The sequence below is a fragment of the Micromonospora solifontis genome, assembly GCF_003725545.1.
Classification (GTDB): domain Bacteria; phylum Actinomycetota; class Actinomycetes; order Mycobacteriales; family Micromonosporaceae; genus Micromonospora; species Micromonospora solifontis.
Genome location: NZ_RJLN01000020.1, coordinates 1 through 54906 on the forward strand (window position 1 = coordinate 1; position 54906 = coordinate 54906).

Annotated in this window: 65 protein-coding genes, 3 tRNA genes, 1 pseudogene and 1 riboswitch; of the genes and pseudogenes, 2 read left to right on the forward strand and 67 right to left on the reverse strand. The window is 70.9% G+C overall.

The annotated features are described in order from the left end of the window. Positions 1 to 1127: pseudogene (locus tag EFE23_RS28825) on the forward strand (hypothetical protein); the annotation flags it as partial. Positions 1128 to 1172: 45 nt separating this feature from the next. Here EFE23_RS28825 and thiC read toward each other — a convergent pair. The 10 genes from thiC to EFE23_RS09615 form a co-directional block, all read right to left on the reverse strand. Continuing rightward, on the reverse strand, positions 1173 to 2765 hold the full coding sequence (gene thiC / locus EFE23_RS09570) for a phosphomethylpyrimidine synthase ThiC (RefSeq protein WP_123240559.1): 1593 nt from the start codon (positions 2763 to 2765) through the stop codon (positions 1173 to 1175). Positions 2766 to 2782: 17 nt separating this feature from the next. Continuing rightward, on the reverse strand, positions 2783 to 3571 hold the full coding sequence (gene thiD / locus EFE23_RS09575; protein ID WP_123240560.1) for a bifunctional hydroxymethylpyrimidine kinase/phosphomethylpyrimidine kinase: 789 nt from the start codon (positions 3569 to 3571) through the stop codon (positions 2783 to 2785). Then, positions 3568 to 4296, reverse strand: coding sequence for a thiamine phosphate synthase (locus EFE23_RS09580; RefSeq protein ID WP_123240617.1), 729 nt, complete (start codon positions 4294 to 4296; stop codon positions 3568 to 3570). The genes thiD and EFE23_RS09580 overlap by 4 nt, the downstream gene beginning before the upstream one ends. Before the next feature lie 41 nt (positions 4297 to 4337). Continuing rightward, positions 4338 to 5117, reverse strand: coding sequence for a thiazole synthase (locus EFE23_RS09585; RefSeq protein ID WP_123240561.1), 780 nt, complete (start codon positions 5115 to 5117; stop codon positions 4338 to 4340). Beyond that, positions 5114 to 5314, reverse strand: coding sequence for a sulfur carrier protein ThiS (thiS, locus tag EFE23_RS09590; protein ID WP_123240562.1), 201 nt, complete (start codon positions 5312 to 5314; stop codon positions 5114 to 5116). Before thiS ends, EFE23_RS09585 begins: the two co-directional genes overlap by 4 nt. Continuing rightward, positions 5305 to 6462: a glycine oxidase ThiO gene (thiO, locus tag EFE23_RS09595; protein ID WP_123240563.1), complete on the reverse strand. Its 1158-nt coding sequence runs from the start codon at positions 6460 to 6462 to the stop codon at positions 5305 to 5307. The genes thiS and thiO overlap by 10 nt, the downstream gene beginning before the upstream one ends. Next, a complete protein-coding gene (gene thiE, locus EFE23_RS09600) occupies positions 6456 to 7082 on the reverse strand; it encodes a thiamine phosphate synthase (protein ID WP_123240564.1) in 627 nt (208 codons plus the stop codon). Before thiE ends, thiO begins: the two co-directional genes overlap by 7 nt. Next, a riboswitch (TPP riboswitch) is annotated at positions 7077 to 7185 on the reverse strand. It overlaps the preceding gene by 6 nt. A gap of 145 nt (positions 7186 to 7330) precedes the next feature. Further along, entirely contained in the window at positions 7331 to 8293 is a 963-nt protein-coding gene (locus EFE23_RS09605; RefSeq protein ID WP_199736996.1) for an aldo/keto reductase, read from the reverse strand. Between the two features lie 39 nt (positions 8294 to 8332). Then, positions 8333 to 10009 (reverse strand): ABC-F family ATP-binding cassette domain-containing protein, encoded by a 1677-nt coding sequence (locus tag EFE23_RS09610; protein ID WP_123240566.1) that lies wholly within the window; start codon positions 10007 to 10009, stop codon positions 8333 to 8335. A gap of 41 nt (positions 10010 to 10050) precedes the next feature. Next, complete coding sequence (locus tag EFE23_RS09615) at positions 10051 to 10656, reverse strand: class I SAM-dependent methyltransferase (protein WP_123240618.1); 606 nt, start codon at positions 10654 to 10656, stop codon at positions 10051 to 10053. A gap of 127 nt (positions 10657 to 10783) precedes the next feature. Between EFE23_RS09615 and EFE23_RS09620 the strand changes: the two genes are divergently transcribed. After that, entirely contained in the window at positions 10784 to 11911 is a 1128-nt protein-coding gene (locus EFE23_RS09620) for a hypothetical protein (protein ID WP_123240567.1), read from the forward strand. 28 nt (positions 11912 to 11939) lie between these two features. On the opposite strand, the gene truA is transcribed toward EFE23_RS09620, so the two are convergent. The 57 genes from truA to EFE23_RS09905 form a co-directional block, all read right to left on the reverse strand. Then, positions 11940 to 12773, reverse strand: coding sequence for a tRNA pseudouridine(38-40) synthase TruA (gene truA, locus EFE23_RS09625; protein ID WP_123240568.1), 834 nt, complete (start codon positions 12771 to 12773; stop codon positions 11940 to 11942). A 70-nt stretch (positions 12774 to 12843) separates the two neighbouring features. Continuing rightward, positions 12844 to 13407: a 50S ribosomal protein L17 gene (gene rplQ / locus EFE23_RS09630; protein WP_123240569.1), complete on the reverse strand. Its 564-nt coding sequence runs from the start codon at positions 13405 to 13407 to the stop codon at positions 12844 to 12846. Positions 13408 to 13441: 34 nt separating this feature from the next. Continuing rightward, entirely contained in the window at positions 13442 to 14464 is a 1023-nt protein-coding gene (locus tag EFE23_RS09635; protein WP_007073009.1) for a DNA-directed RNA polymerase subunit alpha, read from the reverse strand. Between the two features lie 92 nt (positions 14465 to 14556). After that, the gene (rpsD, locus tag EFE23_RS09640; protein ID WP_123240570.1) at positions 14557 to 15183 is read right to left on the reverse strand and encodes a 30S ribosomal protein S4; all 627 of its coding nucleotides are present in this window, start codon (positions 15181 to 15183) and stop codon (positions 14557 to 14559) included. 14 nt (positions 15184 to 15197) lie between these two features. Beyond that, positions 15198 to 15605 carry a 30S ribosomal protein S11 gene (gene rpsK / locus EFE23_RS09645; RefSeq protein WP_014440747.1) on the reverse strand — a complete coding sequence of 136 codons (408 nt, stop codon included), beginning with the start codon at positions 15603 to 15605 and terminating at the stop codon, positions 15198 to 15200. Between the two features lie 18 nt (positions 15606 to 15623). Continuing rightward, the gene (gene rpsM / locus EFE23_RS09650; protein WP_123240571.1) at positions 15624 to 16004 is read right to left on the reverse strand and encodes a 30S ribosomal protein S13; all 381 of its coding nucleotides are present in this window, start codon (positions 16002 to 16004) and stop codon (positions 15624 to 15626) included. A gap of 209 nt (positions 16005 to 16213) precedes the next feature. Continuing rightward, positions 16214 to 16327, reverse strand: a complete 114-nt coding sequence (gene rpmJ, locus EFE23_RS09655) for a 50S ribosomal protein L36 (protein WP_073834917.1) — start codon at positions 16325 to 16327, stop codon at positions 16214 to 16216. A gap of 93 nt (positions 16328 to 16420) precedes the next feature. Next, positions 16421 to 16642 carry a translation initiation factor IF-1 gene (gene infA / locus EFE23_RS09660; RefSeq protein ID WP_007073013.1) on the reverse strand — a complete coding sequence of 74 codons (222 nt, stop codon included), beginning with the start codon at positions 16640 to 16642 and terminating at the stop codon, positions 16421 to 16423. Between the two features lie 270 nt (positions 16643 to 16912). Next, on the reverse strand, positions 16913 to 17449 hold the full coding sequence (locus EFE23_RS09665) for a DUF1707 SHOCT-like domain-containing protein (protein ID WP_233600935.1): 537 nt from the start codon (positions 17447 to 17449) through the stop codon (positions 16913 to 16915). 254 nt (positions 17450 to 17703) lie between these two features. After that, positions 17704 to 18555, reverse strand: a complete 852-nt coding sequence (gene map, locus EFE23_RS09670; protein WP_123240573.1) for a type I methionyl aminopeptidase — start codon at positions 18553 to 18555, stop codon at positions 17704 to 17706. A 91-nt stretch (positions 18556 to 18646) separates the two neighbouring features. Next, the gene (locus tag EFE23_RS09675; RefSeq protein WP_123240574.1) at positions 18647 to 19300 is read right to left on the reverse strand and encodes an adenylate kinase; all 654 of its coding nucleotides are present in this window, start codon (positions 19298 to 19300) and stop codon (positions 18647 to 18649) included. Further along, positions 19301 to 20629, reverse strand: a complete 1329-nt coding sequence (gene secY / locus EFE23_RS09680) for a preprotein translocase subunit SecY (RefSeq protein ID WP_123240575.1) — start codon at positions 20627 to 20629, stop codon at positions 19301 to 19303. A gap of 235 nt (positions 20630 to 20864) precedes the next feature. Next, on the reverse strand, positions 20865 to 21308 hold the full coding sequence (gene rplO / locus EFE23_RS09685) for a 50S ribosomal protein L15 (RefSeq protein WP_123240576.1): 444 nt from the start codon (positions 21306 to 21308) through the stop codon (positions 20865 to 20867). Continuing rightward, positions 21308 to 21490, reverse strand: a complete 183-nt coding sequence (rpmD, locus tag EFE23_RS09690) for a 50S ribosomal protein L30 (protein WP_013473693.1) — start codon at positions 21488 to 21490, stop codon at positions 21308 to 21310. The genes rplO and rpmD overlap by 1 nt, the downstream gene beginning before the upstream one ends. Beyond that, the gene (rpsE, locus tag EFE23_RS09695; protein WP_120780907.1) at positions 21490 to 22104 is read right to left on the reverse strand and encodes a 30S ribosomal protein S5; all 615 of its coding nucleotides are present in this window, start codon (positions 22102 to 22104) and stop codon (positions 21490 to 21492) included. The genes rpmD and rpsE overlap by 1 nt, the downstream gene beginning before the upstream one ends. A 33-nt stretch (positions 22105 to 22137) precedes the next feature. Then, positions 22138 to 22527 (reverse strand): 50S ribosomal protein L18, encoded by a 390-nt coding sequence (gene rplR / locus EFE23_RS09700; protein ID WP_123240577.1) that lies wholly within the window; start codon positions 22525 to 22527, stop codon positions 22138 to 22140. Further along, positions 22524 to 23066 (reverse strand): 50S ribosomal protein L6, encoded by a 543-nt coding sequence (gene rplF, locus EFE23_RS09705; protein WP_123240578.1) that lies wholly within the window; start codon positions 23064 to 23066, stop codon positions 22524 to 22526. Before rplF ends, rplR begins: the two co-directional genes overlap by 4 nt. A gap of 16 nt (positions 23067 to 23082) precedes the next feature. After that, on the reverse strand, positions 23083 to 23490 hold the full coding sequence (gene rpsH, locus EFE23_RS09710) for a 30S ribosomal protein S8 (RefSeq protein WP_013288624.1): 408 nt from the start codon (positions 23488 to 23490) through the stop codon (positions 23083 to 23085). 96 nt (positions 23491 to 23586) lie between these two features. Next, a complete protein-coding gene (locus EFE23_RS09715) occupies positions 23587 to 23772 on the reverse strand; it encodes a type Z 30S ribosomal protein S14 (RefSeq protein WP_007073023.1) in 186 nt (61 codons plus the stop codon). A 1-nt stretch (position 23773) separates the two neighbouring features. After that, on the reverse strand, positions 23774 to 24343 hold the full coding sequence (rplE, locus tag EFE23_RS09720; protein WP_123240579.1) for a 50S ribosomal protein L5: 570 nt from the start codon (positions 24341 to 24343) through the stop codon (positions 23774 to 23776). Continuing rightward, positions 24343 to 24663 carry a 50S ribosomal protein L24 gene (gene rplX / locus EFE23_RS09725; protein ID WP_013288626.1) on the reverse strand — a complete coding sequence of 107 codons (321 nt, stop codon included), beginning with the start codon at positions 24661 to 24663 and terminating at the stop codon, positions 24343 to 24345. The genes rplE and rplX overlap by 1 nt, the downstream gene beginning before the upstream one ends. Next, complete coding sequence (gene rplN, locus EFE23_RS09730; protein ID WP_007073026.1) at positions 24660 to 25028, reverse strand: 50S ribosomal protein L14; 369 nt, start codon at positions 25026 to 25028, stop codon at positions 24660 to 24662. Before rplN ends, rplX begins: the two co-directional genes overlap by 4 nt. 100 nt (positions 25029 to 25128) lie before the next feature. Further along, entirely contained in the window at positions 25129 to 25407 is a 279-nt protein-coding gene (rpsQ, locus tag EFE23_RS09735; RefSeq protein WP_123240580.1) for a 30S ribosomal protein S17, read from the reverse strand. A gap of 31 nt (positions 25408 to 25438) precedes the next feature. Then, complete coding sequence (gene rpmC / locus EFE23_RS09740; protein ID WP_123240581.1) at positions 25439 to 25672, reverse strand: 50S ribosomal protein L29; 234 nt, start codon at positions 25670 to 25672, stop codon at positions 25439 to 25441. Next, positions 25672 to 26097, reverse strand: a complete 426-nt coding sequence (gene rplP, locus EFE23_RS09745) for a 50S ribosomal protein L16 (protein WP_073834927.1) — start codon at positions 26095 to 26097, stop codon at positions 25672 to 25674. The genes rpmC and rplP overlap by 1 nt, the downstream gene beginning before the upstream one ends. Before the next feature lie 3 nt (positions 26098 to 26100). Continuing rightward, entirely contained in the window at positions 26101 to 26973 is an 873-nt protein-coding gene (gene rpsC / locus EFE23_RS09750; RefSeq protein WP_091262800.1) for a 30S ribosomal protein S3, read from the reverse strand. Then, positions 26973 to 27446: a 50S ribosomal protein L22 gene (gene rplV / locus EFE23_RS09755; protein ID WP_123240582.1), complete on the reverse strand. Its 474-nt coding sequence runs from the start codon at positions 27444 to 27446 to the stop codon at positions 26973 to 26975. Before rplV ends, rpsC begins: the two co-directional genes overlap by 1 nt. A gap of 40 nt (positions 27447 to 27486) precedes the next feature. Continuing rightward, the gene (gene rpsS / locus EFE23_RS09760) at positions 27487 to 27768 is read right to left on the reverse strand and encodes a 30S ribosomal protein S19 (protein WP_091290357.1); all 282 of its coding nucleotides are present in this window, start codon (positions 27766 to 27768) and stop codon (positions 27487 to 27489) included. 12 nt (positions 27769 to 27780) lie between these two features. Next, the gene (gene rplB / locus EFE23_RS09765; RefSeq protein WP_088997376.1) at positions 27781 to 28620 is read right to left on the reverse strand and encodes a 50S ribosomal protein L2; all 840 of its coding nucleotides are present in this window, start codon (positions 28618 to 28620) and stop codon (positions 27781 to 27783) included. Positions 28621 to 28632: 12 nt separating this feature from the next. Next, positions 28633 to 28935 (reverse strand): 50S ribosomal protein L23, encoded by a 303-nt coding sequence (gene rplW, locus EFE23_RS09770; protein WP_073834931.1) that lies wholly within the window; start codon positions 28933 to 28935, stop codon positions 28633 to 28635. Next, positions 28932 to 29582 carry a 50S ribosomal protein L4 gene (gene rplD, locus EFE23_RS09775; protein ID WP_123240583.1) on the reverse strand — a complete coding sequence of 217 codons (651 nt, stop codon included), beginning with the start codon at positions 29580 to 29582 and terminating at the stop codon, positions 28932 to 28934. Before rplD ends, rplW begins: the two co-directional genes overlap by 4 nt. Then, positions 29579 to 30244, reverse strand: coding sequence for a 50S ribosomal protein L3 (rplC, locus tag EFE23_RS09780; protein WP_123240584.1), 666 nt, complete (start codon positions 30242 to 30244; stop codon positions 29579 to 29581). The genes rplD and rplC overlap by 4 nt, the downstream gene beginning before the upstream one ends. A gap of 11 nt (positions 30245 to 30255) precedes the next feature. Continuing rightward, positions 30256 to 30564, reverse strand: coding sequence for a 30S ribosomal protein S10 (rpsJ, locus tag EFE23_RS09785; RefSeq protein ID WP_007073037.1), 309 nt, complete (start codon positions 30562 to 30564; stop codon positions 30256 to 30258). A gap of 356 nt (positions 30565 to 30920) precedes the next feature. After that, a complete protein-coding gene (gene tuf / locus EFE23_RS09790; protein WP_123240585.1) occupies positions 30921 to 32114 on the reverse strand; it encodes an elongation factor Tu in 1194 nt (397 codons plus the stop codon). 223 nt (positions 32115 to 32337) lie between these two features. Beyond that, positions 32338 to 34434, reverse strand: coding sequence for an elongation factor G (fusA, locus tag EFE23_RS09795; RefSeq protein WP_123240586.1), 2097 nt, complete (start codon positions 34432 to 34434; stop codon positions 32338 to 32340). Between the two features lie 75 nt (positions 34435 to 34509). Next, positions 34510 to 34980, reverse strand: a complete 471-nt coding sequence (gene rpsG / locus EFE23_RS09800) for a 30S ribosomal protein S7 (RefSeq protein ID WP_013735957.1) — start codon at positions 34978 to 34980, stop codon at positions 34510 to 34512. Position 34981: 1 nt separating this feature from the next. Further along, a complete protein-coding gene (gene rpsL, locus EFE23_RS09805; protein ID WP_007465318.1) occupies positions 34982 to 35356 on the reverse strand; it encodes a 30S ribosomal protein S12 in 375 nt (124 codons plus the stop codon). A 531-nt stretch (positions 35357 to 35887) separates the two neighbouring features. Next, positions 35888 to 36310 (reverse strand): hypothetical protein, encoded by a 423-nt coding sequence (locus EFE23_RS09810; protein WP_123240619.1) that lies wholly within the window; start codon positions 36308 to 36310, stop codon positions 35888 to 35890. 556 nt (positions 36311 to 36866) lie between these two features. Beyond that, entirely contained in the window at positions 36867 to 37235 is a 369-nt protein-coding gene (locus EFE23_RS09815; protein WP_123240587.1) for a hypothetical protein, read from the reverse strand. Next, positions 37171 to 38493 carry an MFS transporter gene (locus EFE23_RS09820; RefSeq protein WP_123240588.1) on the reverse strand — a complete coding sequence of 441 codons (1323 nt, stop codon included), beginning with the start codon at positions 38491 to 38493 and terminating at the stop codon, positions 37171 to 37173. The genes EFE23_RS09815 and EFE23_RS09820 overlap by 65 nt, the downstream gene beginning before the upstream one ends. Then, on the reverse strand, positions 38468 to 39082 hold the full coding sequence (locus tag EFE23_RS09825; protein WP_123240589.1) for an ArsR/SmtB family transcription factor: 615 nt from the start codon (positions 39080 to 39082) through the stop codon (positions 38468 to 38470). The genes EFE23_RS09820 and EFE23_RS09825 overlap by 26 nt, the downstream gene beginning before the upstream one ends. Before the next feature lie 118 nt (positions 39083 to 39200). Beyond that, entirely contained in the window at positions 39201 to 43088 is a 3888-nt protein-coding gene (locus tag EFE23_RS09830; RefSeq protein WP_123240590.1) for a DNA-directed RNA polymerase subunit beta', read from the reverse strand. A gap of 80 nt (positions 43089 to 43168) precedes the next feature. After that, positions 43169 to 46600: a DNA-directed RNA polymerase subunit beta gene (gene rpoB, locus EFE23_RS09835; RefSeq protein WP_123240591.1), complete on the reverse strand. Its 3432-nt coding sequence runs from the start codon at positions 46598 to 46600 to the stop codon at positions 43169 to 43171. Positions 46601 to 47172: 572 nt separating this feature from the next. Next, positions 47173 to 47562: a 50S ribosomal protein L7/L12 gene (gene rplL / locus EFE23_RS09840; RefSeq protein ID WP_123240592.1), complete on the reverse strand. Its 390-nt coding sequence runs from the start codon at positions 47560 to 47562 to the stop codon at positions 47173 to 47175. A 54-nt stretch (positions 47563 to 47616) separates the two neighbouring features. Further along, positions 47617 to 48162: a 50S ribosomal protein L10 gene (rplJ, locus tag EFE23_RS09845; protein WP_046567232.1), complete on the reverse strand. Its 546-nt coding sequence runs from the start codon at positions 48160 to 48162 to the stop codon at positions 47617 to 47619. A 461-nt stretch (positions 48163 to 48623) separates the two neighbouring features. Beyond that, entirely contained in the window at positions 48624 to 49313 is a 690-nt protein-coding gene (locus tag EFE23_RS09850) for a hypothetical protein (protein WP_123240593.1), read from the reverse strand. Next, positions 49310 to 50350, reverse strand: coding sequence for an ABC transporter ATP-binding protein (locus EFE23_RS09855; RefSeq protein WP_233600936.1), 1041 nt, complete (start codon positions 50348 to 50350; stop codon positions 49310 to 49312). Before EFE23_RS09855 ends, EFE23_RS09850 begins: the two co-directional genes overlap by 4 nt. 79 nt (positions 50351 to 50429) lie before the next feature. Beyond that, complete coding sequence (gene rplA, locus EFE23_RS09860; RefSeq protein ID WP_123240594.1) at positions 50430 to 51146, reverse strand: 50S ribosomal protein L1; 717 nt, start codon at positions 51144 to 51146, stop codon at positions 50430 to 50432. Positions 51147 to 51229: 83 nt separating this feature from the next. After that, positions 51230 to 51661 (reverse strand): 50S ribosomal protein L11, encoded by a 432-nt coding sequence (gene rplK / locus EFE23_RS09865; protein WP_073828960.1) that lies wholly within the window; start codon positions 51659 to 51661, stop codon positions 51230 to 51232. A gap of 188 nt (positions 51662 to 51849) precedes the next feature. Then, positions 51850 to 52569 (reverse strand): transcription termination/antitermination protein NusG, encoded by a 720-nt coding sequence (gene nusG, locus EFE23_RS09870; RefSeq protein ID WP_123240595.1) that lies wholly within the window; start codon positions 52567 to 52569, stop codon positions 51850 to 51852. 35 nt (positions 52570 to 52604) lie between these two features. After that, complete coding sequence (gene secE, locus EFE23_RS09875) at positions 52605 to 53000, reverse strand: preprotein translocase subunit SecE (RefSeq protein ID WP_123240596.1); 396 nt, start codon at positions 52998 to 53000, stop codon at positions 52605 to 52607. A gap of 216 nt (positions 53001 to 53216) precedes the next feature. Then, positions 53217 to 53289 (reverse strand) — tRNA-Trp (locus EFE23_RS09880). A 128-nt stretch (positions 53290 to 53417) separates the two neighbouring features. Next, positions 53418 to 53810: a MaoC family dehydratase gene (locus tag EFE23_RS09885; protein ID WP_123240597.1), complete on the reverse strand. Its 393-nt coding sequence runs from the start codon at positions 53808 to 53810 to the stop codon at positions 53418 to 53420. 2 nt (positions 53811 to 53812) lie between these two features. Then, entirely contained in the window at positions 53813 to 54259 is a 447-nt protein-coding gene (locus tag EFE23_RS09890; RefSeq protein ID WP_123240598.1) for a MaoC family dehydratase N-terminal domain-containing protein, read from the reverse strand. A 127-nt stretch (positions 54260 to 54386) separates the two neighbouring features. Then, positions 54387 to 54554 (reverse strand): 50S ribosomal protein L33, encoded by a 168-nt coding sequence (gene rpmG / locus EFE23_RS09895; protein ID WP_067301359.1) that lies wholly within the window; start codon positions 54552 to 54554, stop codon positions 54387 to 54389. A gap of 131 nt (positions 54555 to 54685) precedes the next feature. Further along, positions 54686 to 54758 (reverse strand) — tRNA-Met (locus EFE23_RS09900). 25 nt (positions 54759 to 54783) lie between these two features. Further along, positions 54784 to 54856: transfer RNA gene (locus EFE23_RS09905), tRNA-Thr, on the reverse strand. Positions 54857 to 54906: the final 50 nt, after the last annotated feature.

The window sequence follows — 54906 nt, forward strand, 5'->3', positions numbered from 1 at the left end:
AGGCCCCTGCCCCGGCGGTCAAGGCCACCACGGAGACCGCCACCGCGCCGCGGCCCCGCCGCCGGCAACCGGTCCCGCCGGCGTCCGGTGCGACCGGGGGCGCCGACCCGGAGCCGGGGTCGGCCACCGGCCCCGAACGGGCGGTTCCGGCGCGGTCCGGAGCAGCCGCCACGGAGCCTCCGGCAGCCGATCCGCCCGTACCGGCCGAGCCGCGCCCGGCCGGCCGGTCCAAGCGCCCGCGCAAGGGTCGGACCTCCCCCGCCGCCACCGGATCCAGCGCGGCGACGACGCCCGTCGACCCCGGCCCGCCCGAGGCCGATCCCACCGGACCCGCCGAAACCGGCCCCACCGGACCGGCCGAAACCGGCACTGCCAGGCCCGCCGAAGCCGGTCCCGCGGAAGCCGGACCCACCGAGGCCGGACCGGCCGATGCCGCCGACGGGCTGCCGGCGGTCCCGGTCGCCGAAGCGCCCGACGCCACGACCGACGGTCCGACGCGAGGGCGGAACTTCTTCTTCGACCCGGCACCGGTCGACGCCCCGGCGTCGCCCCGGCCGCGCTTCCCGATCTTCGAGGACGTGACGGACGGGCCGGGCAGCGTCCGGCCCGCCTGGCCGATCGCGCCCGCGCCGGTCCGGCCGGTCAGCCGGCGCGTCAACGGCGGCGACCCGGACGACGCCACCGGAGGCGACGCCACCCCGGGCGGGCCGGCCCCGGTCGAGCCCGCGCCGCGTCCCCGCCACCGCGCCCTGCCGGACCTGGGCCGGGGCACCGCGTGGGACGCCCTCGCCACCGCCCGGCACGCCACCACCGGTGGCGAGGACCCGCCGTCCGAAGAGGACGGGCGGCACGCCGCCCACGCCGCAGCCACAACCCCGGCCGGCGACGACCCGTACCCCGGCGAACCGGCGACCGCGGCGGGCCCGGGGGCCGGTGAGCCCGGCAACGGGAAGGCGAAGCAACGGCGGGGCCTGTTCCGCCGCAACCGCGCCAAAGGGGCCGAACCGCCCGAGGTCGAGGAGCTGGCGCGGGACGAGGAGTACGTCGACTGGGTCGCCGGCCTCGCGTCGGACGACAACCCCGAGGACGCCCGTACCCTGCGCACCGGCCGCCACCACCGCGACTGACCTCCGGGGCGGGCCGACGGTGCGACCGGCCCGTCCCGGAGCGGGTCAGGCCAGCGGCAGGTAGACCCGCGCCCCGGCGGAGACGAATTCCTCGGATTTGTCCCGCATCCCCCGCGCCGCGTAGTCCTTCAACTCCTGGGTGATCTTCATCGAGCAGAACTTCGGCCCACACATCGAGCAGAAGTGCGCGGTCTTCGCCGGCTCGGCCGGCAGGGTCGCGTCGTGGTACGACCGCGCGGTCTCCGGGTCCAGCGAGAGGTTGAACTGGTCCTCCCAGCGGAACTCGAAACGCGCCTTGGAGAGCGCGTCGTCCCAGGCCTGCGCCCCCGGGTGGCCCTTGGCCAGGTCCGCCGCGTGCGCCGCGATCTTGTACGCGATCACGCCCGCCTTGACGTCGTCCCGATCGGGCAGCCCGAGGTGTTCCTTCGGGGTGACGTAGCAGAGCATCGCGGTGCCGAACATGCCGATCATCGCGGCGCCGATCGCCGAGGTGATGTGGTCGTACGCGGGCGCGATGTCCGTGGTCAGCGGGCCCAGCGTGTAGAACGGCGCCTCGTGGCACCACTCCTGCTGAAGATCCACGTTTTCCTTGATCTTGTGCATCGGCACGTGCCCGGGGCCCTCGATCATCACCTGGACGTCGTACTCCCAGGCGATCTTCGTCAGCTCCCCGAGGGCCTTCAGCTCGGCGAACTGGGCCTCGTCGTTGGCGTCCGCGATCGAGCCCGGCCGCAGCCCGTCACCGAGCGAGAAGGTGACGTCGTACCTCGCCAGGATCTCGCACAGCTCCCGGAAGTTGGTGTAGAGGAAGTTCTCCTCGTGGTGCGCCAGGCACCAGGCCGCCATGATCGAGCCGCCCCGGGAGACGATCCCGGTGACCCGGTCCACCGCCAGCGGCACGTACGGCAGCAGCACCCCGGCGTGCACGGTCATGTAGTCGACGCCCTGCTCGGCCTGCTCGACGACGGTCTCCCGGAACACCTCCCAGCTCAGCTTCACCGGGTCGCCGCCGACCTTCTCCAGCGCCTGGTAGATCGGCACGGTACCGATGGGCACCGGCGAGTTCCGCACGATCGCCTCGCGGGTCTCGTGGATCCGCTTGCCGGTGGACAGGTCCATCACGGTGTCCGCGCCCCACCGGGTGGCCCAGGTGAGCTTCTCGACCTCCTCGGCGATCGAGGAGCTGACCGCCGAGGTGCCGATGTTGGCGTTCACCTTCACCAGGAACGCCTTGCCGATGATCGCCGGCTCGCACTCCGGGTGGTTGACGTTGAGCGGCAGCACCGCCCGCCCGGCCGCGATCTCGTCCCGGACGAACTCGGGGGCCACGCCCTCCCGGATCGCCACGAACTCCATCTCGGGGGTGACGATGCCGGCGCGGGCGTACGCGAGCTGCGTCGGCCGCTTCCCGTCGGCGCCGGCCAGCGGCGTGCCGGCGCCCCGCACGGGCGCGACGTCGCCGCGCGCGGCGATCCACGGGCCGCGCAGCGGCGGCAGCCCGACCTCCGGATCGGAGCCGGGGCCGGAGGTGTCGTAGAGCCGGACCGGCGGGTTGTCCCCGGTCAGCTCCACCTCGGCGAACGGCACCCGGAGGTCCGGTCGCGACCCCTCCACATAGACCTTGCGTCGTGCCTGCATGACAGCCTCCCTGGTGGTCAACAGGACCAGCCGAAGTGGTCCAGTGGGCCGCGTCCCGCGCCCAGCTCCCATCCCCGCGCGCCGGTCAGCGCGCGGGTCACGTACTCCTTGCCGGTGGCGACCGCGACCGGCACCGGATCGCCGGCCGCCAGCCGGACGGCGATGGCCGCCGAGAACGAGCAGCCGGTGCCGTGGCTGTGCCGGGTGGCCACCCGCGGTGCCCGCAGCAGCGTGGTCGTCCCCCCGCCGACCAGCACGTCCACCGCCTCGCCGGCGGCGTCCACGTCACCGCCGGTGACCACGACGTGCGCCGGGCCGCCGGCCACGAGGGCCTCGGCCGCCGCGACCATCTCCTCGACCGTGGTCACCCGGCGTCCGGTCAGGGCCGCGGCCTCCGCGCAGTTCGGCGTCGCCACCTCCGCGTACGGGAGCAGTCGCTCGACCGTGGCAACCGCGCCGAGCCGGTGTCCACTGGTGGCGACCAGCACCGGGTCGACGACCAGCCGGGGCAGCCGGCCCGCCTCCGCCGCCTCGGCCACCGCGTCGGCGACCGCCGGCGTGCCGAGCATGCCGGTCTTCACCGCCCGCACCGCGAAGTCGCCGAGCACGCTGTCGAGCTGGTCGCGGACGGTCTGCGGGGGCAACGGCAGGACGGCGTCCACACCTCGCGTGTTCTGCGCCGTGACGGCGGTGATCACGCTGGTGCCGTACGCGCCGAGGGCGGCGAAGACCTTGAGGTCGGCCTGGATGCCGGCGCCTGCGCCGGAGTCTGATCCGGCGATCGTGAGCACTGTTCGTGGGGTCATGGCTTTTCCCTCCCGGTGGGGGGCTGCGGCCGACCGTGCCCACTCCGGGCGGTCAGGCTTGATCCCTCCGTGGGCACGGTCGGCCGCAGCCCTCTCGTGGGGACCTCCGTCGGGAGCTGGCAGCTTCGCGCCACCTGGGTGACCGCCTCATCGAAGGCGCTGCCCAGCGTGGTGGCTGTTTCAGCGGGATCGTGTACGCGCATGAGGGCGCCGAGCACGGCCACTCCGGCCGCTCCCGCCTCGACGCAGGCTCTCACCTGGTCGGGGGTCTCGACGCCGCCGAGGGCGAGGGCCGGGACCGGGCTGACCCGGATCAGCTCGGCGAGCCCGGCCGGCCCGAGGGGTGGGCCGTAGCCGGGTTTGGTCCACGTGGGGAAGACCGGCGACAGCGTCACGTAGTGCTCGGTGGTGCGGCGGGCCAGTTCGGTCCGGTCGTGGCAGGAGCGGCCGACCAGGCCGACGGGCGGCGGCGGGTACGGGCCGGCGGCCGGCAGGTGCACGGCGTCCCCGTCGAGCGGGTCGGGGCCGGCGACGACCAGGGTGCCGCCCGCCTCGGCGAGCACCGCGCGCAGTTCGACGGCGAGGGCGAGGCGCTCGGCCCGCGGCAGATCCTTCTCCCGCAGCACCACCCACCGCACTCCCCCGGCGACCGCCCCCGCGACCACCTCGACCAGCGCCCGCCGCGCCACCCGCCGGTCCGTCAGCAGCACCACGCCGGACGGCACGACACCACCCGCCGCCTCGGCGGCCAGCCGCAGCGGCGCGGTCACAGCTCGGGCCGTCCGTCGTCGGGCGTGGAGGCGAGCGCGTGGAAACGGCGGGCGATCCGGCCCGCCCGGTACGCGAGCCGACCGGCCGCCACGGCGTGCCGCATGGCGGTGGCCATCGCCACCGGGTCCGCCGCCCGGGTGACCGCGCTGGCCAGCAGCACCGCGTCGCAGCCCAACTCCATGGCGAGCGCCGCGTCGGAGGCGGTGCCGATACCGGCGTCGAGGATCACCGGCACGTCCACGCTCTGCCGGATCAGCCGGATGTGGTGCGGGTTGCTCACCCCCAGCCCGGAGCCGATCGGAGCGCCGGCCGGCATCACCGCCGCACAGCCCACGTCGGCCAGCCGCCGGGCCAGCACCGGGTCGTCCGAGGTGTACGGCAACACGGTGAACCCGTCCGCGACCAGCTCCTCCGCCGCCCGCAGCAGCTCCACCCCGTCGGGCAGCAGGGTGCGCTCGTCGCCGATCACCTCCAGCTTCACCCAGTCGGTGTCGAACGCGTCCCGGGCCAGCCGGGCCACCTTCACCGCCTCGGTCGCGGTGAAGCAGCCGGCCGTGTTCGGCAACAGCCGTACGCCGCAGCGGTCCAGCAGGTCGAGCAACCCACCGGCGGTGCCGGGGGCGGTGTCCACCCGACGCAGCGCCAGCGTCACCAGCTCGGTCCCGGAGGCGCGGATCGCCTGTTCCAGCACGTGCAGGTTGGCCGCGCCGCCGGTGCCGAGGACGAGCCGGGAGCCGAACGTGACCCCGCCGAGTTCCAGGGGCACCGCGCTCACCCGCCCTGGGCGGCGCTGAGCACCTCGACCCGGTCGCCGTCGCGCAGCAGGGTCCCCGGCCAGCCACCGCGCGGCACCACCTCGCCGTTCACCGCGACGGCCAGGCCACGCCGCTGATCGGTGACCGCGCGGACGAGGTCCGCGACGCTGGTCCCGCCGGGCACGTCCCGCCCGGCGCCGTTGACGATCAGTCGCACGTCTCCTCCTCGCTGGCGAGCGCGGTCCGTACCGCGCCGGTGAACCGGTCGGGGGTGAAGGGGGCGAGCAGCGGGTCCGGCTCGCCGGTGACGATCAGCTCGGCGACCAGGTCGGCGGTGACCGGGGTGAGCACGATGCCGTGCCGGTGGTGTCCGGTGGCGGCGAGCACGCCGGGCCGGCCGGGCAGCGCCCCGATGATCGGCGCGTTGTCCGGCGTACCGGGGCGCAGCCCGGCGGACGCCTCCACCAGGTCGTACTCGGCCAGCTCGGGAACCAGGTCCACGGCGGCGCGGAGCAGCCGGAGCATCGCGCCGGCGGTCACCTCGGTGTCGGCGCGCTCCTCGACGGTCGCGCCGACCACCACCTCGCCGCTGTCCCGGGGCACCAGGTAGACCGGCTCGCCGTCGGCGTACCCCCGGATCACGTGCCGGAAGCCCGGCGTGCCGCGGCCGGGCGCGCGGAGCCGGAGCAGCTGCCCCTTCACCGGCCGGACCGGCAGGCCGGTGAGCGCCGCCGCGCCGCAACCGGCGGCGACCACGGTGACCCGGGCGTCCACCTCGGACAGGTCACCGACCGCGTCCGGTCGCCACCCCACGCCGGCCCGCTCGGCGGCGGCCCGCAGCGCGGTGACCAGCCGGCGCGGGTCGACCTGGTGGTCGCCGGGGGCGACCGCGCCGCCGCGCACCCGCGGCGCGAGTGCCGGTTCGCGGTCCCGCAGCGCCGAGGGGCGCAGCGGCGTGATCGGCAGTCCCAGGCCCTGCTGGTACGTCCAGAGCCGGCGCGCCTCGGCCAGGTCGTCGGCGGTCAACCCGACCACCAGCGTGCCGTCGGTGCGGTGGCCGATCCCGGTGCCGGCGGCCGCCGCCAGCTCGGCGGCGAAGCCGGGCCAGCGGGCGGCGGACTCGACGAGCAGGCCGGTCAGCTCGTGCTCCCCGAAGTACGCCTCGGCGACCGGCGCCAGCATGCCCGCGGCGACGTGCGAGGCGCCGGAGCCCGGGGCGGCATCGTGCACCACCACCCGCAGCCCGCGCTGCGCGCAGCGCCACGCGATCGCCAGCCCGACCGGCCCCGCCCCCACCACCGCCACGTCCGGAAGGAAGGGCCCCTTCTTAACGCCTGCGGTAGAGCCCGGGCCCCCTCTTAACATGCCAGCGCCCGGAGCAGCTCGGCGGTGGCCCGGGCCGGGTCGGCGGCCTGCGAGATCGCCCCGACCACCGCCACCCCGTACGCCCCGGCCGCGCGCAGCGCCGGCACCGACGCGGCGGTCACCCCGCCGATCGCGATGACCGGCACGTCCACCGCCCCGGCGACCGCGCGCACGCCCTCGGGCCCGATCGGGTCGGGCAGACCGGACTTGGTGGTGGTGGCGTGGCAGGGCCCGACGCCCAGGTAGCCGGCCCCGGCGGCCACCGCCTCCGCCGCGGCCACCGGTTCCCGGGCGGTCGCGCCGAGCACGGCCGTGGCGCCGAGCACCCGCCGGGCCGCCCGCACCGGCAGGTCGTCCGCACCGACGTGGCCGCCCGCCGCGCCCACCGCCAGCGCCACGTGCAGCCGATCGTTGACCAGGCATGTCGCCCCGTACGGTCGGCACAGCGCCAGCACCTGCCGAGCCAGCTCGTACGCCTCGCGGTCGGTGGCCTCGTCCGCCACCCGCACCTGCACGACCAGCTCGGCGCGGGCCACCGGCAGGGCAGCGCGGAGCACGCCGAGCGGGTCCCGCCCCGGCCGGGTGTCGGTGATCAGATGCAGTCGTCCCAGGGACGGCACGGCAACACTCCTCCCTGCGCCGGCATTACCCGGATCAGGTTCGACGGTCGGGGGCTTCCAGCCCCCCTCTCAGCCCGGTGCACCGGGCTCCCGTGGGTCACTTGCGGCCTACCGTACGACGTTCTCCCGGATCCGCCAAGGGCGGGTGGCACTTTTCCCACCCACCGTCCGGGATGGAGGATCGGGACAGCGGGTGACCGTCCACTCACGCCATGCTGTCCGGATGCCTTCGTTGGCCCGGGTTCCGGTCAGAGGATGGCGTCGAGGGCGTCCAGGTCCTCGTCGGTGGGCTGCCAGACGCCCGCCTCGGCGTTGGCACGCACCTGCTCGGGGGTGGTGGCACCGGCGATCACCGAGGTCACCGCCGGACGGGCGGCCAGCCCGCCGATCGCCACCTGCAGCATGGTGAGCCCGCGCTCGGCCGCGTACGCCTCGATCGCCTCGATGGTGTCCCAGTCCGCCGCCGCCAGCCGGGCGGCGTAGCGGCCACCGCCGGCGAGGCGGCTCCCGGCCGGCGGCGCCTCGTTGCGGCGGTACTTGCCGGTGAGCAGGCCGTTGGCCAGCGGGAAGAACGGCAGCATGCCCAGCCCGAACCGCTCGCAGGCCGGGATGACCTCCGCCTCGACCCCCCGCTCCAGCAGCGAGTAGTGGTTCTGCGCCGAGATGAACCGGGTACGCCCCTGGGAGGACGCGGTCCAGTCCGCGTCGGCGATCTGCCAGCCGGCGAAGTTCGAGTTGCCGAGGTAGCGGACCTTGCCGGCGGTGACCAGGTCGTCCAGCGCGGCGAGGGTCTCGTCGATCGGCGTGCCCGGGTCGGGCTCGTGCATCTGGTACAGGTCGATGTGATCGGTGCCGAGCCGGCGCAGCGACGCCTCGACGGCGCGGGCGATGTAGCGGCGGGCGCCCCGGGCGCCGTGATCGGGCCCGTTGAGGCCGTGCATGTCCATGCCGAACTTGGTGGCGACCACCACGTCGTCCCGGCGTCCCTTGAGCGCCTGGCCGAGGAGTTCCTCGGAGCCGCCCTGCGGCTCGCCGTAGATGTCGGCGGTGTCGAAGAAGTTGATCCCGGCGTCGAGCGCGGCGTCGACCACCGCGCAGGTGCCGTCGAGGTCGAGCTTGCGGCCGAAGTTGTTGCAGCCGATGCCGACCACGGACACCACGAGCCCGGAGTCGCCCAACCGGCGGTAGGTCATCTCTGTCACGAGATCCACCCTATGCCGCCCGCCACCCGGCCCACGGGTGGAGCCGGGTCAGGCGACGTCCCAGACCGGCTCCGGCATCTCCACCACCTCGCCGTCCCCACGGAAGAGCACGAACCGGTCGAAGGAACGGGTGAACCAGCGGTCGTGGGTCACCGCGATCACCGTCCCCTCGAACGCGTTCAGGCCCGCCTCGAGCGCCTCGGCGGAGGCCAGGTCGAGGTTGTCGGTCGGCTCGTCGAGCAGCAGCAGGGTCGCCCCGGAGAGTTCCAGCAGCAGCACCAGGAACCGCGCCTGCTGCCCGCCGGAGAGGGTGCCGAACCGCTGGTCGCCCTGCCCGGCCAGCTCGTATCGGGACAGCGCCGCCATCGCCGCGTGCCGGTCCATCCCGGCGCGGTGCTCGTCGCCCCGCCAGAGGATCTCGACCAGCGTCCGCGCCATCAGCTCCGGCCGGTCGTGGGTCTGCGAGAAGTGCCCGGGGCGGACCCGCGCGCCGAGGCGGACCACGCCGTCGTGGGCTACCGGTGCGAGCTTCGCCCCGTCGACCGGGATGTTGGCCGGGTCCGGGTCGGTGCCGCCCCGGGCGAGCAGGCGGAGGAAGTGCGATTTCCCGGTCCCGTTCGCGCCCAGCACGGCGACCCGGTCGCCGTACCAGAGTTCAAGGTCGAACGGGTAGGTCAGGCCGTCGAGTTCGAGCTGCTCGGCGATCACCGCGCGCTTGCCGGTCCGCCCGCCGGTGAGCCGCATCCGGATGTCCTGGTCCTTCGGGGGTACGGGCGGTGGCCCGGCCTCCTCGAACTTGCGCAGCCGGGTCTGCGCCGCCTGGTACCGGGAGGCCATCCCGTCGTTGTAGGCGGCCTTCTGCTTGTACATCAGCATCAGCTCGCGCAGCTTCTGGTGCTCCTCGTCCCAGCGCTTGCGCAGCTCGTCCAGGCGGGCGTGCCGGGCCACCCGCGCCTCGTGCCAGCTGGCGAAGCCGGCCGGGTGCACCCACGCGCTGCCACCCTCCACGGCGACCACCCGGTCGGCGGTCTGCGCCAGCAGCTCCCGGTCGTGGGAGACGTAGAGCACCGACTTGCCGGACTCCCGCAACCGGGCCTCCAGCCAGCGCTTGCCGGGCACGTCGAGGAAGTTGTCCGGCTCGTCGAGCAGCAGCACCTCGTCCGGGCCGCGCAGCAGCAGCTCCAGTGCGAAGCGCTTCTGCTGGCCGCCGGAGAGGGTCCGCACCGGACGCTCCCGGACGGCGTCCCAGGGCAGGTCGAGCACGATGGTGGCGACGGTGTCGAAGAGCACCTCGGCGTCGTACCCGCCGACCTCGCCCCAGGCGGCCAGCGCGTCCGCGTACGCGAGCTGGGCCTTGCCGGCGGCGGTGCTGTACTTGCCGCGGACCTCGGCCGCCCGCATGGCCGCCTCGGTCTCGGCGAGCCGCCGGCCGGCGTCGCGCAGCGCCGGCGGGGCGAGCGACAGTGCCAGGTCGGCCAGCGTGGAGTCGTCCCCGATCATGCCGATGAACTGCCGCATCACGCCGAGCCCGCCGGCGCGGGCGATGGCACCGGTCCGCACCGGCAGGTCGCCGGCGACCATCCGGAGCAGCGTCGTCTTGCCGGCGCCGTTCGGGCCGACCAGGGCCACCTTGGCGCCCTCACCGACCCGGAACGACACCTCGGCGAAGAGTTCCCGGCCGTCCGGGAGGGTGTGCCCGACCCCTGCCACGTCCACATATCCCACGCGGGCATCCTGCCCGAGGGGTCCCGGCGGGCGACACTCGATTACCGGGTGACCCGCAGCACCCGGTACCCCTTCTGGCTGGCCCGCCGTTCCACCTGCCAGCCCTGCTCGACGAGCCAGCGGTGCAGCGAGTCGCCGCCGAGGTGCCGGGCGACGACCAGCCAGGCCACCCCGTCCGGGGCGAGCCGGGGCAGCCAGCGCAGCAGCAGGCCGTGCAGGTCCGCCTTGCCGATGTGGATCGGCGGGTTGGACCAGATCTGCGCGAAGGTGACCTCCGCCGGCACGTCGTCCGGCGCGACGACCCGGACCCGTTCGGCGGCCCCGACCCGGGCGGCGTTGGCGGCGGCCAGTTCGCGGGCCCGCCCGTTGACGTCGACCGCCCAGACCGTGGCGGCCGGCGCGGTGGTGGCCAGCACGCAGGTGATCGGGCCGAAGCCGCAGCCGATGTCGAGCAGCGGGCCGGTGACGTCGCCGGCCGGCAGTTCGGCCTTGCGCAGCAGCACTGCGGTGCCGGGGTCGAGCCGGTTGGCGGAGAAGACCCCGCTGGCCGAGGCGAGGGTGTAGTCGCGCCCGGCGACGGAGAACTCGACCTCGCGCGGCTGGGCGGCGGTCGTCGGTTCAGCGGTGAAGTAGTGGTCGCCGGTCACGTCGGGCATTGTCGCACCGCTCCGATCGGGCACCGGCGACGGTGCGGCGGGGTGCGCGCGACGCCACGCCGCCGGAATTTCCCGATATTACCCTCGAAAGGGGAAATCAGGCCCTAGGGTGGCTCGCATGGTGTATCGGTACGAGTCCGATGAGGACGCCTTCCTGGAGTACCCGAGGCCCGGGTCGGACCCGTCCGTGCCCGCTGCCACGCCGCCTCCGCCTGCCGGCCCCTCACCCTCCCGCTTCCCCACCCCGTCCCTGCCCCCGCCGGTCCGGTCCACCCGGCCGGCCGCCCCCGCGCCGGCGCCCACGCCGGCCCCGGCGCCACCGCCTCAGGCCACGGCCGCGCCCGCCGCTCCCCGGGCCACCATCCCGCTGCCGCAGCCGGCCACCGGCGGCCCCCGCCCGCCGCAGAACGCGGCGTACCGGGCCGCCGAGCCGTTCGACCTGCCGCGCACCCGCCGCGACGATCGCCGGCGCGGCGGCCGGGTCTGGCAGGCACTGATCGGCGGCACCGCCGTCCTGGTGCTGCTCGCCCTCTGCGGGCTGGCGGTAGCCACCCTGCTGCAGAACCGGACCGGCACCCCGCAGGCCGGCTCCCCCACCGGACAGCCGGTGGTGGAGCAGTCCGGCACCGCCGACGGGACCGACCTGGACTCCCGGGACACCGACCAGTTGGCGCTCACCGCCAAGGAGGTCTTCCCGGGCCGGCAACTGGTGGTCACCGACGGCCAGCCCGCGTACGACGTGCTCAAGACCAACTCCAGCGGCAGCTGCGCGGTCGCGGCCAGCGGCGAGATCGCCGAGCTGCTGGCCCGCCTCGGCTGCAACCAGGTGGTCCGGGCCACGCTCCGCTCCCCCGACGGGAAGTACCTGCTCACCACCGGCCTGTTCAACCTCACCGACGTGGCCAGCGCGCAGCGGGCGCGGGACCGGATCCGGCAACTGCTCGACGAACGGCAGGGCCGGTTCCGGGGCATGACGGCCGGCGACGACACCGGGGCCGTGGCCAAAGCCGCCGCCCGGGTCGGCTGGCAGGTACGCGGCCACTACATCGCGTACTGCCTGGTCACCCGGGCCGACGGGGAGCGGATCGCCAGCACCGACGCCAAGGCCCGCGAGATCCTGTACGACCTGATCGAGGTCTACCTGAACCGCGGCGTGCTCGAGCGCCGGGCGAACGGCGGGGTGGCCAGCCAGCCCACCGAGACCCCGACCGACGGCATCACCGGCCAGGACGGCACCCACAACTGAGGGTGCGCCCCGGCGGTCCGGCCGGGGCTCAGCCCTCGGCGACGGGCACCCGCAGCCGGCGGGTGAGTTCGGCGCGGCGGGCGCACCCGGCGGCGTCGTCCGGATAGCCGACCTCGACCAGGGTCAGCCCGTGCGCCGGCGCCACGGTCACCTCGCTGGACCGCTCGCGGCGGCTGAGCAGGCCGGCCGGCCAGTCGACCGGCCGCCGGCCGTCGCCGGCGACCAGCATCGCGCCGACCAGGCTGCGCACCATGTTCTGGCAGAACGCGTCGGCCTGCACGGTGGCGACCAGGATCCCGTCCGGGTCCCGCCGCCAGTCCAGCCGGGTCACCTCGCGCAGCGTGGTGGCGTTCTCCTTGCGCCGGCAGTACGCGGCGAAGTCGTGCTCCCCCACCAGTCCGGCCGCGGCGGCGTTGAGCGCCGCCAGGTCCAGGGGCTTCGGCCAGGCGAGGGTGTCCGTACGGCGCAGCGGCTCGGCCCCCCACGGGGCGTCGGTCACCCGGTACTCGTAGCGCCGGAAGGTGGCCGAGAAACGGGCGTCGAACTCGGCCGGCACCCCGGTCATCGCGCGCACCCGCACATCGGGCGGGAGCAGCCGGGCCAGCCGGCGCAGCAGCCGCCCCTCGTGCTGCCGCCAGACCTCCGCGGGCAGGTCGAGGTGGCAGACCTGCCCGGTGGCGTGCACCCCGGCGTCGGTCCGGCCGGCCACGGTCAGCCCGGTCGCGGTCCCCGCGCCGAGGACCAGGTCCAGCGTCTCCATCAGCACGCCGGCCACTGTGCGCCGGGTGGGCTGGGCGGCCCAGCCGGAGAAGTCGGTGCCGTCGTACGAGACGTCCAGCCGCAGCCGGGTCCGCTCGTCCACCTCGTACCTCCCGTTCACGGAACGGGCCCGGCACCCCGCGTGGGGTGCCGGGCCCGGCCAAGCCCGATGGTCAGGCCTTGCCGTTCTCCTCGGTGGCGAGGTCGCTGTCCTCGCGCGCCTGAGCGGTGTCGCCCGAGTCGGAAACCGGCGGCTCGGAGTCCTGGTCGGCCGGGGCCGACGCCGGGGTCTCCTCGGCCGGGGCCAGGGCCTCGACCTTGTCCTGCTGGGCGGCCTTGCGGGCGGCGGTCTTCTTGTTCGCCTTCGGCTCGGCGACCTGAAGCTCCTCGACCAGCTCGATGATCGCCATCGGAGCGGCGTCACCCTTGCGCGGACCGGTCTTCACGATCCGGGTGTAGCCACCGTTGCGGTTGGCGTACCGGGGCGCGATCTGGTCGAACAGGGCGTAGACCACGTCCTTGTCCTTGACGACGCCCAGCACCCGCCGACGCGCGGCGAGGTCGCCCCGCTTGGCCTTGGTGATGAGCTGCTCGGCCAGCGGACGCAGCCGCCGGGCCTTCGTCTCGGTGGTCTGGATCTTGCCGTGCTGGAACAGCGCAGTGGCCAGGTTGGCCAGCATCAGCCGCTCGTGCGCGGGGCTGCCGCCGAGGCGGGGGCCCTTAGTGGGCGTGGGCATTGTTGGTGCTCCTCAGATGTGGCGGCAGCCGGACTTAGAGCTGCTCGGTCTCGCGGTAGTCGTCGGTGTCGTAGTCGGCCTCGCCGAAGGCGTCCACGACGTGCGCCGGGTCGAAGTTCGGAGCCGAGTCCTTCAGCCCCAGGCCCATCCCGGCGAGCTTCATCTTGACCTCGTCGATCGACTTCTGACCGAAGTTGCGGATGTCGAGGAGGTCGGCCTCGGTACGCCCGATCAGCTCACCAACGGAGTTGATGCCCTCGCGCTTGAGGCAGTTGTAGGAGCGGACGGTCAGGTCCAGCTCCTCGATCGGCAGAGCCAGGTCCGCCGCCAGCTGGGCGTCCTGCGGGGACGGCCCGATGTCGATGCCCTCGGCGGTCTCGTCCAGCTCCCGGGCCAGCCCGAACAGCTCCACCAGCGTCGAACCGGCCGACGCCAGCGCGGTACGCGGGCCCATCGACGGCTTGGTCTCGACGTCGATGATCAGCCGGTCGAAGTCGGTCCGCTGCTCGACACGGGTCGCCTCGACGCGGTACGTCACCTTGAGCACCGGCGAGTAGATCGAGTCGACCGGGATCCGGCCGATCTCGGCGCCCGCCTGCTTGTTCTGCGCGGCGGTGACGTAGCCCCGACCCCGCTCGACGGTCAGCTCCATGTCGAGCCGGCCCTTGCCGTTGAGGGTGGCGAGCTTCAGGTCCGGGTTGTGCACCGAGACACCGGCCGGGGGCTGGATGTCACCGGCGGTCACGTCGCCCGGGCCCTGCTTGCGCAGGTACATGCTGACCGGCTCGTCGTGCTCGGAGCTGACGCAGAGCTCCTTGATGTTCATGACGAGCTCGACCACGTCCTCCTTGACCCCGGGGATCGTGGTGAACTCGTGCAGCACACCGTCGATCTTGATCGAGGTGACGGCCGCGCCCGGGATGGACGACAGCAGCGTGCGCCGCAGCGAGTTGCCCAGGGTGTAGCCGAAGCCGGGCTCGAGCGGCTCGATGGTGAACCGGGACCGGGTCTCGTTGATCGACTCTTCGGAGAGAGACGGTCGCTGGCTGATGAGCATCTTTTCTCTTCTCTTCCGGGGCGCCCGCCATATGACGCCCGACAAACTGTTCCGGTGGCCCGCCCCGGAGGGCGGGCCACCGCAACGAGCCCTTACTTGGAGTAGAGCTCGACGATCAGCTGCTCCTGGACCTGGGTGTCGATCACCTGGCGGGCCGGGAGCGAGTGCACGAGGATCTTCATCTGGCTGGGGATGGCCTCGAGCCACGCCGGAACGGTCTTGGAGCCGGCCTCGGCCTGCGCGACGATGAACGGGGTGAGCTCCTTGCTCTTGCCCCGGACCTCGATGATGTCGTGCTCCTTGACGCGGTACGACGGGATGTCGACCTTCTTGCCGTTCACCGTGAAGTGACCGTGCTTGACCAGCTGACGGGCCATGTCCCGGGACTTGGCGTAGCCGGCCCGGTAGACCACGTTGTCCAGCCGCGACTCGAGGATCTGCAGGAGGACCTCGCCGGTCTTGGCCTTCTTGCCCACGGCCTCCTCGTAGTAGCCGCGGAACTGCTTCTCCAGCACGCCGTAGACCCGGCGAGCCTTCTGCTTCTCACGGAGCTGGAGCAGGTACTCCGTCTCCTTGGTGCGGCCGCGGCCGTGCTGCCCGGGCGGGAACGGCCGGGACTCGAACGGGCACTTCGGGCCATCGCACTTGCTGCCCTTGAGGAACAGCTTCATCTTCTCCCGCCGGCAACGGCGGCAGTCAGCACCGGTGTAACGAGCCATCTCTCTCTAACCTCTCAGACCCGGCGACGCTTCGGCGGACGGCACCCGTTGTGCGGCTGCGGGGTGACGTCGGAGATCTGCCCGACCTCGAGACCGGCGGCCTGCAGCGAACGGATGGCGGTCTCCCGGCCGGAGCCGGGACCCTTGACGAACACGTCGACCTTGCGCATGCCGTGCTCCATCGCCCGACGCGCGGCGGCCTCGGCGGCCAGCTGAGCGGCGAACGGGGTCGACTTGCGGGAGCCCTTGAAGCCCACCTGGCCCGAGGAGGCCCAGGAGATGACCGCACCGGTCGGGTCCGTGATGGACACGATGGTGTTGTTGAAGGTGCTCTTGATGTGCGCCTGCCCGTGGGCGACGTTCTTGCGTTCCTTGCGCCGGACCTTCTTGACGGCGGCTCCGGCACGAGCCTTCGGTGGCATAAGTCTGTGCGCTCCTAGCTACTTCTTGCCGGGCTTCTTCTTGCCGGCGACGGTCCGCTTCGGGCCCTTCCGGGTCCGCGCGTTGGTCTTGGTCCGCTGGCCACGCACGGGCAGGCCCCGGCGGTGCCGGATGCCGGCGTAGCAGCCGATCTCGACCTTGCGGCGGATGTCAGCGGCGACCTCGCGGCGCAGGTCGCCTTCAACCTTGTAGTTGGCCTCGATGTGGTTGCGGAGCTGGACCAGCTCCTCGTCCGTGAGGTCCCGGACCCGCTTGTCCGGCGAGATGCCGGTGGCGGCGAGCGTCTCCAGGGCACGGGTACGACCGACCCCGAAGATGTAGGTGAGCGCGATCTCCATCCGCTTCTCGCGGGGGAGGTCGACGCCGACTAGACGTGCCATGTGCGGGCGTACTCCTCGTGATGTTGTGGCGGAGGTGTGGACCCGTCCCACCCCGCTACCGGCCGTCCCGTCTTTCCGACGCGTTCAACGCCGGCGACCGGGATCGGTCGCTGCCCGAGCGGGCCCCGGCCTCCGACCGGGGGTCAACCACGAGGGGGTACGCGCTGCGTACCGCTCGCGGCTGGGACGAGCTGATGATGTGTGGGGCGTCAGCCCTGGCGCTGCTTGTGGCGCGGGTCCTGGCAGATGACCATGACCCGGCCGTGCCGGCGGATCACCCGGCACTTGTTGCAGATCCTCTTGACGCTCGGCTTGACCTTCACGGTTGCCTTACTTCCCATCTGGCCCGGAGACGCGACGATGCGCGACGCCGGACGTCGAAGACGGACACGGGGACGTCCCGGCCGTCGTCAGGCTTACTTGTAGCGGTAGACGATGCGCCCGCGGGTCAGGTCGTACGGCGAGAGTTCGACGACGACCCGGTCCTCCGGCAGGATGCGGATGTAGTGCTGCCGCATCTTGCCACTGATGTGAGCCAGCACCTTGTGACCGTTCGCGAGCTCCACCCGGAACATGGCGTTCGGCAGGGGCTCGATGACCCGACCCTCGATCTCGATGGCTCCGTCTTTTTTCGGCATGTCCTCCGCTGTCCTGACGTCGGTTGCTCCGGACGGCCCACAACGTCTTACACGGGCGATCCGACCGAGATCAGGACCCCCGCGCCAGCCGCGGCTCCGACTCCCACCGAAGCGCGGGTGGGCATGCCGGAGTGGACGCTGTGCGCCGATCAGAAAGTGTACGCCCGCCTGCGCGCCGTCGCCAAACCGGCCGCCCGACCGGTCACCTCACCGGACGAAAACCGGCAACGTCGCCGACCTGCTGTGATGCCGGCCACACCGAGATGGCGATCATCGCCCGCGGCGGCGGTCCCGTCGCTCGCGCCGGAACTTTCCACCGTGCCGCTCGCCCGGGTGCCGCCCCCCGTGAGCGTCGCCGCCCACGGTGCGCAGCAGCAGGAGCACTCCCCACGGCCCGAGCACCCAGGCCGGCCAGAAGTGGCCCATGTCCCCCGAGCCGACGGAGGAGATCAGCCAGATCACCGTGAGGATGCCCGCCACCCGGAGCCACGGCGACCAGACCCCGAGCAGCCAGCCCCCGCCGTGCCCGGCGTCGACGACCTTGCCGCCTGCGTCGGCCACGGGCGGCGGCGCCGGCGCGGCGACCGGGGCCACCGCGACGCGTTGCGCGGGCGCCGGCCCGGGCAGGTCGGCCAGGACCGCGTCCAGGTCGGCGTACGTCTTCGCGCCGTACACCCGGACCAGCCGCTCGTCGTACTCGTGGAGGTCGAGCCGGCCCTCCTCCAGAGCGACCCGGAGCCGTTCGGCCGTGGCCTCCCGGTCGGCGTCGGCCGCCCGCATCCCGCCCTGCTCCATGGAGGCAAGCATGACACCACGGCGCCACCCGGCGGGAGCCCGGGCCGCCGGGAACAGGATTCCGGCGTCGGCAACGGCCTGGCCGGGACGAAAGCGGCCGGCAGTGCCGAAGGGGGCCGGCCGCCCGATCGGGGCCGAAACCCGTCTCCGGGGCCGCCTACGAACTTGATGACGTAGTCGGATCACCGGACGGCCCGAGTCGGTCAAGCCATCAGGCTCGCAGGGCCGTCACGACGCTCCCCCCGGCGCCGCGCCGGCGGCGGGCTTCAGACCGCCGGGGAGTTCGCCGGCTGTCGGGCGGTGACCAGGTCGCCGAGCCGGGACCGGCCGCCGTCCTCGGCGGTCAGCACCCACACCCCGTCAGGCAAGAGAGCCATCGAGTGCTCGACGTGCGCCGCCATCGACCTGTCCCGGGTCACCACGGTCCACCCGTCGGCCAGCTCCACGGTCCGGGGCGAGCCCATCGTGATCATCGGCTCGATCGCGAGGGCCATGCCCGGCACCAGCCGGGGACCCTTCCCCGGGCGCCCGTGGTTGAGCACGTGCGGGTCCTGGTGCATCTCCGTGCCGATCCCGTGGCCGCCGTACCCGTCGACGATGCCGTACCGGCCGCCCTTGCGGACCGCGTTCTCCACCGCGTGCGAGATGTCGGTGAGCCGGCCCTTGCCGCTGGCCGCGCCCCGGGCGGCGGCCGCGATCCCGGCCCACATCGCGTCCTCGGCCACCGCGGCCATCCTCAGCAGGGCCGGGTCGACCTCGCCGACGCCGACGGTGATGGCCGCGTCGCCGTGCCAGCCGTTCAGCACCGCACCGCAGTCGATCGAGATCAGGTCGCCCTCGCGGAGCACCTGGGTCGACGCGGGGATCGCGTGCACCACCTGCTCGTTCACCGACGAGCAGATCGACGCCGGGAAGCCGTGGTAGCCCTTGAACGAGGGGACGGCGCCGGCCTCCCGGATGGTGGACTCGGCGATGGCGTCCAGGTCGGCGGTGGTCACCCCGGGGGCGACCGCCTCCCGCATCCGACGCAGCGCACGGGCGACCACCAAACCGGCGGCCCGCATCAGCTCGATCTGGTCGGGGGTCTTCAGCTGGATGTCCAGCTGGGGACGACGCATGGAGGCGTTACCTTTCGTCGCGCGGACCAGCGGGGCACGTCGCACGTACCCCGCTGTTCGCACTCTATCCGCCGGGACCGCCGGCGTGCCGTCAGCCGCCGTACGAGCGGAGGGCGTCGATGGCGCGGACCGTGACGTCCTCCACCGGGCCGGTGGCGTCGATGCCGACCAGCTTGCCCTGGGCGCCGTAGTAGTCGACCAGCGGCGCGGTCTTCTCGGCGTACTCCCGGAGCCGGGCGGCGATGGTCTCCGGCTTGTCGTCGTCCCGCTGGAACAGCTCGGCGCCGCACCGGTCGCAGACGCCCTCCCGGGTCGGGGCGTCGAACTCGACGTGCCAGATCTTGCCGCAGCCGCGGCAGGTACGCCGGCCGGAGAGCCGCCGGATCACCTCGTCGTCGTCGACCACCAGCTCCAGCACCAGGTCCAGCGCGGTGCCGAGGTCGGCGAGGAGCTTGTCCAGCGCGGCCGCCTGCGGCGTGGTACGCGGGAAGCCGTCGAGCAGGAAGCCCTCGCTGGCGTCCGGCTCGGCGAGCCGGTCGCGCACCATGTTGATGGTGACCTCATCCGGGACCAGCTTGCCGGCGTCCATGTAGCGCTTCGCCTCGACGCCCAGCGGCGTGCCCTGGGAGACGTTGGCACGGAAGATGTCACCGGTCGAGATCTTCGGCACCGAGAGGTGGGCGGCGATGAACTCCGCCTGTGTGCCCTTGCCCGCGCCCGGCGGGCCAACCAGAACGAGTCGCATCTACCGCAGGAACCCTTCGTAGTTCCGCTGCATGAGTTGGCTCTCGATCTGCTTCACGGTCTCCAGACCGACGCCGACCATGATGAGCACAGCGGTGCCGCCGAACGGGAAGTTCTGGAACTGCTGGTTGTCGAGCCAGATGAAGAAGAAGTTCGGCAGGATCGCGATGATGCCGAGGTAGAGCGCGCCCGGCAGGGTGATCCGGCTCAGGATGAAGTCGAGGTACTCGGCGGTCGGCTTGCCGGGGCGGATGCCCGGCACGAAGCCGCCGTACTTCTTCATGTTGTCCGCGACCTCGGTCGGGTTGAACGTGATCGACACGTAGAAGTACGTGAAGAAGATGATCAGCAGGAAGTAGATCGCGATGTGCTCCGGCGCGCTGGCCTTCACGATGTGGTTCGAGATCCAGGCCTGGGTCTTCCCCGGGTTGTTCTGGTCGAAGAACTGAAGGATCAGCGTCGGCAGGTAGAGCAGCGACGAGGCGAAGATGACCGGGATGACGCCGGCCTGGTTCACCTTCAGCGGGATGTAGGTGGAGGTGCCGCCGTACATCCGCCGGCCGATCATGCGCTTGGCGTACTGCACCGGGATCCGGCGCTGCGCCTGCTCGATGAAGGTGACCGCGGTGATGACCAGCAGGACCAGGGCGATGACGAGGAAGAACATCCCCCAGCCCTTGGTGGTCTTGATCTTCCAGCCCTCGCTGGGGAGCCGGGCCGCGATCGAGGTGAAGATCAGGACGGACATGCCGTTGCCGACGCCCCGGTCGGTGATCAGCTCACCGAGCCACATCACCACGCCGGTGCCGGCGGTCATGGTCATGACCAGGATCGACAGCGTCAGCCAGTCCGGGATCCCGGTGCCCTTGGGGACGATCGGGAACTGGTCGCACTGGTTGTTGAAGAGCTGCCCGGAGCGGGCCAGCGCCACGAACGCCGACGACTGCAGGATGCCCAGGCCCAGGGTCAGGTACCGGGTGTACTGGGTGATCTTCGCCTGGCCGGCCTGGCCCTCCTTGCGGAGCTGCTCCAGCCGCGGGATGACCACGGTCAGCAGCTGCAGGATGATCGACGCGGTGATGTACGGCATGATGCCGAGCGCGAAGACCGACAGCTGCAGCAGCGCACCACCGGAGAAGAGGTCCAGCAGGCTCAGCACCCCGGTGCCGCCACCCTGGATGGTGTCGAGGCACTTCTGCACGTTGCCGTACGAGACGCCCGGGCTGGGCAGCGTGGCGCCGAGCCGGTAGACCGCAATGATGCCTACTGTGAACAGCAGCTTCTTGCGCAGGTCAGGCGTACGGAACGCACTGAGAAAGGCGGACAGCAACTTCTTCCTCCTGCGCGACGCGGGCCGCCGGTGATGATCCCTGGCGGAGCGGGGTGGGTGCCGGGCGAGTGCCCGATATCCATGGCTGGGATGGGACTCTAACAGTCCCGCCCCGGTCCGGGCAGATGTGCCCGGCTACATAAAACGAATCCGATGTTACCCGGCGCACACGCGGCCGGTAGACCATGGCGCCCGCCCAGTTGCGAACAACTGAACGGGCGCCATGGACAGTGCCTTACAGCTCGGTGACCGAGCCGCCGGCGGCGGTGATCTTCTCCTTGGCCGACGCGCTGAACGCGTGCGCCGAAACCTGGAGCGCCACCCCACCGAGATCGCCGGTGCCGAGCACCTTGACCGGCTGGCCCTTGCGGACCGCACCGGCCTCGACCAGCTCGACCGGGCCGACCTGGCCGCCGTTCGGGAACAGCTCGGCGAGCCGGTCCAGGTTGACCACCTGGAAGACGACCTTGAACTTGTTCTTGAAGCCCTTCATCTTCGGCAGGCGCATGTGGATGGGCATCTGCCCACCCTCGAACGCCGGCGAGATGTTCTTCCGGGCCTTCGAACCCTTGGTACCGCGACCGGCGGTCTTGCCCTTCGAGCCCTCACCGCGACCCACGCGGGTCTTGTCGGTCTTGGCTCCGGGCGCCGGACGCAGGTGGTGGACCTTGATCGTCATTACTCGACCTCCTCGACCTTCACGAGGTGGTTGACCGTGAAGATCATGCCGCGGATCTCCGGACGGTCCTCCTTGACCACCACGTCGTTGATCCGCTTGAGACCGAGCGAACGCAGCGAATCACGCTGGTTCTTCTTGGTCCCGATCTCGGACCGGACCTGGGTGACCTTCAGGCGCGCCATCAGGACGCCACCCCCGCCCGCGACGCCAGCATGGCGGCCGGCGCGACGTCCTCGACCGGCAGACCACGACGGGCCGCGACCGCCTCGGGCGACTCGAGCGCCTTCAGGGCCGCCACCGTGGCGTGCACGATGTTGATCGGGTTGGACGAGCCGAGGCTCTTGGAGAGCACGTCGTGGATGCCCGCGCACTCCAGCACGGCGCGCACCGGACCGCCGGCGATGACACCCGTACCGGCCGAGGCCGGCTTGAGCAGCACCACACCGGCCGCGTCCTCGCCCTGCACCGGGTGCGGGATCGACTGACCGATCCGCGGCACCTTGAAGAAGTGCTTCTTGGCCTCCTCGACACCCTTGGCGATCGCCGCGGGCACCTCCTTGGCCTTTCCGTAGCCCACACCGACGGTGCCGTCGCCGTCACCCACGATCACCAGGGCGGTGAAGCTGAAGCGACGACCACCCTTCACGACCTTGGCGACGCGGTTGATCGCGACGACCCGCTCGAGGTGCGGGGTCTTCTCGACGGGCGCGTTTCCGCGGCCGCCCTCACGGCGGTTGTCGCGGCGACCACCCTCGTTGCCACCGGACCCGCCGCCACGGCGCTGTTGACCTGGCATCAGCAGCCTTCCTTCTCTCTCGTGACGGGGTTTCTAGAACTCGAGCCCGGCTTCGCGGGCGGCGTCGGCAAGCGCGGCGACCCGCCCCGCGTACCGGTTGCCACCGCGGTCGAAGACGACCTTCGAGACGCCGGCGGCCTTGGCCCGCTCGGCGAGCAGGGCACCGACCTTGCCGGCCAGGGCGCTCTTGTCGCCCTCGGCGCCGCGCAGCGAGGCGTCCATGGTCGAGGCCGACGCCAGGGTGTGACCCTTGGTGTCGTCCACGATCTGGGCGACCATGTGCCGCAGGGACCGGGTGACGACCAGGCGGGGACGCTCGGCGGTGCCGCTGATGTTCTTGCGGACCCGGAAGTGCCGGCGCGCACGCCCGACGGCGCGCTTGGCGGCAACGCCGCGGCGGCGCTTGAGCAGCGTGGCGCTCACTTCTTACCTGCCTTTCCAGCCTTACGGCGGATGACCTCGCCCTGGTACTTCACGCCCTTGCCCTTGTAGGGCTCCGGCGGACGGATCTTCCGGATGTTGGCGGCGACCTCGCCGACCTGCTGCTTGTCGATGCCCGCCACGTGGAACAGCGTCGGCTTCTCCACCGTGAAGGTGATGCCCTCCGGCGCCGGCACGAGGACCGGGTGCGAGAACCCGAGAGCGAACTCCAGGTCCTTGCCCTTGGCCGTGACGCGGTAACCGGTACCGGCGATCTCGAGGCTCTTGCGGTAGCCCTCGGTCACGCCGACGATCATGTTGGCCACCAGCGTACGGCTCAGGCCGTGCAGCTCCTTGGCCTTGCGCTCGTCGTTCGGCCGGTTGACGTGCAGCTGGCCGTCCTCGCCCCGCTCCGCCGTGATCGGCTCGGCCAGCACGTGGCTCAGCTCGCCCTTGGGGCCCTTCACCTTGACGGTCTGGCCGTCGATCGTGATGTCGACGCCGGAAGGCACCGGGATCGACTTACGTCCAATACGCGACATTTCTACCTGTCTCCCGTTACCAGACGAAGGCGAGGACTTCCCCGCCAACGCTCCGCTTGCGGGCCTGCCGGTCGGTGAGCAGCCCCTGGGACGTCGAAATGATCGCCACGCCCAGCCCGCCGAGCACCCGCGGGAGCCCGTCCGACTTGGCGTACACCCGGAGACCGGGCTTGGACACACGCTTGATGCCGGCCAGGCTCCGCTCGCGGTTCTGGCCGTACTTCAGCTCGACGACCAGTCGCTTGCCGACGGCGCCCTCCTCGGGCTCCTCGACCGACCAGGTGGCGATGTAACCCTCGGCCTTGAGGACCTCGGCGATGTTCGCCTTGATCTTCGAGTAGGGCATCGTCACCCGGTCGTGGTACGCCTGGTTGGCGTTACGCAGACGCGTGAGCATGTCTGCGATCGGGTCGGTCATCGTCATGAAATTCGTCAACCTTTCTCGCCGGGGTTCCCCGGGCCATGCCCGGGGCCTACGGCGAAGAGACAGTTCAGCTGACGCGCGAAGCGCGCCGGGCTATTACCAGGAAGCCTTGGACACGCCGGGCAGCTCACCGCGGTGGGCCATCTCCCGGATGCACACCCGGCAGAGACCGAACTTGCGGTAGACCGCCTTCGGACGCCCGCACCGCTGGCAGCGGGTGTACGCGCGAACCGAGAACTTCGGCTTCGCGGCCGCCTTGAGGATCAGCGCCTTCTTGGCCATCTCAGTTCTCCTTGAACGGGAAGCCCAGGAGCTTGAGCAGCGCCCGGCCCTCGTCGTCGGTCGTGGCGGTCGTGACCACCGTGATGTCCATGCCCCGCTGGCGATCGATCTTGTCCTGGTCGATCTCGTGGAACACCGACTGCTCGGTCAGACCGAACGTGTAGTTGCCGTGCCCGTCGAGCTTGCGCCCGTCCAGACCGCGGAAGTCGCGGATACGCGGCAGCGCGATGGACAGCAGCCGGTCCAGGAACTCCCACATCCGGTCGCCCCGCAGGGTGACCTTCGCGCCGATCGGCATGCCCTCACGCAGCTTGAACTGCGCGATGGACTTGGTCGCCCGCCGCACCTGCGGCTTCTGGCCGGTGATGGTGGCCAGGTCGCGGACCGCACCGTCGATCAGCTTGGCGTCCCGAGCGGCCTCGCCGACACCCATGTTGACGACGATCTTGACCAACCGCGGCACCTGCATGGGGTTGCCGTAGTTGTGCTGCTCCTGCAGCTGCGCCACGATCTCGTTGCGGTACCGCTCCTTGAGGCGCGGCATGGTCTTGGTTTCGGTAGCCGTGGTCATCACAGGTCCTTACCGGTGCTACGCGCGATGCGGACCTTCTGGCCGTTGTCGTCGATCCGGTAACCGACGCGGGTCGGCTTGCCGTCGGAGTCCAGGACCATCACGTTCGAGACGTGGATCGGGGCCTCCTGGGTGACGATGCCACCGGTCTTGGCGCCACGCTGGGTGGTGCTGATGCGGGTGTGCTTCTTGACCCGGTTCACGCCCTCGACCAGGACCTTGTCCTGCCGCGGGTAGGCCGCGATGACCTTCCCCTTGGCACCCTTGTCCTTGCCGGCGATGACGACGACCGTGTCGCCCTTCTTGACCTTCACGGTCACAACACCTCCGGCGCGAGAGAGATGATCTTCATGAACCGCTTGTCCCGCAGCTCGCGCCCGACCGGGCCGAAGATACGGGTGCCGCGCGGGTCCCCACCGTCCTTGATGATGACGGCGGCGTTCTCGTCGAAGCGGATGTACGAGCCGTCCGGCCGCCGCTTCTCCTTGGCGGTGCGAACAACGACGGCCTTGACGACGTCGCCCTTCTTCACACCGGCACCGGGGATCGCGTCCTTGACCGTGGCCACGATGACGTCGCCGATGCTCGCGTAGCGCCGACCGGAGCCACCGAGAACCCGGATGCACAGGATCTCCCGGGCACCCGTGTTGTCGGCGACGCGCAGTCGCGACTCCTGCTGAATCACGTCTATCTCCTATGTCTGCCGGTTCTCCGGCCGCCCGGGGGACGGCCGGAGCCTGGCGGAACCTGCGCCCGACCGAATGCCGGCCGAGCTCGAGCCTTCGCTACTTGGCCTTCTCGAGGATCTCCACGAGCCGCCACCGCTTGGTGGCGGAGAGCGGCCGGGTCTCCATGATCAGGACCCGGTCGCCGATGCCGGCCGAGTTCTGCTCGTCGTGCACCTTCAGCTTGCTGGTCCGGCGCATGATCTTGCCGTACAGCGCGTGCTTGACCCGGTCCTCGACCTCGACCACGACGGTCTTTTCCATCTTGTCGCTGACCACGAGGCCCTCACGCACCTTGCGGCGCGCGCGCTGCGCGCTCGCGGTGGTGTTCTCACTCATGCTCGAGCTCCCTTACGCTCGCTTCGCTCGCTCACGAAGTCACCTCAGTCGGCGCGGCCGAGAGACCCAGCTCACGCTCACGCATGATCGTGTAGATCCGGGCGATCTCCCGACGGATGACCTGCAGCCGCCGGTTGTTGTCCAGCTGCCCGGTTGCGGCCTGCACGCGGAGGTTGAACAGCTCCGCCTTCGCCTCGCGCAGCTTCGTGACCAGCTCCTCCTCGGAGAGCTCACGCAGCTCGGAGGCCTTGACGCCCGCTGCCATCAGGATTCACCCACTTCGCGCGTAACAATGCGGCACTTCATCGGGAGCTTGTGGATCGCGCGACGCATCGCCTCTCGCGCGATCTGCTCGTTGGGGAAGGACATCTCGAAGAGGACCCGCCCCGGCTTGACGTTGGCGACCCACCACTCGGGCGAACCCTTACCGGAACCCATCCGGGTTTCCGCCGGCTTCTTGGTGAGGGCCTGGTCCGGGAAGATCGTGATCCAGACCTTGCCGCCACGCTTGATGTGGCGGGTCATCGCGATACGCGCCGACTCGATCTGGCGGTTCGTCACGTACGCCGGCTCGAGAGCCTGGATCCCGAACTCGCCGAACACCACCCGGTTACCGCCCTTGGACGCGCCGTGGCGGTCCGGGTGGTGCGGCTTGCGGAAGCCCTTCGGGGGCTTGCGCGGCATCAGCATCTGTCAGCCCTCCTGCTGCGTTTCTGCCGGCTGGGTCGCGGCCGCGGCCACGGCGCCGGCGTCGACCGGCTCACCGGCCGGCGTCTCCGCCTGCTGCGCGATGGTGGTCGCGGCAGCGCGGCCGGCCTCGGTGCCACCGGCGGTCGTACCCGACGAACCCGACCGGCCACGGCGCGGCCGCTCCGGCCGGTCGCCACGGTCGCGGCGCGGGCCGCGCGACGGGGCGGCCTCGGCCGGGGCCTCGCGGCCCGGGACGGCGTCGCCCTTGTAGATCCAGACCTTCACGCCGATCCGGCCGAAGGTGGTACGGGCCTCGAAGAAGCCGTACTCGATGTTGGCCCGCAGCGTGTGCAGCGGAACCCGGCCCTCGCGGTAGAACTCGGTCCGGCTCATCTCCGCGCCGCCGAGACGGCCCGAGACCTGCACCCGGATGCCCTTGCAGACCGGGTTCTTCATCGCGGACTGCATCGCCTTGCGCATGGCCCGACGGAAGCTGACCCGGCTGGACAGCTGCTCGGCGACGCCCTGGGCGACCAGCTGCGCGTCCGACTCGGGGCTCTTCACCTCGATGATGTTCAGCTGGACCTGCTTGCCGGTGAGCTTCTCCAGCTCGCCGCGGATCCGGTCGGCCTCCGCACCCTTACGGCCGATGACGATGCCCGGCCGGGCGGTGTGGATGTCGACGCGGACCCGGTCCCGGGTGCGCTCGATGTCGACCTTGGAGATCCCGGCGCGCTCGAGGCCCTTGGACATCATCCGGCGGATCTTGACGTCCTCGCCGATGTAGTCCTTGTAGAGCTTGTCCGCGAACCAGCGGGACTTCCAGTCGGTCGAGATGCCGAGCCGGAACCCAGTGGGGTGAACCTTCTGACCCATTACTCGGCACCTTCCGTCGTGCTCTGCCGCTCAGCCGCCTCGGCCTGGTTGGTCGCCGCGGCCTTCGTCTGCGCCTGGGCCTTCTTCGCCGACTTCTTCGGCGCGGCCGGCGCGACCGCCTCGACCGCCACGGTGATGTGGCAGGTCCGCTTGCGGATCCGGTACGCCCGGCCCTGCGCCCGCGGCCGGAACCGCTTCATGGTCGGGCCCTCGTCGACGAACGCCTCGCTGACGAGCAGCGCGTCGGGGTCCAGCCGCTCGTTGTTCTCCGCGTTGGCGATCGCGCTCGCGAGCACCTTGTACACCTGCTCGCTCGCAGCCTGCGGCGCGAACTGCAGCACCGTGAGCGCCTCCTTCGCGGGCAGGCCGCGGACGAGGTTGACCACCCGGCGCGCCTTCATCGGCGAGATGCGCACGTGCCGCGCAACCGCCCGCGCGCCCGGAAGCACCGGAGCGTCGCCCTTTCCTGGCATCGCTGTAACCCCTTGTTCCTCTATCCGTATGCCCGCGGCGTCAGCGCCGGCGGCTCTTCCGGTCGTCCTTCTCGTGACCCTTGAACGTGCGGGTCAGCGCGAACTCGCCGAGCTTGTGCCCGACCATGGCCTCGGTCACGAAGACCGGGACGTGCTTGCGCCCGTCGTGCACGGCGATCGTGTGCCCCAGCATCTCGGGGATGATCGTCGAGCGCCGCGACCAGGTCTTGATGACGTTCTTCGAGCCCTTCTCGTTCTGCGTCTCCACCTTCTTGAGCAGGTGGTCGTCGACGAACGGGCCCTTCTTCAGGCTGCGAGGCATGTCTTATCTCCCTCAGCCGCGCTTACGCGTGGCGTAGCGGCGGCGGACGATCAGCCGGTCGCTCGGCTGGCCCTTACGACGGGTGCGGCCCTCGGGCTTACCCTGCGGGTTGACCGGGTGGCGACCACCGGAGGTCTTACCCTCACCACCACCGTGCGGGTGGTCGACCGGGTTCATCGCGACACCACGGACGGTCGGGCGCTTGCCCTTCCACCGCATCCGGCCGGCCTTGCCCCAGTTGATGTTCGACTGGTCGGCGTTGCCGATCTCGCCGACGCTGGCGCGGCAGCGCACGTCGACGCGCCGGATCTCACCGGACGGCATGCGCAGGGTCGCGTACGCGCCCTCCCGGCCGAGCAGCTGGATGCCGACGCCGGCCGAGCGGGCCAGCTTGGCGCCGCCGCCCGGACGCAGCTCCACGTTGTGGATGGTGGTACCGACCGGGATGTTGCGCAGCGGCAAGTTGTTGCCCGGCTTGATGTCGGCGCCCGGGCCCGACTCCACCGTGTCGCCCTGCTTCAGGTCCTTCGGCGCGATGATGTAGCGCTTCTCGCCGTCGGCGTAGTGCAGCAGCGCGATACGCGCGGTGCGGTTCGGGTCGTACTCGATGTGGGCGACCTTCGCCGGCACGCCGTCCTTGTCGACCCGCTTGAAGTCGATCAGACGGTACTGCCGCTTGTGGCCGCCACCGTGGTGCCGGGTGGTGATCCGGCCGTGGGCGTTGCGTCCGCCCTTCTTCGGCAGCGGAGCCAGCAGCGACTTCTCGGGCGTCGACCGGGTGATCTCGGCGAAGTCGGCGACGCTCGAGCCACGCCGGCCCGGCGTCGTCGGCTTGTACTTACGGATAGCCATTGTCTACACCCCTCAGCTGACCGGGCCGCCGAAGGCCTCGATACGGTCACCGTCAGCCAGCTTCACGATCGCCCGCTTGGTCGCCTTGCGCTGACCGAAGCCGGTCTTGGTGCGCTTGCGCTTGCCCTCGCGGTTGAGCGTGTTGACCGTCAGGACGCGGACGTTGAAGATCTGCTGGATAGCGATCTTGATCTCGGTCTTGTTGGCGTCCGGGTGCACCAGGAAGGTGTACCAGTTCCGGTTCAGCTCGCTGTAGCTCTTCTCGGAGACGACCGGGGCGACGATGATGTCGCGCGGATCGGCGATCGTGCTCACTTGCCACCCTCCTCGGTGGTCTCGGCGGGAACGCCCAGGAACTCGTCCAGGGCCTCCTTGGTGAAGACCACGTCGTCGGCCACCAGCACGTCGTACGTGTTGAGCTGGCCGGCCTCGATCAGGTGCACCCGCGGCTCGTTGCGCAGCGACACCCAGTTCAGCTCGTCGGTGCTGCTCAGCACGACCAGGACGCGACGCGCCTCGGTCAGCTTCGCGAGCGTGGCCAGCGCGGCCTTGGTCGACGGCTTCTCGCCCGAGACGAACGCCTCGACGACGTGCACCTGCCCGGCGCGGGCCCGGTCGGAGAGGGCGCCACGCAGGGCGGCCGCCTTCATCTTCTTCGGGGTGCGCTGGCTGTAGTCGCGCGGCACCGGGCCGTGGACCACGCCACCGCCGGCGAACTGCGGCGCGCGGGTCGAGCCCTGGCGGGCACGACCGGTGCCCTTCTGCTTGTACGGCTTCTTGCCTCCACCGGAGACCTCGCCGCGGGTCTTGACCTTGTGCGTGCCCTGCCGGGCCGCCGCGAGCTGAGCCACCACGACCTGGTGCATCAGCGCGATGTTGGCCTGAGCGTCGAAGATGTCGGCCGGCAGCTCGACGGAGCCGCTCTTGGCGCCTTCGACGTTGAGGACGTCAACGGTGGTCACTTGGCCGCACCGCCCTTCTTCACCTTGGCCTTGGCCGCGGTACGGACCAGGACCAGCGCGCCCTTGGGGCCGGGGATGGCACCGCGGACGAGCAGGAGGTTGTTCTCGGTGTCGATCGCCTGGACCGTCAGGTTCTGGACGGTGTAGCGCACGCCACCCATCCGACCGGCCATCCGGGTGCCCTTGAAGACACGACCCGGGGTCGCGCAGGCGCCGATGGAGCCCGGCGAGCGGTGCTTGCGCTCCACGCCGTGGCTGGCGCGCAGACCGTGGAAGCCGTGCCGCTTCATCGGGCCGGCGTAGCCCTTGCCCTTGGTCTTGCCGGTGACGTCGACGGTGATGCCGGCGGGAAACTCCTCGACCGTGACCTCCTGGCCCGGCGAGTAGTCCGCGGCGTCGACGGTCCGCAGCTCGACGATGTGCCGGCGCGGGGCGACGTCCGCCTTGGCGTAGTGCCCGGCGACCGGCTTCTTGACCTTGCGCGGGTCGATGGTGCCGTACGCCAGCTGGACCGCGGAGTAACCGTCCTTCTCGGCGCTACGAACCTGGCTGATGACGCAGGGGCCGGCCTGAACCACGGTCACGGGGACAACCTTGTTGTTGTCCCAGACCTGGGTCATGCCGAGCTTTGCGCCCAGGATCCCCTTGACTTGCCTGTCCATTTGTCCGGTCCCTACAGCTTGATCTCGATGTCGACGCCAGCCGGCAGGTCGAGGCGCATGAGCGAGTCGACCGTCTTCGGGGTCGGGTCGATGATGTCGATCAGACGCTTGTGCGTACGCATCTCGAAGTGCTCGCGCGAGTCCTTGTACTTGTGCGGCGAGCGGATGACGCAGAAACGGTTGATCTCCGTGGGCAGCGGCACCGGGCCAGCGACCTGCGCCCCGGTACGCGTCACCGTCTCGACGATCTTCCGAGCCGAGGAGTCGACGACCTCGTGGTCATAGGCCTTGAGCCGGATGCGGATCTTCTGTCCCGCCATGGTGGCTTCTGTTCCTTCTCTCGATGCCGCTGTGTTGCGGGCGCCTGTACCGGCTGGCACAGGCCCACTTCCGCCGACCCCCGCGGTCGGGCGTGTCGCGCCCGTTGGCCAGGCTCCGCCCCGGGACTCCGGAGCGATTCTCTGACCACGCGGTGGGTCATGGCGCCGATCGCGTCACCGCGACCTGGACGCCGTGCGAGGGTGGTTGACCGCCAGGGGCGATCAACCACCCTACGCGCGACTGTTGGTCGGCCCGGAGGTCCAGCATGCACCGGACGAAGGCGACTAACCGTCGTTACGCAACCTGACCAGTATGCCGCACTACCGCACGGCAACGCTAATCGGGGTTACCCAGCTCACTTGATGATCTTGGTGACGCGACCCGCGCCGACCGTACGACCACCCTCGCGAATCGCGAACTTCAGGTTCTCCTCCATGGCGATGGGCTGGATCAGCTTCACCGTCATGGTGGTGTTGTCGCCCGGCATGACCATCTCGGTGCCCTCGGGCAGCGTGACGACGCCGGTGACGTCCGTGGTCCGGAAGTAGAACTGCGGGCGGTAGTTCTGGAAGAACGGGGTGTGGCGGCCGCCCTCCTCCTTGGAGAGGATGTAGACCGTCGCCTCGAACTCCGTGTGCGGGGTCGTGGTGCCCGGCTTGATGACGACCATGCCGCGCTCGACGTCCTCGCGCTTGATGCCGCGGAGGAGCAGACCGACGTTCTCACCGGCCCGGGCCTCGTCCAGCAGCTTGCGGAACATCTCGATGCCGGTGCAGGTGGTCTTCATCGACTTCTCGCGGATGCCGACGATCTCCACCTCCTCGTTCGGCTTGAGGATGCCACGCTCGGCGCGACCGGTGACGACGGTGCCACGACCGGTGATCGTGAACACGTCCTCGATCGGCATGAGGAACGGCTTGTCGGTCTCGCGCTCCGGCTGCGGAATCGCGGTGTCGACAGCGTTCATCAGGTCCATGAGCTTGGCGGTCCACTCGGGGTCACCCTCGAGGGCCTTCAGCGCCGAGACCCGGACGACCGGCAGGTCGTCACCCGGGTACTCCTGCGAGGAGAGCAGCTCGCGGACCTCGAGCTCGACGAGCTCCAGGAGCTCCTCGTCGTCGACCATGTCGCTCTTGTTGAGCGCCACGACGATGTACGGCACGCCGACCTGGCGGGCCAGCAGCACGTGCTCGCGGGTCTGCGGCATCGGGCCGTCGGTCGCGGCGACCACCAGGATCGCGCCGTCCATCTGGGCGGCACCGGTGATCATGTTCTTGATGTAGTCCGCGTGACCCGGGCAGTCCACGTGCGCGTAGTGCCGGTTGGCGGTCTGGTACTCGACGTGCGCGATCGAGATCGTGATGCCGCGGGCCTTCTCCTCGGGCGCCTTGTCGATCTCGTCGAACGGCGTGTACGGGTTCAGGTCCGGGTACTCGTCGTGCAGGACCTTGGTGATGGCCGCCGTCAGCGTCGTCTTACCGTGGTCGATGTGACCAATGGTGCCGATGTTGACGTGCGGCTTAGTCCGCTCGAACTTCGCCTTCGCCACTGGTGTCCTCCTGTGGACTTCTTGGTTCGTTCGCCCCGGTGCGCCAGGTTCGGCGCTTAGGACTCTGTCGACAGCCTTTCCGACCTGGTGGCCGGAGAGCCTTGGTGGGTTCTGCGGCGATGAAGCCTACAGGCCCGGATTCACACAACCCGTCCGAGGTGGCCGCGGGCGGGAGATCCCTCCCGCGACCGTCCCCGGCTCATCGGATCAGCTCAGGCGAGCGTCACTCACCGGTCGCCTTGGCGATGATCTCCTTGGCCACCGAGGCCGGAACCTCGGCGTAGGAGTCGAACTGCATGCTGTAGCTAGCCCGGCCCTGGGTCTTCGACCGCAGGTCGCCGACGTAGCCGAACATCTCCGACAGCGGCACCAGGGCGCGGACGACGCGGGCACCGCCGCGCTCCTCCATCGCCTGGATGATGCCACGGCGGGAGTTGAGGTCGCCGATGACGTCACCCATGTTCTCCTCAGGAGTGGTGACCTCAACGGCCATCATCGGCTCGAGCAGCGCGGGGTCGGCCTTGCGGGCCGCCTCCTTCATCGCCATCGAGCCGGCGATCTTGAACGCCATTTCGGACGAGTCGACCTCGTGGTACTGGCCGTCCACCAGCGTCAGCTTCACGCCGACCAGCGGGAAGCCGGCGAGCACGCCGTACTGCATGGCGTCCTGGGCGCCGGCGTCCACCGACGGGATGAACTCCCGGGGGATGCGGCCACCGGTGACGGCGTTGGCGAACTCGTAGGTCGGCGAGTCGTTGTCCAGCGGCAGCGGCTCCACGCTGATGATGACGCGGGCGTACTGGCCGGAACCACCGGTCTGCTTCTTGTGGGTGTACTCGACCTTCTCCACCGCGCGGCGGATGGTCTCGCGGTACGCCACCTGCGGCTTACCGATGTTCGCCTCGACGTTGAACTCGCGGCGCATCCGGTCGACCAGGATGTCCAGGTGCAGCTCGCCCATGCCGGAGATGACCGTCTGACCGGTCTCCTCGTCCAGCTTGACGCGGAAGGTCGGGTCCTCCTCGGCCAGCCGCTGGATGGCGGTGCTGAGCTTCTCCTGGTCGGCCTTGGTCTTCGGCTCGATGGCCACCTCGATGACCGGCTCCGGGAAGGTCATCGACTCGAGGATGACCGGGTTCGCCGGGTCGCACAGGGTGTCACCGGTGGTGGTCTGCTTCAGGCCCTGGACCGCGATGATGTCGCCAGCCTTGGCGGAGCTGCGCTCCTCCCGCTTGTTGGCGTGCATCTGGTAGATCTTGCCGATCCGCTCCTTGCGGTCCTTGGTGGAGTTGACCACCTGGGACCCGGACTCGAGCACACCGGAGTAGACCCGCACGTAGGTGAGCTTGCCCAGGTGCTTGTCGGTCTGGATCTTGAAGGCCAGCGCCGAGAACGGCTCCGAGGTCGACGGCTTCCGCTGCATCGGGGTCTCACCGTCGGTCGCGGTGCCCTCGATCGCCGGGATGTCCAGCGGCGACGGCAGGTAGGCGACCACCGCGTCGAGCATCGGCTGGATGCCCTTGTTCTTGAAGGCGGTACCGCAGAGCACCGGGTTGGCCTTGCCACCGATGGTGGCGCGACGGATCGCGGCCTGGATCTCCTCGACGGAGATCTCCTCGCCCTCGAGGTACTTCTCCATCACCGAGTCGTCGACGTCGGCCAGGGTCTCGAGCAGCTTCTCCCGCCACTCGGTGGCGGTGTCGACCAGGTCGGCCGGGATCTCCTCGACCGCGTAGTCCTCACCCTTCTGGGTCTCCCCACGCCAGGTGAGGGCGCGCATGCCGACCAGGTCGACCACGCCGATGAAGTCCGACTCAGCACCGATCGGCACCTGGAGCACCAGCGGGGTGGCGTTGAGCCGGTCGATCATCATCTGCACGCAGCGGAAGAAGTCGGCACCGGTCCGGTCGAGCTTGTTGACGAAGCACATCCGGGGGACGTTGTACTTGTCCGCCTGGCGCCAGACGTTCTCCGTCTGCGGCTCCACGCCGGCGACGCCGTCGTAGACCGCGACCGCACCGTCCAGCACGCGCAGCGACCGCTCCACCTCGACCGTGAAGTCGACGTGGCCGGGCGTGTCGATGATCTGGATCGTGTGGCCCTTCCACTCGCACTTCGTGGCGGCGGAAGTGATGGTGATACCGCGCTCCTGCTCCTGCTCCATCCAGTCCATGACGGCAGCGCCCTCGTGGACCTCACCGATCTTGTACGTGATGCCGGTGTAGAACAGGATTCGCTCGGTGGTAGTGGTCTTACCGGCATCGATGTGCGCCATGATGCCGATGTTGCGTACGTTGGCGAGCGCGTCTGCGGCGGCCACTTCAATCCCTACTTATCGTCGTCTCGACACAACTGGTGGCGGTTCCGGCGCCTCGTGGGCGCCGGAACCAGGGTGTTACCAGCGGTAGTGCGCGAAGGCCTTGTTGGACTCGGCCATCTTGTGCGTGTCCTCGCGCCGCTTCACCGCGGCACCGAGGCCGTTGCTCGCGTCCAGCAGCTCGTTCATCAGCCGCTCGACCATGGTCTTCTCGCGCCGTGCGCGGGAGTAGGTCACCAGCCAGCGCAGACCCAGGGTGGTCGCGCGGGCCGGCCGGACCTCGACCGGAACCTGGTAGGTGGCGCCACCGACGCGACGGCTGCGAACCTCGAGGGTCGGCTTCACGTTGTCCATCGCCCGCTTCAGGGTGACGACGGGGTCGGTGCCGGACTTCTCGCGGCAGCCCTCCAGGGCGGCGTACACGATGCGCTCGGCGAGCTGGCGCTTGCCGCGCAGCAGGATCTTGTTCACCAGCTGGGTGACCAGCGGCGAGTTGTACACCGGGTCAGCGACCAGCGGCTTCCGCGGAGCGGGTCCCTTACGCGGCATGTCAGCTCTTCTCCTTCTTCGCGCCGTAACGGCTGCGAGCCTGCTTGCGGTTGCGGACACCCTGGGTGTCCAGCGAGCCGCGAACGATCTTGTACCGCACGCCGGGGAGGTCCTTCACACGGCCGCCACGCACGAGCACGATCGAGTGCTCCTGCAGGTTGTGGCCGACGCCCGGGATGTAGGCGGTCACCTCGATCTGGCTGCTGAGCTTGACACGAGCGACCTTGCGCAGCGCCGAGTTCGGCTTCTTCGGGGTGGTGGTGTACACGCGGGTGCACACGCCGCGCCGCTGGGGGGACCCCTTCAGCGCCGGGGTCTTGGTCTTGGTCGTCTTGGCCTGGCGGCCCTTTCGGACCAGCTGCTGAATGGTGGGCACCGGGTTTCTCCGCTCCCTTCGGCCGCTGCGAGGCGACCGCGCCGTCTGCTCTAGCCGGCCTGATGGACGGCTCTCCTACATTCCAACCAGGGCCACCTGACGGGGGTCCCAGCACCCGCGGTCGGGCGTGTCGCCCAGATCACGGTCCCGTTGCGTCGCTCGCGCGCCGTACCGGGCTCTGTCACCGGCACAGGGAGGTCCTCGCGCCGGGTCTTGGTCTTTGGTCGTGCCGCCGCGCGATCACCGGCTTACCGGTTCCAGCGCACGCACGCATTGCCCGGGCTTGCCCGGGCACAAGGGGAAAGAGTACCTACCACAGCCGCGCAGGTCAAAACGGAGCGGTCCGGGAGAACTGCGTCGCAGTCCACCGGCCGATCGAGTCGTGCCTGCCCGCCCGTGATGGGCACCTACGGCTACCAGTGTACCGGCTGCGCCCGCTGCCGGCCGGGCAGCCCCGGTTCCGCCGGCGGAGCGGCCGGCCCGGCACCTCCGGCCCGGTCGTTGACCCCGGTCAACGGCGCCGGCGGCCGATCACGTGATCTGCACCACCAGGGCCACCGCGAGCCCCAGCAGGCTGAGCAGCAGCCCCACTCCCCCGCAGCTGAGCCCCGCCACCGCCAGGCCCCGCCCGGCGAACCGGACCGCCGGCGGGGGCGCCGGCCGCCGGATCTGCCGGCGGGACAGCAGGCCCGCGACGATCGCCGCGGTCCCGGCGATGCCGCCGAGCACGGTGAACGCCCCGGCGGCCCAGGCGCCGCCGTAGTCCGGCCCGGCGAAGCCGAAGCAGAACACCAGCAGCGAGACCAGGATCGAGGCGATCCCGGTGACCAGCGACCCGACGGCGAGGCCCGAGGTCACCGGCGGCACGTCCAGGTGGACCACGCCGAACGGGGTGCCGGGGACCGGGTCGACCCGCTTCGGCGGGCGTAGCGCCTCGCGCGGGGGCGGCGGCACCCCCGGGCCCGGCCGCGGACCGACGGCCGGCGGCACCGGGCCCCAGCCACCACCGGCCGGCGCGCTCCCCGGCCCCGGCCACCCGGCCGCCGGCGCCCGGTGCGGGTACGACCCCGGCCACACCCCGGGTGGCGGCGGTTGCTGCCCCGCGTACGCCCCGGACGGCCCACCGGGGCCCGGTGCGGTCGGCGGGAAGTAGCTGCCCGGACTGGCGGGAGGATACGGGCCGAGCGGCGACGACGGCCGATCCGGCGCGGCCGGCGGGGCGACCGGCGGCGGGGCGTACCCCACGCTGGCGCCCTCCGGCGGCGCGCTCGGCCCCTCGTCCGGCCCACCCCCCGGCGCGGCCCAGGGGTTGGCGGGCTGGGCACCGGACGCGGGACCGGCCGCGTCGGGCCCGGTGACGGACCGGGTGGGGTCATGGTCCGGCGAAGGGGCCGGTTCCGTCACGGGATCCTCCTGTCGACGGCGCTCGCCCGCCGCGTGGCGGACACCGGCCAGGCTACCGTCGGGCGTCCCGATGACGGGGTCGGGCGCGGCGCGCTCCCCCGCCCGGTCAGTCGATGTTCGGGGCGTAGTCGTGGCCGAACGGGGCGTTGGCCAGCCGGACCACCCCGACCACCACCGCCGCCACCACGGCGACCGCCGCCAGCACCAGGCCGGCCCAGGCCAGCCGCTCGCCCCGGCGCAGCCGGTCGCCGCCGGTGAGGAAGCCGCCCGAGGCGTACGCCTCCCGGCGGGCCTGCCGGGCGAGCGTGAGGGCGATGGTCGACGGCACCACCCCGCCGATGAAGAACCCGGTGAGCGCGCCGATCAACCCGAGGGCGAAGACCGCGCGGGCCTTGGTCGAGCGGACCGGCTCAGGGTCGAGCGGATGGCGCGGCGCCGGCGGGGCGGCGGGCACCTGCCCGGGCACGGTCGTCATGCCCACCATCATGCCCCGACCCGGCCCGGTCCGGTCCCGTCGACGTCCGCACCAGCGGCACGGCGTACCGGTTCGCACCGACGAGCAGTACGGCGGCGACCGCCACCACGGCGGCCTCGGTCAGCAGCAGCACCCGGTAGTCGAGCACCCCGATCAGGTACGCCCCGAGCGCGATCGAGGCGGTCTGCGGGACGCTCGTGGTCACCTCGAAGCCCGCGTACACCCGGCCCTGGAGCCGGTCGGGGGTACGGCGCTGAAGCAGGGTGAGCAGGGCGATCGCCATGACGGTGAGCCCGGCGCCGGCGGTGACCCGGCCGGCCAGGACCGTGCCGAGCAGCGGCGTGGCGGCCAGCGCCGCGCCGGCGGCCCAGGCGAGGAAGGCCGTGGCTGCCACGCGTACCTCGCCGAACCGGCGGACCGCCGCGGTGCTGCCCAGGCCACCCAGGACCGCGCCGAGCCCCTGGGCGGCCTGGAGCACCCCGAGGAACTCCGGGGGGCGGTGCAGGCCCCGGTCGACCACGGCGTAGCCGGTGGACTCGGCGAAGCCGAGCACCAGGGCGAGCACCGTGGTCGCGAGGACCACCCGGCGCAGCAACGGCTGGCCGGCGAGGTGCTGGAAGCCGGCGCCCACCTCGCCCACCCAGTGCCGCAGCACCCCAGCCGTACGCTCCGGCCGCTCCGGGGTCGGATCCGGTCCGCGCAGGGTGAGCAGCAGCGCCGCGGCGCCGACGAAGGTGGCCAGGTCCAGTACGGCCACCGCCGCCCCGCCGAACAGCGCGTACAGGCCGGCGCCGGCGAGCGGCGCGAGCAGCCGCAGGCTCTCCCGGACCGTACGCAGCAGCGCGTTCGCGCCGGCCAGCAGGTCAGCCGGGAGCAGCGTGACGAGCAGGGCGGACTGGGCCGGCTCGATGACCAGGTGGAGGCAGCCGTAGAGGAGCATCACCGCGTAGATCAGGGACACCTGGTCGGGGCCACGCACCGCCAGCAACGGCAGCAGGATCGCCGCGCCGGCCAGGTTCGCCGCCACCAGCAGCCGGCGCCGCGGCAGCCGGTCGGCGAGCAGCCCGGCCAGCGGCGCGAGCAGCGCCGGGGCGGTGAAGAAGAGGAAGGTCAGGCCGGCCGCGCCGTCGCTGCCGGTCAGGTCCTTCACCCAGATGCCGCAGGCCAGCCACATGGCGCTGTCCCCCACCAGGGACAGGATCTGTCCGGTGAGGTAGCGGCGGGCGCGGGGTTCAGCGAGCAGCCGTCGGGTCGACATCCGACACCTCCGGAGCGTGCACCGGGTAGCCGAAGAGGAGCAGCTCGACCGGGAGCGCCCCGGCCGGCCGGGTGGCGGGATCGGTGCGCCGGGCGTCGAACCGGGCGGTGAGGTCCGCGACCAGCTCCTGGTAGGCGGCGGCGAACTCGCTCAGCTCGTCCGGGGTGAGGTGCACGAGGTGCTGCCGCCCGACGGCCGCCTCGTACCACTCCCTCGGGTAGGTGGGGGCCTCGTCGACGAAGCGGCGCAGCCGCTGCGCGTACCGGTCGAGCAGCACCCGGTCGAGCGCCTGGGAGGCCCGGGTCCAGTCCGGGTCGTCCGGTCGGGCCGGCGCCGACCAGCCGCGGCGGGTCAGCCGCCAGGGCCGGGCCCGGCCCCGCCCGCCCCCGGCCTCCTCCACGAAGCCGTAGCGGGCGAGCTGCCGCAGGTGGAAGGAGCAGGTGGTGGGTGTCTCGCCGATCAGCTCCCCCGCCTGGGTGGCGGTGAGCGGGCCGCCGTTGAGGGCCTCCAGCAGGGCCAGTCGTACGGGATGGCTCAGCGCCCGCAGCTCGCGGGCTTCGGTGAGGGTGCGGGGTCCGTCGCTCTCCATGCTTTCGAGAGTATTCTCTCGACAGATATCTCTCGAGAGCCTTCTCTTCAGATGGCGCACGCACCACGGACGCGACGAGGCCCCCGGCGGCTGCCGGGGGCCTCGTCGTTTCTACTGCTTAGCGGTACGACCCGAAGTCGAAGTCGTCCAGCGGCACCGCCTGGCCGCTGGCCGGTCCGAAGCCGTAGTCGGTCTCCGGGTAGCCGGTCATCGAGTAGACCTTGGCCTTCGCCTCCTCGGTCGGCTCGACCCGGACGTTGCGGTACTTGCTGATGCCCGTACCGGCCGGGATGAGCTTACCGATGATCACGTTCTCCTTGAGGCCGATCAGCGAGTCGCTGCGGGCGTGGATCGCCGCGTCCGTCAGCACCCGGGTGGTCTCCTGGAAGGAGGCCGCCGACAGCCAGGAGTCAGTGGCCAGCGAGGCCTTGGTGATACCCATCAGCACCGGGCGACCCGCGGCGGGCTCGCCGCCCTCGGAGACGAGCCGGCGGTTCTCCGACTCGAACAGCGCCCGGTCGACCAGCACGCCCGGCAGGAACTCGGTCGAGCCGGAGTCGATGACCGTCACCCGCTTGAGCATCTGGCGGATGATGATCTCGATGTGCTTGTCGTGGATGAGCACACCCTGCGAGCGGTAGACCTCCTGGACCTCCTGGGTCAGGTGGACCTGGACCGCGCGCGGGCCGAGGATGCGCAGCAGCTCGTGCGGGTCGATGGTGCCCTCGGTGAGCTTCTCACCGACATCGACGTGGTCGCCGTCGTGCGCCCGGAGCTTGACCCGCTTCGAGATCTTGTCGTACACGATCTCGTCGCTGCCGTCGTCCGGGATCACGATGATCTTCCGCGACCGCTCGCCGTCCTCGATCCGGATCCGGCCCGGGGTGTCGGCGATGGGCGCCTTACCCTTCGGGACCCGGGCCTCGAAGATCTCCTGGACCCGGGGCAGACCCTGGGTGATGTCCTCACCCGCGACACCACCGGTGTGGAAGGTACGCATCGTCAGCTGCGTACCCGGCTCACCGATGGACTGGGCGGCGATGATGCCGACGGCCTCACCGATGTCGACCGACTTGCCGGTCGGCAGCGAACGGCCGTAGCAGGCCGCGCAGACGCCCAGCTTGGACTCGCAGGTGAGCACGCTGCGCACCCGGACGGTCTCCACCCCGGCCGCGACGATCTTGTCGACGCCGATCGAGTTGAGGTCCTGGCCCCGCTCGGCGACCACGGTGCCGTCCGGCCCCTTGATGTCGTCGGCCAGGGTACGGGCGTGCACGCTGGTCTCGGCGTGCGTGTGCACGACCAGCTTGCCGTCCAGCCGCTCGCCGATCTGCATCGGGATGGCGCGGTCGGTGCCGCAGTCCTCCTCGCGGATGATGACGTCCTGCGAGACGTCCACCAGACGACGGGTCAGGTAACCCGAGTCGGCGGTACGCAGCGCGGTGTCGGCGAGACCCTTACGGGCACCGTGCGTGGAGATGAAGTACTCCAGCACGGAGAGACCCTCGCGGTACGACGCCTTGATCGGACGCGGGATGATCTCACCCTTGGGGTTGGCCACCAGACCACGGATCGCCGCGATCTGCCGGAGCTGGAGCAGGTTACCGCGGGCACCCGAGTTGATCATCTTCCACAGCGGGTTCTCCTGCGGCAGCGCGGTGTCCATCTCCTTGGCGACCTCGTTGGTCGCCTTGGTCCAGATCTCGATGAGCTCGCCGCGGCGCTCCTCGGCGGTCATCAGACCACGCTGGTACTGCTTGTCGATCCGGTCGGCTTCCTTCTCGTACCGCTCCAGGATCTCCCGCTTACGCGGCGGAGCGATGACGTCCTCCATGCCGATGGTGACGCCGGACCAGGTGGCCCAGTGGAAGCCGGCCTCCTTGAGCCCGTCCAGGGTGGCCGCGAGGGCCACCTTCGGGAAGCGCTCGGCGAGGTCGTTGACGATCGCGGAGAGCTGGCCCTTGCGGATCTCGTAGTTCACGAAGCGGTAGCCCGGGGGCAGCGTCTCGTTGAACAGGACCCGGCCGAGCGTGGTCTCCACGGTCACCGGCTCGCCCTCGACCCAGCCCTCCGGCGCGACCCACGGCTCGGCGCCGGCGCCGTTGTCGACCCCGACGATGTCCCGCAGGCGGATCTTGACCGGAGTCTGCAGGTGCAGCTCGCCGTTGTCGTACGCCATCCGGGCCTCAGCGTCCGAGCTGAACGCCCGGCCCTCGCCCTTGCCCCCCGGAGTGAGGTGGGTGAGGTGGTAGAGGCCGATGACCATGTCCTGGGTCGGCATGGTGACCGGCTTGCCGTCGGCCGGCTTGAGGATGTTGTTCGACGACAGCATCAGGATCCGCGCCTCGGCCTGGGCCTCGGCGGACAGCGGCACGTGGACCGCCATCTGGTCACCGTCGAAGTCGGCGTTGAACGCGGTGCAGACCAGCGGGTGGATCTGGATGGCCTTGCCCTCGACCAGCTGCGGCTCGAAGGCCTGGATGCCCAGGCGGTGCAGGGTGGGCGCGCGGTTCAGCAGAACCGGGTGCTCACCGATGACCTCCTCCAGCACGTCCCACACGACCGGCCGCTGCCGCTCGACCATCCGCTTGGCGGACTTGATGTTCTGTGCGTGGTTGAGGTCCACCAGCCGCTTCATCACGAACGGCTTGAACAGCTCCAGCGCCATCTGCTTGGGCAGGCCGCACTGGTGCAGCTTGAGCTTCGGGCCGACCACGATGACCGAACGGCCGGAGTAGTCGACGCGCTTGCCCAGCAGGTTCTGGCGGAACCGGCCCTGCTTGCCCTTGAGCATGTCGGAGAGCGACTTCAGCGGCCGGTTGCCCGGGCCGGTGACCGGACGACCGCGACGGCCGTTGTCGAACAGCGCGTCGACGGCCTCCTGGAGCATCCGCTTCTCGTTGTTGACGATGATCTCGGGCGCACCGAGGTCGATCAGCCGCTTGAGGCGGTTGTTCCGGTTGATCACGCGGCGGTACAGGTCGTTCAGGTCGGAGGTCGCGAAGCGGCCACCGTCCAGCTGCACCATCGGACGCAGGTCCGGCGGGATGACCGGGACGCAGTCCAGCACCATGCCGAGCGGCGAGTTGCGGGTGTTCTGGAACGCCGCCACGACCTTCAGCCGCTTGAGCGCCCGGATCTTCCGCTGGCCCTTGCCGGAACGGATGGTCTCGCGCAGGTTCTCGGCCTCGGCGTCGAGGTCCATGTTCTGGACCAGCGCCTTGATGGCCTCGGCACCCATGCTGCCGGTGAAGTACTCGCCGAAGCGGTCGCGCAGCTCGCGGTAGAGCAGCTCGTCGGTGACCAGCTGCTTCGGCTCCAGCTTGCGGAAGGTGTCGAGGACCTCGTCGAGGCGGTCGATCTCGCGCTGGGCCCGGTCGCGGATCTGGCGCATCTCGCGCTCTCCGCCCTCCTTGACCTTGCGCCGGACGTCCGCCTTCGCGCCCTCGGCCTCCAGCTCGGCCAGGTCGGCCTCGAGCTTGGCGGCCCGCTTCTCGATCTCCGAGTCGCGGCTGTTCTCGGCCTGCCGCTTCTCGGCCAGGATCTCGTTCTCGATCGTCGAGAGGTCGCGGTGACGCGCCTCGGCGTCCACGCTCGTCACGACGTACGAGGCGAAGTAGATGATCTTCTCGAGGTCCTTCGGGGCGAGGTCCAGCAGGTAGCCCAGCCGGCTCGGCACGCCCTTGAAGTACCAGATGTGGGTCACCGGAGCGGCCAGCTCGATGTGACCCATGCGCTCCCGGCGAACCTTGGAGCGGGTCACCTCGACGCCGCAGCGCTCGCAGATGATGCCCTTGAACCGGACCCGCTTGTACTTACCGCAGTAGCACTCCCAGTCCCGCTGCGGACCGAAGATCTTCTCGCAGAAGAGCCCGTCCTTCTCCGGCTTGAGGGTGCGGTAGTTGATGGTCTCGGGCTTCTTGACCTCGCCGTGGGACCACTGACGGATGTCGTCGGCGGTGGCGAGGCCGATGCGCAGCTCGTCGAAGAAGTTGACGTCGAGCACTATGTCCCCTATGTCGTCGTCTGTACTGCTTAGCTAACGGGCGGGGTCGGGAGCCGGCGACCGGCTCCCGACCGCTCGCCTCAGACCTCTTCGACCGAGCTCGGCTCGCGCCGGGACAGGTCGATGCCCAGCTCCTCCGCGGCCCGGAACACCTCGTCATCGGTCTCGCGCATCTCCAGGGCCACACCGTCGCTGGAGAGCACCTCGACGTTGAGGCACAGCGACTGCAGCTCCTTGAGCAGCACCTTGAACGACTCCGGGATGCCCGGCTCGGGGATGTTCTCGCCCTTGACGATCGCCTCGTAGACCTTGACCCGGCCGAGGACGTCGTCCGACTTGATCGTCAGCAGCTCCTGCAGGGCGTAGGCGGCGCCGTACGCCTGCATCGCCCAGCACTCCATCTCACCGAAGCGCTGGCCACCGAACTGCGCCTTACCACCCAGCGGCTGCTGCGTGATCATCGAGTACGGGCCGGTCGACCGGGCGTGGATCTTGTCGTCGACCAGGTGGTTGAGCTTCAGGATGTAGACGTAGCCGACCGCGATCGGGTCCGGCAGCGGCTCACCGGAGCGACCGTCGAACAGCTGCGCCTTGCCGGAGCGCCCGATCAGCTGCTTGCCGTCCCGGTTGGGCAGGGTCGACGCCAACAGACCGGAGATCTCCTCCTCGCGGGCACCGTCGAAGACCGGGGTGGCCACGTTGGTGTCCGGCTCGGACTCGTGCGCGTTGATCGAGCGGAGCTGGCGCTTCCACTCCTCGTCGTCGCCGTCCACGCTCCAGCCGGTCTTGGCCACCCACCCGAGGTGGGTCTCCAGGACCTGGCCGATGTTCATCCGGGACGGCACACCGAGCGGGTTCAGCACGATGTCGACCGGGGTGCCGTCCTCCAGGAACGGCATGTCCTCGATCGGCAGGATCTTGGAGATGACGCCCTTGTTGCCGTGGCGGCCCGCGAGCTTGTCACCGTCCTGGATCTTGCGCTTCTGGGCCACGTAGACCCGGACCAGCTCGTTCACGCCCGGGGGCAGCTCGTCGCCGTCCTCCCGGGAGAAGGTACGCACGCCGATGACCGTGCCGGTCTCACCATGCGGCACCTTCAGCGAGGTGTCCCGGACCTCGCGCGCCTTCTCACCGAAGATCGCGCGGAGCAGCCGCTCCTCCGGGGTCAGCTCGGTCTCGCCCTTCGGCGTGACCTTGCCGACCAGGATGTCGCCGGGGACGACCTCGGCGCCGATCCGGATGATGCCGCGCTCGTCGAGGTCGGCGAGCATCTCCTCGCTGACGTTCGGGATGTCGCGGGTGATCTCCTCCGGGCCGAGCTTGGTGTCCCGGGCGTCGACCTCGTGCTCCTCGATGTGGATCGAGGTGAGCACGTCCTGCTGCACGAGGCGCTGCGACAGGATGATCGCGTCCTCGTAGTTGTGGCCCTCCCAGGTCATGAACGCCACGAGCAGGTTGCGCCCGAGCGCCATCTCGCCCTCGTCGGTGCACGGACCGTCGGCGATGACCTGACCGGCCTCGACGCGGTCGCCCTCGAAGACGACCGGCTTCTGGTTGACGCAGGAGCCGGCGTTGGAACGGCGGAACTTGTGCAGCAGGTACGTCCGGCGGTGGCCGTCGTCCTGGTGGACGGTGATGTAGTCCGCGCAGAGGTCCTCGACCACACCGCCGACCTCGGCGACGACCACGTCGCCGGCGTCCACGGCCGCGCGGTACTCCATGCCCGTACCGACCAGCGGAGACTCGGCCTTGACCAGCGGCACCGCCTGGCGCTGCATGTTCGCGCCCATGAGCGCGCGGTTGGCGTCGTCGTGCTCGAGGAACGGGATCATCGCCGTCGCGACCGAGGTCATCTGCCGCGGCGAGACGTCCATGTAGTCCACGGCCTCGGGCGCCACGTCCTCGGTCTCGCCGCCCTTACGGCGGACCAGGACGCGGTCCTCCGCGAACGACCCGTCGGACTTCAGCGGGGCGTTGGCCTGCGCCTTGACGAACCGGTCCTCCTCGTCCGCGGTCAGGTAGTCGATCTGGTCGGTGACCCGGCCGTCGATGACCTTCCGGTACGGCGTCTCGATGAAGCCGAACGGGTTGACCCGGGCGAAGGTGGAGAGCGCGCCGATCAGACCGATGTTCGGGCCTTCCGGCGTCTCGATCGGGCACATCCGGCCGTAGTGGGACGGGTGCACGTCGCGGACCTCGAAGCCGGCCCGCTCCCGGGACAGACCACCCGGGCCGAGCGCGCTCAGCCGGCGCCGGTGGGTCAGGCCCGCCAGCGGGTTGGTCTGGTCCATGAACTGGGACAGCTGCGACGTACCGAAGAACTCCTTGATCGCCGCCACCACCGGACGGATGTTGATCAGGGTCTGCGGCGTGATCGCCTCGACGTCCTGCGTGGTCATCCGCTCGCGGACGACCCGCTCCATCCGGGACAGGCCGACCCGGACCTGGTTCTGGATCAGCTCGCCCACGGTACGCAGGCGACGGTTGCCGAAGTGGTCGATGTCGTCGGCCTCGTAGCCCTCCTCACCGGCGTGCAGCCGGCAGAGGTACTCCACGGTGGCGACGATGTCGTCCTCGGTCAGCGTCCCGGTGGTGATCGGGACGTCGATCTCGAGCTTCTTGTTGAACTTGTACCGCCCGACCTTGGCCAGGTCGTACCGCTTCGGGTTGAAGAAGAGGTTGTCCAGCAGGGTCTGGGCGTTCTCGCGGGTCGGCGGCTCGCCAGGGCGGAGCTTGCGGTAGATGTCCAGCAGCGCCTCGTCCTGACCGGCGATGTGGTCCTTCTCGAGCGTGGTCATCATCAGCTCGGACCAGCCGAACTTCTCGCGGATGCGCTCCGCGGACCATCCGATGGCCTTGAGCAGGACGGTGACGGCCTGCCGGCGCTTGCGGTCGATGCGGACGCCGACCGTGTCGCGCTTGTCGATGTCGAACTCCAGCCAGGCACCCCGGCTCGGGATGACCTTGACGCTGGAGAGGTCGCGGTCGGAGGTCTTGTCCGGCTGCTTGTCGAAGTACACGCCCGGCGAGCGGACGAGCTGGCTGACCACGACGCGCTCGGTGCCGTTGATGATGAAGGTGCCCTTGGGCGTCATCATCGGGAAGTCACCCATGAACACCGTCTGGCTCTTGATCTCGCCAGTGGTGTTGTTGGTGAACTCCGCGGTCACGAACAGCGGCGCGCAGTAGGTCAGGTCCTTCTCCTTGCACTCCTCGATCGAGGCCTTGACCTCGTCGAAGCGCGGAGCCGAGAAGGAGAGCGACATGGTGCCGGAGAAGTCCTCAATGGGACTGATCTCGTCGAGGATCTCCGCGAGACCCGAGCGTGCGTGCGGGTCGTCCGACGACCGGCCCTGCCAAGCCTCGTTGCCGACCAGCCAGTCGAAGGACTCGTTCTGGATGGCGAGGAGGTTGGGGACCTCGAGGTGTTCGGTGATCCGACCGAAAGAAACTCGGCGGGGCGCGAAAGCGCTCGACGTACGACTGGTCTTCGCAGGGCGGGAAGCTGCCAAGATGCGTCCTTCCGAGGACCGGTGCTGCAGAACGGCTGGTACGCGTGCACTCCAATGACCCCACCAGAAATATCCGCAAACGGACATTTCCGAGCAGGGGTCAAGTCGGAAGGCAGCGCAAACTAGCAGTGTAGCCGAGAGGCTAACCGCTGTCCAGCCCACCCCGCAGGTCATCGCGGAACTTGCCTCGGGACCTCGGAAAACCGGGTCTACCGGGCCGCTCGGAACGCGATGTTCCTGCCGGTCCGCTCGGGCATCGCGGCGGTGGTGCTGCCGCTGCATTACCCAAGAGGTGGCCGTTGCAAGCGCGGAAGGTCTTGCTGGTGTCAGCGTGCCTGTCGGGCCGGTGCCGCGTCAAGGGCCGGTTACCGCTCGGGGTGTCTTTCCCACCGACGGGCTACCGACAGGTCCCGCTGTGAAGCCGATGCGAACAACCTGTACGCCCTGCTCACGCCGCTGCCACCGGGTAGCACAACCACAGCGGGCGGCGACCCGTTCCCGGATCACCGCCCGCCGCGACGCGGTTGTGCCCCGGCTCACGTGAGCCGGACGCGCGTCAGGTCAACGCAAGGTCACTTCATGGTGACCTTGGCGCCCTCGCCCTCGAGCTTGGCCTTGGCCTTCTCGGCGGTCTCCTTGTTGACCTTCTCCAGGACGGCCTTCGGCGCGGCCTCGACCAGGTCCTTGGCCTCCTTCAGGCCCAGGCCGGTCAGCTCACGCACAACCTTGATGACCTGGATCTTCTTGCCACCGTCGGCGTCGAGGATGACGTCGAACTCGTCCTTCTCCTCCTCGGCCGGGGCGGCGGCACCGCCGGCGGCCGGGGCACCCGCGGCCATGGCGACCGGGGCGGCGGCGGTGACCTCGAAGGTCTCCTCGAACTGCTTCACGAACTCGGAGAGCTCGATCAGCGTCATCTCCTTGAACGCGTCGAGCAGCTCGTCGGTGCTGAGCTTCGCCATGTCTGGCGTCCTTTCTGAAAGTGAAAACTAAGAACGTGGGTGCGCCGCGCGGCCTCAGGCCGCCTCGGCGCCCTCCTTCTCGCGCTTGTCCTGCAGGGCTGCCGCCAGACGCGCGGTCTTGGCGAGCGGAGCCTGGAACAGGGCCGCGGCCTTGCTCAGGTTGCCCTTCATGGCACCGGCCAGCTTGGCCAGCAGCACCTCGCGGGACTCCAGGTCGGCGAGCTTCGTGACCTCGGCCGCGGAAATGGCCTTGCCCTCGAAGACACCGCCCTTGATGACGAGCTTCGGGTTGGCCTTCGCGAAGTCGCGAAGCCCCTTCGCCGCCTCGACGACGTCGCCCGAAACGAAAGTCAGCGCGGTAGGACCGGTGAACAGCTCGTCGAGGCCGGAGATGCCCGCATCGGTCGCGGCACGCTTGGCCAGCGTGTTCTTCGCGACCGTGTAGCTGGTCTCCTTGCCGAGCGAGCGCCGCAGCTGGGTGAGCTGCGAAACCGTGAGCCCGCGGTACTCGGTCAGCACGGTGGCCCCCGCGTTGCGGAAGCTCTCGGTCAGCTCGGCGACGGCCGTGGCCTTGTCGGCCCGGATCGGCTTGTCCGCCATGTCCCTCCTCTCTCGTTGCTCGGAGCTGGTACGCCGGCGACGAGCGGAAGCTCGCGACGGCGGCGGAGGCATCACGACAACGAGAAAAGCCCCGGCGCAGGGCGCACGGGGCGAGGGCCGGCATCCTGGGCGCGGTCGGCGGACCACACACAGCACCGATTTTCGCTTGCCGCCCTGCGCGGGTCGCCCGTCGTCGCGGGACCTTCGACCGTGCCGGGGCACGGTGACCAGCGGTCTCTGGGTGGAACTACGCGACAAGGTTACGCGACGTGTCCCCGTCCCACCAAATCGCCCCACGAGTGCCCCCGGTCACCCGTTCCGCTCGCCTTGATCGACTCCGGTTGCGGCGAACCGGGGCGGCATCCCGCCGGGAAGCCCCGACCTACCGCACCCCGAGTGGATCAAGTCGGCGGGGCCGGCCGGGCCGGCGGGCGGCGGGCGGGCGGCGGCGGCCGGGCGGGTCAGGGGCGGGTGCGCCGGCCCCAGGCGTACCCGGCCAGTGCCGCGGTCGCCCAGGCTGCCGCCCAGGCGGTCAGCAGCACGCCGGTGGTGGGCCCGGGGTGACCGGTCAGCGCCCGGGCGGCCGGCATCAGCGGCGGCGCCAGCCACGGCACCGCCGAGCCGGAGAGGCCGAGGACCAGGGCGCCGACCACGCCCACGGCGAGCACGGCGACGCCGTACCCGGCGCTGCGGGTGATCGCCCGGCTGGCCAGCGCGCCCAACCCCACCGCACCGGGCAGGGCGAGCAGGTGGACCCACACCCCGAGGGCGACTCCGACCACCACCGCCCGGTCCCCGGGCCCGGTCGGGCCGGTCACCCCGCCGACCAGCCACGGGAAGATCAGCGCGACCACCACCGTGCCGAACCCGGCCACGGCCGCGGCGAGCAGGCCGGCGGCCCGCTCCCGGGCCGGCCCGAGCACCACCTGCGCGAGCCGGCGCTGCACGTCCGGCTCCACGTCCAGCAGGATCTTCGTCTGCCAGGCGAGCACCGGGAAGAGCACCACGGCCGAGACGGCGTACGCCTCCGCGGGCTGCGCCCGGCCGCCGCCGTAGAGGACGCCGAGGGCGAGCAGGCCGGCCAGCACCGGGGCCAGCGCCACTCCGGTACGCACAAAGCCGGCCAGCCGCAGCCGGACCAACGCGATCACCGGGTCACCTCCGGGGCCGGCCGGGTCAGGTCCCGCTCCGCCGGCGCACCGCGGGCCGGTGAACTCGGCGTCGGCCCGCCCAGCTCGCCGTTGCCGGCGTCCGCCGGTGCGCCGCTGCCCCTCTCCAGGCCGCCCTCAGACCCGAGAACGGGGCCGGCCGACGACACGGGGCCGGCCGACGACACGGGGCCGCCCGGCGGGACAGGACCACCCGGCGGCACAGAGCCGGCTGTTGGCGCGGCGTCGGCTGTGGGGACGGCGTCGGCCGGGGGGACGGAGGCGGGTCGCGTGGTGGAGGGCAGGGCGGCGGGTTCGCGTACCCGCAGGACGTGGTGGCCCGCGGCGCGCAACCGGGCGACGGCGGCGGCGACCCCGGCGGCCGGGATCGCCAGCTCGACCACCGCGACAGCGGCGTCGCCGGCCGGCGCCTCCTCGGCCACCGTGCCGTCGGCGACCGTCCAGTGCCGGGCGCCCGGCAGCCGGACCGTCTCGCCGCGGTGATCGCTGACCAGCACCGCCCCGCCGCCGGCCAGCACCTCACCGACCACCTCCGGAACCAGCTCGCGGGCGGTGGCGTCGAACCCCTCCCACGGCTCGTCGAGGACCAGCAGGCCGGGCGGGCGCAGCAGGGCCTGGGCCAGGCCGACCTTCTGGGCGGTGCCCTTGGAGAGTTGCGGCAGCCGGACCCCGTGGAACCGGATCAGGCCGAGCCGGTCGATCCAGTGCCGCACCGCCCGGTCGGCCTCGGGACCGGAGAGCCCGGCCACCCGGCCCATGGCGGTGAGGTACGCGCCCACGGTGAACGGCTGGTCGGCGGGGAACCGCTCGGGCACCCAGCCGACGACGCCGGGCCGGTCGACCACCCGGCCCCGGGTCGGACGCAGCACGCCCGCCGCGAGTTGGAGCAGGGTGGACTTGCCCACGCCGTTGCGCCCGAGCACCACCGCCACCTCGCCCGGGCCGATCCGCACGTCGGTCTCCCGCAGCACCCACGGCGCGCGCCGCTGGTACCGCAGCCAGACGCCCTCCAGCCGCATGCGCCGAGCCTGCCACACCGGACAGACGAACGGGGCCCCGCCACCTCGAGGTGGCGGGGCCCCGTCAGGGCAGTCGTGCTCAGGCCTCGGCCGGAGCCTCGCTCAGGTTCTTCACCAGCTTCGGGTCGACCGGGACGCCCGGGCCCATGGTGGTGGTGAGGGTGACCTTCTTCAGGTACGTGCCCTTGGCCGCGGATGGCTTGGAGCGCAGCACCTCGTCCAGCACCGCGGCGTAGTTGTCGATCAGCTGCGACTCGGAGAACGAGGCCTTGCCGATGATCAGGTGGAGGTTGGAGTGCTTGTCCACCCGGAAGGTGATCTTACCGCCCTTGATGTCCGAGACGGCCTTGGCGACGTCCATGGTCACCGTGCCGGTCTTCGGGTTCGGCATCAGGCCGCGCGGGCCCAGGATCCGCGCGATCCGGCCGATCTTGGCCATCTGGTCCGGGGTGGCGATCGCCGCGTCGAAGTCCAGCCAACCGCCCTGGATACGGGCGACCAGCTCGTCGGTGCCCACCTCGTCCGCACCCGCGGCGGCGGCCTCCTCGGCCTTGGCGCCGGCGGCGAACACGATCACGCGGGCGGTCTTACCGGTGCCGTGCGGCAGGTTGACCGTGCCACGGACCATCTGGTCCGCCTTGCGGGGGTCGACGCCGAGGCGCATCGCGACCTCGACCGTGGCGTCGAACTTGACGTTGGTGGTCTCCTTGGCCAGCTTGACGGCCTCGGCGGGAGAGTAGAGCTTCGACCGGTCGATGACCTCGGCGGCCTTGCGGTAGCTCTTGCTGCGCTGCATTTCTGGTTACTCCTGTGGTCTATGGCGGGCTCGCGACGCTCGCGGCCCTCCCACGAACTGATCGGGTGGCGCGCTGACCGAGGTCAGTCGGCGACGGTCAGGCCCATCGACCGGGCGGTGCCGGCGATGATCTTCTCAGCCTGCTCGATGTCGTTGGCGTTGAGGTCCGCCATCTTCTTCTCGGCGATCTCGCGGAGCTGGGCACGGGTCACCGAGCCGACCTTCTCCTTGTGCGGGACGCCCGAGCCCTTCTGCACGCCGGCAGCCTTGATCAGCAGCCGGGCGGCGGGCGGGGTCTTCAGCACGAAGGTGAAGGTGCGGTCCTCGTAGACGCTGATCTCGGCGGGGACGATGTCGCCCCGCTGCGACTCGGTCTGCGCGTTGTAGGACTTGCAGAACTCCATGATGTTCACGCCGTGCTGGCCGAGCGCGGGACCGACCGGCGGCGCCGGGGTCGCCTGGCCCGCCGGCAGCTGAAGCGTGAACGTCTTGACGAGCTTCTTCTTCGGAGGCATGTCTCTTCCTGGGGCTTGGAACTGGGATTTTCGCCGGTCCGCGGGCGCGCACGGTCAGCGCGGTGCGGACAGCCGACGTTCTAGGGTAGCGCAGGCTTCCGCCGCCTCCGCCGCCGAGGTCCGGCGGGCGACGAAAACGACACACCGGCGGCGGGCCGGCTGGCCCCACCGCCGGTGCGTGACGTACGTCAGATCTTGGCGACCTGGTTGAAGTTGAGCTCGACCGGGGTCTCCCGGCCGAAGATCGAGACCAGCACCTTGAGCTTCTGCTGGTCGGCGTTGATCTCGCTGATCGTCGCCGGCAGCGAGGCGAAAGCGCCGTCGGTGACGGTGACCGAGTCGCCGACCTCGAAGTCGAGAACCTTGACCTCGGGCTTCGCCTTCTTCTCCACGGCCTCGACCGCCGGGGCCAGCCACTTGAGCACCTCGTCGAGGCTCAGCGGCGCCGGGCGGTCGGCCCGGTCGGTCGCCCCGACGAAGCCGGTGACCCCCGGGGTGTTCCGGACGCAGGAGTAGGACTCGGCGGTCAGCTCCATCCGGACCAGGATGTAGCCCGGGAAGACCTTCGCCTGGACCTGCGACCGCTTGCCGTTCTTGACCTCGACCTCTTCCCGGGTCGGCACCTCGACCTGGTAGATGAAGTCCTCCATGTCGAGGGAGGTGATCCGGGTCTCGAGGTTGGTCTTGACCTTGTTCTCGTAACCGGCGTACGAGTGCACCACGTACCAGTCGCCGGGGGCGTAGCGCAGCTTCTGGCGCAGCTCGGCGACCGGGTCGAACTCCTCGTCCGCCGGCTCGGTGGTCGGGAATTCCGGCTCGCTGGCGGCCTCGACCGACTCCTCGTTGGCCGCCGTCGCCACCGTGGACTGCTCGTCCGGGGTCTCGGCGGTCTCGTCGTACTCAGGCACGCTCGCTCACTTCCGTCACTATCGCTGTAGGCCTGTCAGCTCTTGCCGCCGAAGACGAACAGCACCGCCTTCGCGAAGCCGTAGTCCAGGCCGGCCACGATCGCCAGCATCACCGCGACGAAGGTGACCACCACGGCCGTGTAGGTCAGCAGCTCCTTGCGGGTCGGCCAGATGACCTTACGCAGTTCGGCCACAACCTCGCGGAAGAACCGCGCGATGCGGGCGAAGAGCCCGATCCGCTCGGTGTCCTTCCGGGTCTTGCGACCCTCGGTCGACTCCGCGCGGGCCCGCTTGCGGGTGGCGGTGCCGCCCCGGGAGACCGGCTCATCCTCCGCGTTGGTGGCGTCGTCGTCGGCCACGTCGTCGACGATCGCGTCCTCTTCCAGACGCTCGTCGCCGGCGTCCTCGCCGCGCCGCTTGCTCTCGGCCACTTCGCCCTCCGTGCGGGATATCGGGTCGCACGCCGATGATTGGCGTACGCGGCGTGTGGTCACGCCGGCCGGACCAACCGTCCCGCGACGGGCCGCGGCCGGCGGACCGACCGGAAGGGCCCCGAGTGCCTCGGAACCACCCCGCCGGTGCCACCACCACGGGCCGGACGCCGCCGTACGGGCGGCGCGACCCACGGAACGGTCAGGCCTGAGGCGCAGGGGTGACAGGACTTGAACCTGCAGCCTGCGGTTTTGGAGACCGCTGCTCTGCCAATTGAGCTACACCCCTGTGCGGCAACGCTCACCCCACCCGAGCACGCGGTGCCAGGCAGGGGTCACTTGCCCCACGGCGGACCAGTGTACGGGTAGTCGTGCGACTTTCCCAACCGGTCCGCCCCTCGCGCGTCGGCGGATCCCTCAGCGAGCCATCCGGACGGTCGCCCGGGCCTGCGACAGCACCTTCTCGCCGAGGCACGTCGCGGTCACGTCGAGCCTGGTCAGGCCGTCCTCGGTGACCTCCTTGACCACTGCGGAGACCTCGATCTCGGTGCCCTCGTCGGTGTCCGGGACGACCACCGGCCGGGTGAACCGGACCCCGAAGTCGACCACCGCGTCCGGCGCGCCAGCCCAGGCGGTGACCGCCCGGCCGACCAGCGCCATGGTGAACATGCCGTGGGCGATGACCCCGGGCAGGCCCACCTTGGTGGCGGTCCGGTCGCTCCAGTGGATCGGGTTGAAGTCGCCCGAGGCGCCCGCGTAGCGGACCAGGTCCGCCCGGGTCACCCGGAAGGTCTGGGTGGGCAGTTCCATGGTCAGGCCTCCCCGCGTACGACGATCTTGGACCAGACGGCGACCACCTGCTCGCCGGCGGCGGTGCTCACGTCGGTGCGCGTGGTCAGGAAGCCGTGCCCGCCCCGGGTGGTGACCTCTTCGATGGTGTTGACGCAGACCAGCTCGTCACCGGCGGCCACCGGCCGGGTGTACGCGAAGCGCTGGTCGCCGTGCACCACCCGGCTGTAGTCCACGCCGAGCGCGGGATCCTCGATGATCTGCCGGCTGGCGGCCATGGTGACGACCACCGGGAAGGTCGGCGGGGCGATCACGTCGGGGTGCCCGAGCGCCCGGGCCGCCTCCGGGTCGTGGTAGGCCGGGTCGGTGGCGCCGATGGCGGTGGCGAACTCGCGGATCTTTTCTCGGCCCACCTGGTAGGGGGCGGTCGGCGGATAGGTCCGGCCGACAAAGGACGGGTCCAGGGACATGCCGCGAACCTACACGCAGAACGCGAACGCCGACCCGTACGGGACGGGCGGCGCGGGGCCGCCGTCCGTGCGGATCGGCGTTCGGGAAGAGCCGGGTGGACCCGGGGCCGGCAGGGCCGGCCGTGGGTCAGCGGGTCTCGCGGTGGATCGTGTGCTTGCCGTCCCGGGGGCAGAACTTCTTCAGCTCGATGCGGTCCGGGTCGTTACGACGGTTCTTGCGCGTGATGTAGTTGCGCTCCTTGCACTCCACACACGCCAAAGTGATCTTCGGCCGGACATCGGTCGCCTTCGCCACGGCGGAGTGCCTTCCTCGCTAACGGGTAACAACTACGGCGCATCAGCCTACGCGCTGACGGCGCAGACATGCAAAGTGGGCGCCTGTGGCGCCCATCCCACCGACCACCGGGTGGACCCGGAGGACGAGAGTAGCGGTGGCCGGACTTGAACCGGCGACACAGCGATTATGAGCCGCTTGCTCTGCCATCTGAGCTACACCGCCGTGGCGGGTCCAGCCGGACCCTTTGAGCCCCCTTACGGAATCGAACCGTAGACCTTCTCCTTACCATGGAGACGCTCTGCCGACTGAGCTAAGGGGGCCTACCCGATCACCCCGTTGGGGTGCCGCGCAGGGGAAACAGTACACGACC

Excerpts from the sequence above, each read along its gene's own strand:
- rpmD (WP_013473693.1), bottom strand. The coding sequence starts at position 21,490 with ATGGCGCGCCTGAAGGTCACCCAGGTCCGGTCCGAGATCGGGACCAAG.
- thiD (WP_123240560.1), bottom strand. The coding sequence starts at position 3,571 with ATGACCCCACGAACAGTGCTCACGATCGCCGGATCAGACTCCGGCGCA.
- rpsS (WP_091290357.1), bottom strand. The coding sequence starts at position 27,768 with ATGCCTCGCAGCCTGAAGAAGGGCCCGTTCGTCGACGACCACCTGCTC.
- EFE23_RS09675 (WP_123240574.1), bottom strand. The coding sequence starts at position 19,300 with ATGCGACTCGTTCTGGTTGGCCCGCCGGGCGCGGGCAAGGGCACACAG.
- EFE23_RS09885 (WP_123240597.1), bottom strand. The coding sequence starts at position 53,810 with ATGGAACTGCCCACCCAGACCTTCCGGGTGACCCGGGCGGACCTGGTC.
- rplK (WP_073828960.1), bottom strand. The coding sequence starts at position 51,661 with ATGCCTCCGAAGAAGAAGCTCGTCAAGACGTTCACGCTTCAGCTGCCG.
- rplO (WP_123240576.1), bottom strand. The coding sequence starts at position 21,308 with ATGACGATCAAGGTCCACCACCTGCGTCCGGCGCCCGGAGCCAAGACC.
- EFE23_RS09815 (WP_123240587.1), bottom strand. The coding sequence starts at position 37,235 with ATGACGACCGTGCCCGGGCAGGTGCCCGCCGCCCCGCCGGCGCCGCGC.
- EFE23_RS09665 (WP_233600935.1), bottom strand. The coding sequence starts at position 17,449 with ATGCTTGCCTCCATGGAGCAGGGCGGGATGCGGGCGGCCGACGCCGAC.
- rpsM (WP_123240571.1), bottom strand. The coding sequence starts at position 16,004 with ATGGCACGTCTAGTCGGCGTCGACCTCCCCCGCGAGAAGCGGATGGAG.
- rpsJ (WP_007073037.1), bottom strand. The coding sequence starts at position 30,564 with ATGGCGGGACAGAAGATCCGCATCCGGCTCAAGGCCTATGACCACGAG.
- EFE23_RS09635 (WP_007073009.1), bottom strand. The coding sequence starts at position 14,464 with ATGCTCATCAGCCAGCGACCGTCTCTCTCCGAAGAGTCGATCAACGAG.
- EFE23_RS09855 (WP_233600936.1), bottom strand. The coding sequence starts at position 50,350 with ATGCGGCTGGAGGGCGTCTGGCTGCGGTACCAGCGGCGCGCGCCGTGG.
- infA (WP_007073013.1), bottom strand. The coding sequence starts at position 16,642 with ATGCCGAAAAAAGACGGAGCCATCGAGATCGAGGGTCGGGTCATCGAG.
- rpsD (WP_123240570.1), bottom strand. The coding sequence starts at position 15,183 with ATGGCTCGTTACACCGGTGCTGACTGCCGCCGTTGCCGGCGGGAGAAG.
- rpsQ (WP_123240580.1), bottom strand. The coding sequence starts at position 25,407 with ATGAGTGAGAACACCACCGCGAGCGCGCAGCGCGCGCGCCGCAAGGTG.
- rplQ (WP_123240569.1), bottom strand. The coding sequence starts at position 13,407 with ATGCCCACGCCCACTAAGGGCCCCCGCCTCGGCGGCAGCCCCGCGCAC.
- rpsK (WP_014440747.1), bottom strand. The coding sequence starts at position 15,605 with ATGCCACCGAAGGCTCGTGCCGGAGCCGCCGTCAAGAAGGTCCGGCGC.
- rpsH (WP_013288624.1), bottom strand. The coding sequence starts at position 23,490 with ATGACGATGACCGACCCGATCGCAGACATGCTCACGCGTCTGCGTAAC.
- rplJ (WP_046567232.1), bottom strand. The coding sequence starts at position 48,162 with ATGGCGGACAAGCCGATCCGGGCCGACAAGGCCACGGCCGTCGCCGAG.
- EFE23_RS09620 (WP_123240567.1), top strand. The coding sequence starts at position 10,784 with ATGGTGTATCGGTACGAGTCCGATGAGGACGCCTTCCTGGAGTACCCG.
- rpsG (WP_013735957.1), bottom strand. The coding sequence starts at position 34,980 with ATGCCGCGTAAGGGACCCGCTCCGCGGAAGCCGCTGGTCGCTGACCCG.
- rplL (WP_123240592.1), bottom strand. The coding sequence starts at position 47,562 with ATGGCGAAGCTCAGCACCGACGAGCTGCTCGACGCGTTCAAGGAGATG.
- rplE (WP_123240579.1), bottom strand. The coding sequence starts at position 24,343 with ATGACCACGGCTACCGAAACCAAGACCATGCCGCGCCTCAAGGAGCGG.
- map (WP_123240573.1), bottom strand. The coding sequence starts at position 18,555 with ATGCGTCGTCCCCAGCTGGACATCCAGCTGAAGACCCCCGACCAGATC.
- EFE23_RS09890 (WP_123240598.1), bottom strand. The coding sequence starts at position 54,259 with ATGTCCCTGGACCCGTCCTTTGTCGGCCGGACCTATCCGCCGACCGCC.
- thiC (WP_123240559.1), bottom strand. The coding sequence starts at position 2,765 with ATGCAGGCACGACGCAAGGTCTATGTGGAGGGGTCGCGACCGGACCTC.
- thiO (WP_123240563.1), bottom strand. The coding sequence starts at position 6,462 with ATGTTAAGAGGGGGCCCGGGCTCTACCGCAGGCGTTAAGAAGGGGCCC.
- EFE23_RS09715 (WP_007073023.1), bottom strand. The coding sequence starts at position 23,772 with ATGGCCAAGAAGGCGCTGATCCTCAAGGCGGCCGCGAAGCCGAAGTTC.
- rpsE (WP_120780907.1), bottom strand. The coding sequence starts at position 22,104 with ATGCCAGGTCAACAGCGCCGTGGCGGCGGGTCCGGTGGCAACGAGGGT.
- rpsC (WP_091262800.1), bottom strand. The coding sequence starts at position 26,973 with ATGGGTCAGAAGGTTCACCCCACTGGGTTCCGGCTCGGCATCTCGACC.
- rplC (WP_123240584.1), bottom strand. The coding sequence starts at position 30,244 with ATGGACAGGCAAGTCAAGGGGATCCTGGGCGCAAAGCTCGGCATGACC.
- EFE23_RS09820 (WP_123240588.1), bottom strand. The coding sequence starts at position 38,493 with ATGTCGACCCGACGGCTGCTCGCTGAACCCCGCGCCCGCCGCTACCTC.
- rplA (WP_123240594.1), bottom strand. The coding sequence starts at position 51,146 with ATGCAGCGCAGCAAGAGCTACCGCAAGGCCGCCGAGGTCATCGACCGG.
- rplB (WP_088997376.1), bottom strand. The coding sequence starts at position 28,620 with ATGGCTATCCGTAAGTACAAGCCGACGACGCCGGGCCGGCGTGGCTCG.
- rplF (WP_123240578.1), bottom strand. The coding sequence starts at position 23,066 with ATGTCGCGTATTGGACGTAAGTCGATCCCGGTGCCTTCCGGCGTCGAC.
- EFE23_RS09825 (WP_123240589.1), bottom strand. The coding sequence starts at position 39,082 with ATGGAGAGCGACGGACCCCGCACCCTCACCGAAGCCCGCGAGCTGCGG.
- rpmC (WP_123240581.1), bottom strand. The coding sequence starts at position 25,672 with ATGGCAGCGGGCGTCAAGGCCTCCGAGCTGCGTGAGCTCTCCGAGGAG.
- rplV (WP_123240582.1), bottom strand. The coding sequence starts at position 27,446 with ATGCCAGGAAAGGGCGACGCTCCGGTGCTTCCGGGCGCGCGGGCGGTT.
- rplP (WP_073834927.1), bottom strand. The coding sequence starts at position 26,097 with ATGCTGATGCCGCGCAAGCCCCCGAAGGGCTTCCGCAAGCCGCACCAC.